Annotated in this window: 44 protein-coding genes and 2 tRNA genes (1 of these 46 running past the window's edge); 30 read left to right on the forward strand and 16 right to left on the reverse strand. The window is 71.1% G+C overall.

The window, feature by feature from the left end:
- Positions 1-25: 25 nt before the first annotated feature.
- Positions 26-1,009, reverse strand: coding sequence for a mechanosensitive ion channel family protein (locus JW613_RS09725; protein ID WP_099880846.1), 984 nt, complete (start codon positions 1,007-1,009; stop codon positions 26-28).
- A 274-nt stretch (positions 1,010-1,283) separates the two neighbouring features.
- On the opposite strand from JW613_RS09725, the gene JW613_RS09730 reads away from it, so the two are divergent.
- Positions 1,284-1,823: an HNH endonuclease gene (locus JW613_RS09730; protein ID WP_099880844.1), complete on the forward strand. Its 540-nt coding sequence runs from the start codon at positions 1,284-1,286 to the stop codon at positions 1,821-1,823.
- Between the two features lie 163 nt (positions 1,824-1,986).
- Here the strand turns inward: JW613_RS09730 and JW613_RS09735 are convergent, their stop codons facing one another.
- Complete coding sequence (locus JW613_RS09735; protein WP_209210662.1) at positions 1,987-5,316, reverse strand: glycoside hydrolase family 84 protein; 3,330 nt, start codon at positions 5,314-5,316, stop codon at positions 1,987-1,989.
- 567 nt (positions 5,317-5,883) lie between these two features.
- Between JW613_RS09735 and JW613_RS09740 the strand changes: the two genes are divergently transcribed.
- From JW613_RS09740 to JW613_RS09755, 4 genes are all read left to right on the forward strand, one after another.
- A complete protein-coding gene (locus tag JW613_RS09740; RefSeq protein WP_099880843.1) occupies positions 5,884-6,165 on the forward strand; it encodes a hypothetical protein in 282 nt (93 codons plus the stop codon).
- A complete protein-coding gene (gene malQ, locus JW613_RS09745) occupies positions 6,165-8,450 on the forward strand; it encodes a 4-alpha-glucanotransferase (RefSeq protein WP_209210333.1) in 2,286 nt (761 codons plus the stop codon). The genes JW613_RS09740 and malQ overlap by 1 nt, the downstream gene beginning before the upstream one ends.
- 47 nt (positions 8,451-8,497) lie before the next feature.
- Positions 8,498-8,734, forward strand: a complete 237-nt coding sequence (locus tag JW613_RS09750; RefSeq protein ID WP_209210334.1) for a hypothetical protein — start codon at positions 8,498-8,500, stop codon at positions 8,732-8,734.
- Positions 8,735-8,882: 148 nt separating this feature from the next.
- Positions 8,883-9,788: a hypothetical protein gene (locus JW613_RS09755; protein WP_209210335.1), complete on the forward strand. Its 906-nt coding sequence runs from the start codon at positions 8,883-8,885 to the stop codon at positions 9,786-9,788.
- A 10-nt stretch (positions 9,789-9,798) separates the two neighbouring features.
- On the opposite strand, the gene JW613_RS09760 is transcribed toward JW613_RS09755, so the two are convergent.
- Both JW613_RS09760 and JW613_RS09765 read right to left on the reverse strand, forming a co-directional pair.
- Entirely contained in the window at positions 9,799-10,944 is a 1,146-nt protein-coding gene (locus JW613_RS09760) for a serine hydrolase domain-containing protein (RefSeq protein ID WP_209210336.1), read from the reverse strand.
- A gap of 11 nt (positions 10,945-10,955) precedes the next feature.
- On the reverse strand, positions 10,956-11,867 hold the full coding sequence (locus JW613_RS09765) for a DMT family transporter (RefSeq protein WP_245225307.1): 912 nt from the start codon (positions 11,865-11,867) through the stop codon (positions 10,956-10,958).
- 74 nt (positions 11,868-11,941) lie between these two features.
- Between JW613_RS09765 and JW613_RS09770 the strand changes: the two genes are divergently transcribed.
- The gene (locus JW613_RS09770) at positions 11,942-12,853 is read left to right on the forward strand and encodes a LysR family transcriptional regulator (protein ID WP_209210338.1); all 912 of its coding nucleotides are present in this window, start codon (positions 11,942-11,944) and stop codon (positions 12,851-12,853) included.
- A 56-nt stretch (positions 12,854-12,909) separates the two neighbouring features.
- Here the strand turns inward: JW613_RS09770 and JW613_RS09775 are convergent, their stop codons facing one another.
- Positions 12,910-14,781, reverse strand: coding sequence for a TIGR03767 family metallophosphoesterase (locus JW613_RS09775; RefSeq protein ID WP_209210339.1), 1,872 nt, complete (start codon positions 14,779-14,781; stop codon positions 12,910-12,912).
- A 179-nt stretch (positions 14,782-14,960) separates the two neighbouring features.
- Between JW613_RS09775 and pepN (JW613_RS09780) the strand changes: the two genes are divergently transcribed.
- Positions 14,961-17,564 carry an aminopeptidase N gene (gene pepN / locus JW613_RS09780; protein ID WP_209210663.1) on the forward strand — a complete coding sequence of 868 codons (2,604 nt, stop codon included), beginning with the start codon at positions 14,961-14,963 and terminating at the stop codon, positions 17,562-17,564.
- Between the two features lie 136 nt (positions 17,565-17,700).
- Here the strand turns inward: pepN (JW613_RS09780) and snpA are convergent, their stop codons facing one another.
- Positions 17,701-18,384, reverse strand: a complete 684-nt coding sequence (gene snpA / locus JW613_RS09785; protein WP_209210340.1) for a snapalysin — start codon at positions 18,382-18,384, stop codon at positions 17,701-17,703.
- 244 nt (positions 18,385-18,628) lie between these two features.
- Between snpA and JW613_RS09790 the strand changes: the two genes are divergently transcribed.
- Positions 18,629-19,603 carry a LysR family transcriptional regulator gene (locus JW613_RS09790; protein WP_307865852.1) on the forward strand — a complete coding sequence of 325 codons (975 nt, stop codon included), beginning with the start codon at positions 18,629-18,631 and terminating at the stop codon, positions 19,601-19,603.
- A gap of 91 nt (positions 19,604-19,694) precedes the next feature.
- On the opposite strand, the gene pepN (JW613_RS09795) is transcribed toward JW613_RS09790, so the two are convergent.
- Positions 19,695-22,295, reverse strand: coding sequence for an aminopeptidase N (pepN, locus tag JW613_RS09795; protein ID WP_209210341.1), 2,601 nt, complete (start codon positions 22,293-22,295; stop codon positions 19,695-19,697).
- Positions 22,296-22,465: 170 nt separating this feature from the next.
- Here pepN (JW613_RS09795) and JW613_RS09800 point away from each other — a divergent pair, with 170 nt between their 5' ends.
- Positions 22,466-23,095, forward strand: coding sequence for a mycothiol-dependent nitroreductase Rv2466c family protein (locus JW613_RS09800; RefSeq protein WP_209210342.1), 630 nt, complete (start codon positions 22,466-22,468; stop codon positions 23,093-23,095).
- Positions 23,096-23,220: 125 nt separating this feature from the next.
- On the opposite strand, the gene JW613_RS09805 is transcribed toward JW613_RS09800, so the two are convergent.
- Both JW613_RS09805 and JW613_RS09810 read right to left on the reverse strand, forming a co-directional pair.
- Positions 23,221-23,868, reverse strand: coding sequence for a superoxide dismutase (locus JW613_RS09805; protein ID WP_099880827.1), 648 nt, complete (start codon positions 23,866-23,868; stop codon positions 23,221-23,223).
- A 155-nt stretch (positions 23,869-24,023) separates the two neighbouring features.
- Positions 24,024-25,481, reverse strand: a complete 1,458-nt coding sequence (locus JW613_RS09810) for an amino acid permease (protein WP_209210343.1) — start codon at positions 25,479-25,481, stop codon at positions 24,024-24,026.
- Between the two features lie 352 nt (positions 25,482-25,833).
- On the opposite strand from JW613_RS09810, the gene JW613_RS09815 reads away from it, so the two are divergent.
- Positions 25,834-26,439, forward strand: a complete 606-nt coding sequence (locus JW613_RS09815; RefSeq protein WP_099880822.1) for a biotin transporter BioY — start codon at positions 25,834-25,836, stop codon at positions 26,437-26,439.
- Positions 26,440-26,506: 67 nt separating this feature from the next.
- On the opposite strand, the gene JW613_RS09820 is transcribed toward JW613_RS09815, so the two are convergent.
- Positions 26,507-28,087 carry an amino acid permease gene (locus JW613_RS09820; RefSeq protein WP_209210344.1) on the reverse strand — a complete coding sequence of 527 codons (1,581 nt, stop codon included), beginning with the start codon at positions 28,085-28,087 and terminating at the stop codon, positions 26,507-26,509.
- A gap of 240 nt (positions 28,088-28,327) precedes the next feature.
- Between JW613_RS09820 and JW613_RS09825 the strand changes: the two genes are divergently transcribed.
- Together JW613_RS09825 and JW613_RS09830 are read left to right on the forward strand one after the other, a co-directional pair.
- A complete protein-coding gene (locus JW613_RS09825; RefSeq protein ID WP_209210345.1) occupies positions 28,328-28,813 on the forward strand; it encodes a ribose-5-phosphate isomerase in 486 nt (161 codons plus the stop codon).
- A 3-nt stretch (positions 28,814-28,816) separates the two neighbouring features.
- Positions 28,817-29,668 (forward strand): Fpg/Nei family DNA glycosylase, encoded by an 852-nt coding sequence (locus JW613_RS09830; protein WP_209210346.1) that lies wholly within the window; start codon positions 28,817-28,819, stop codon positions 29,666-29,668.
- 4 nt (positions 29,669-29,672) lie between these two features.
- On the opposite strand, the gene JW613_RS09835 is transcribed toward JW613_RS09830, so the two are convergent.
- Positions 29,673-30,926, reverse strand: coding sequence for a GNAT family N-acetyltransferase (locus JW613_RS09835; RefSeq protein ID WP_209210347.1), 1,254 nt, complete (start codon positions 30,924-30,926; stop codon positions 29,673-29,675).
- Between the two features lie 146 nt (positions 30,927-31,072).
- On the opposite strand from JW613_RS09835, the gene JW613_RS09840 reads away from it, so the two are divergent.
- Positions 31,073-32,236, forward strand: coding sequence for a PP2C family protein-serine/threonine phosphatase (locus JW613_RS09840; protein WP_209210348.1), 1,164 nt, complete (start codon positions 31,073-31,075; stop codon positions 32,234-32,236).
- A 210-nt stretch (positions 32,237-32,446) separates the two neighbouring features.
- Here the strand turns inward: JW613_RS09840 and JW613_RS09845 are convergent, their stop codons facing one another.
- Positions 32,447-33,643: an acyltransferase family protein gene (locus JW613_RS09845; RefSeq protein ID WP_209210349.1), complete on the reverse strand. Its 1,197-nt coding sequence runs from the start codon at positions 33,641-33,643 to the stop codon at positions 32,447-32,449.
- A gap of 613 nt (positions 33,644-34,256) precedes the next feature.
- On the opposite strand from JW613_RS09845, the gene JW613_RS09850 reads away from it, so the two are divergent.
- A complete protein-coding gene (locus JW613_RS09850) occupies positions 34,257-34,451 on the forward strand; it encodes a hypothetical protein (protein WP_209210350.1) in 195 nt (64 codons plus the stop codon).
- Between the two features lie 241 nt (positions 34,452-34,692).
- On the opposite strand, the gene JW613_RS09855 is transcribed toward JW613_RS09850, so the two are convergent.
- A tRNA-Gly gene (locus tag JW613_RS09855) sits at positions 34,693-34,763 on the reverse strand.
- A 57-nt stretch (positions 34,764-34,820) separates the two neighbouring features.
- Here JW613_RS09855 and JW613_RS09860 point away from each other — a divergent pair.
- The 5 genes from JW613_RS09860 (at position 34,821) to clpX (ending at position 39,474) form a co-directional block, all read left to right on the forward strand.
- A tRNA-Pro gene (locus JW613_RS09860) sits at positions 34,821-34,897 on the forward strand.
- A gap of 101 nt (positions 34,898-34,998) precedes the next feature.
- Positions 34,999-36,447 carry a trigger factor gene (gene tig, locus JW613_RS09865; protein WP_209210351.1) on the forward strand — a complete coding sequence of 483 codons (1,449 nt, stop codon included), beginning with the start codon at positions 34,999-35,001 and terminating at the stop codon, positions 36,445-36,447.
- 247 nt (positions 36,448-36,694) lie between these two features.
- Entirely contained in the window at positions 36,695-37,300 is a 606-nt protein-coding gene (locus JW613_RS09870) for an ATP-dependent Clp protease proteolytic subunit (RefSeq protein ID WP_099886495.1), read from the forward strand.
- Positions 37,301-37,370: 70 nt separating this feature from the next.
- Positions 37,371-38,030 carry an ATP-dependent Clp protease proteolytic subunit gene (locus JW613_RS09875; RefSeq protein ID WP_099880808.1) on the forward strand — a complete coding sequence of 220 codons (660 nt, stop codon included), beginning with the start codon at positions 37,371-37,373 and terminating at the stop codon, positions 38,028-38,030.
- A 160-nt stretch (positions 38,031-38,190) separates the two neighbouring features.
- Complete coding sequence (clpX, locus tag JW613_RS09880) at positions 38,191-39,474, forward strand: ATP-dependent Clp protease ATP-binding subunit ClpX (protein ID WP_099880806.1); 1,284 nt, start codon at positions 38,191-38,193, stop codon at positions 39,472-39,474.
- 138 nt (positions 39,475-39,612) lie between these two features.
- On the opposite strand, the gene JW613_RS09885 is transcribed toward clpX, so the two are convergent.
- The 3 genes from JW613_RS09885 to JW613_RS09895 form a co-directional block, all read right to left on the reverse strand.
- Positions 39,613-40,407 (reverse strand): hypothetical protein, encoded by a 795-nt coding sequence (locus JW613_RS09885; RefSeq protein WP_209210352.1) that lies wholly within the window; start codon positions 40,405-40,407, stop codon positions 39,613-39,615.
- Positions 40,408-40,414: 7 nt separating this feature from the next.
- Positions 40,415-41,329: a hypothetical protein gene (locus JW613_RS09890; RefSeq protein ID WP_209210353.1), complete on the reverse strand. Its 915-nt coding sequence runs from the start codon at positions 41,327-41,329 to the stop codon at positions 40,415-40,417.
- A 236-nt stretch (positions 41,330-41,565) separates the two neighbouring features.
- Entirely contained in the window at positions 41,566-42,630 is a 1,065-nt protein-coding gene (locus JW613_RS09895; RefSeq protein WP_209210354.1) for a hypothetical protein, read from the reverse strand.
- Positions 42,631-42,762: 132 nt separating this feature from the next.
- Between JW613_RS09895 and JW613_RS09900 the strand changes: the two genes are divergently transcribed.
- From JW613_RS09900 to JW613_RS09950, 11 genes are all read left to right on the forward strand, one after another.
- Positions 42,763-45,396 carry a valine--tRNA ligase gene (locus tag JW613_RS09900; protein WP_209210355.1) on the forward strand — a complete coding sequence of 878 codons (2,634 nt, stop codon included), beginning with the start codon at positions 42,763-42,765 and terminating at the stop codon, positions 45,394-45,396.
- Between the two features lie 163 nt (positions 45,397-45,559).
- Positions 45,560-47,089 carry a bifunctional tetrahydrofolate synthase/dihydrofolate synthase gene (gene folC / locus JW613_RS09905; protein WP_209210356.1) on the forward strand — a complete coding sequence of 510 codons (1,530 nt, stop codon included), beginning with the start codon at positions 45,560-45,562 and terminating at the stop codon, positions 47,087-47,089.
- Positions 47,090-47,452: a DUF4233 domain-containing protein gene (locus tag JW613_RS09910; RefSeq protein WP_185016843.1), complete on the forward strand. Its 363-nt coding sequence runs from the start codon at positions 47,090-47,092 to the stop codon at positions 47,450-47,452. It begins immediately after the preceding gene.
- Between the two features lie 141 nt (positions 47,453-47,593).
- Positions 47,594-48,007: a nucleoside-diphosphate kinase gene (gene ndk, locus JW613_RS09915; RefSeq protein WP_099880794.1), complete on the forward strand. Its 414-nt coding sequence runs from the start codon at positions 47,594-47,596 to the stop codon at positions 48,005-48,007.
- A gap of 258 nt (positions 48,008-48,265) precedes the next feature.
- Positions 48,266-49,285, forward strand: coding sequence for a rod shape-determining protein (locus JW613_RS09920; RefSeq protein ID WP_099886493.1), 1,020 nt, complete (start codon positions 48,266-48,268; stop codon positions 49,283-49,285).
- Positions 49,286-49,410: 125 nt separating this feature from the next.
- A complete protein-coding gene (gene mreC / locus JW613_RS09925) occupies positions 49,411-50,346 on the forward strand; it encodes a rod shape-determining protein MreC (RefSeq protein ID WP_209210357.1) in 936 nt (311 codons plus the stop codon).
- 5 nt (positions 50,347-50,351) lie between these two features.
- Positions 50,352-51,074 (forward strand): rod shape-determining protein MreD, encoded by a 723-nt coding sequence (gene mreD, locus JW613_RS09930; protein WP_209210358.1) that lies wholly within the window; start codon positions 50,352-50,354, stop codon positions 51,072-51,074.
- Between the two features lie 79 nt (positions 51,075-51,153).
- Entirely contained in the window at positions 51,154-53,463 is a 2,310-nt protein-coding gene (gene mrdA / locus JW613_RS09935) for a penicillin-binding protein 2 (protein ID WP_209210359.1), read from the forward strand.
- On the forward strand, positions 53,460-54,659 hold the full coding sequence (gene rodA, locus JW613_RS09940) for a rod shape-determining protein RodA (RefSeq protein ID WP_209210360.1): 1,200 nt from the start codon (positions 53,460-53,462) through the stop codon (positions 54,657-54,659). Before mrdA ends, rodA begins: the two co-directional genes overlap by 4 nt.
- 149 nt (positions 54,660-54,808) lie before the next feature.
- Positions 54,809-56,734, forward strand: a complete 1,926-nt coding sequence (locus tag JW613_RS09945; RefSeq protein WP_209210361.1) for a TIGR03960 family B12-binding radical SAM protein — start codon at positions 54,809-54,811, stop codon at positions 56,732-56,734.
- 173 nt (positions 56,735-56,907) lie between these two features.
- On the forward strand, positions 56,908-57,671 hold the 5' portion of the coding sequence (locus JW613_RS09950; RefSeq protein ID WP_209210362.1) for a hypothetical protein. Its footprint extends 424 nt past the window's final position; 764 of the gene's 1,188 nt are visible here — the first part of the coding sequence; it begins with the start codon at positions 56,908-56,910; the stop codon falls past the right edge of the window.

Here is a 57,671-nt window from a genome sequence, read left to right on the forward strand (position 1 = left end):
GGCGGCTTCCCGGCGCCCTGGGGAGCTACTTCTCCAGCGACGGGGGCCGTACGGCCTGCAGAGCGAGGGACGGTTCGTCCACGAGTTGGATGCCGCGCTCGTCCAGGGCCTTCTTGATGCGCCAGCGCAGCTCCCGCTCCACCGGCAGGTTCTTCTCGGGCATCGTCTTGACCGACACCCGCAGCACCATGGACTCCAGCGTCACCTCGTCCAGGCCGAGCACCTGGACGGGCTCCCACAGGATCTCGTCCCAGGGCCGCTGCTTGCCCATCTCCTCGCCCGCCGCGACGACGACGTCCCGTACCGCGTCCAAGTCCTCGTCGGCGCGTACCCGGACGTCGAGCGAGGCCATGGACCAGCCCTGGCTGAGGTTGCCGATGCGCTTGATCTCGCCGTTGCGGATGTACCAGATCTCGCCGTCGTCGCCGCGCAGCTGCGTCACCCGCAGACCGATCTCCAGGACGACACCGGACGCCTCTCCCGCGTCCACCCGGTCGCCGACCCCGTACTGGTCCTCCAGGAGCATGAACATACCCGCCAGTACGTCCTTGACCAGGTCGCGGGCGCCGAAGCCCAGTGCTACGCCCGCGACACCGGCGCTGGCCAGCAGCGGCGCGAGGTTGATCCCGAGTCCGGAGAGCACCGTCATCGCGGCAGTGCCCATGATCACGAACGAGGCCACGCTGCGCAGGATGGAGCCGATCGCCTGGGACCGCTGTCTGCGGCGCTCGCCGCTCACCAGGAGTCCGCGCAGGGCGTTGCCGCTGTCGGCGATCTCGGCCCTGCGGTTCATCCGCGTTATCAGCTGGGTGATCGCGCGCCGGATCAGATAGCGCAGCACGACCGCGACGACGCAGACGAAGACGATCCGCAGGCCCGTGGCGAGCCAGTCCGACCAGTTCTCCTGGACCCATCCGGCGGCTTCGCCCGCGCTGTCCTGGGCGTCCTCCAGGGACCGCGGCGGCTGGGGGCCGTCGGGCGTAGGGGATGCGCTGAGCAGCCAGTACACAGGTTGACCTTCCGTGCGAGACACATCCGCAAGGCACCCGTACGAATGCCAGGACCACACTAACGGCGCAAGGGCTTCACATTTGATGCCTTGGAGCAGTATGAGGCCAGGTGTTCGAGTGAGATCGCTGATCCACGGGGGAGGTAGCCGGTGTGGTCCAAAACACGCTCAGCTCGTTGCCCGGTCGTGGTGGCGAAGTCACCAGGGCACGGGACACACTGAGGGGAGATCGTCACGGCGCGAGCCACGCGCCGCCGACGTACAAGGAGGCACCGTGCCGCATGTCCTGGTCCTCAACGCGTCGTACGAGCCGCTCGGCGTCGTACCGCTTCGCCGCGCGCTCGTACTCGTCCTCAACGGGAAGGCGATCAGCCTGGAGGACTCCGGCGCCCTGATGCACAGCGCGACCCATGTCATACCCGCCCCCAGCGTCGTCCGCCTCAAGCGGTTCGTGAGGGTGCCCTTTCGGGGCAGCGTCCCCCTCACCCGCCGCGCCCTGTTCGCCAGGGACGGCGGCCGATGCGCCTACTGCGGTGGCGTCGCAACCAGCGTCGACCATGTGATCCCGCGCAGCCGCGGAGGGGCGCACGCCTGGGAGAACGTGGTGGCGGCCTGCCGCCGCTGCAACCATGTGAAAGCCGACCGCCATGTCGCCGAGCTGGGCTGGCGGTTGCGCCACCAACCCGCCCCGCCCTCCGGCCTCGCCTGGCGCATCATCGGCACGGGGCATAGGGATCCGCGCTGGCTGCCCTATCTGCAGCCATACGGCGCGGACGATGATCTCGCCCGGATCGACGGCAGAACCCCTGTCTGAGACCCGGGCTTTGTTATGCCCGCACGCTCTGTCGCGCCCGCGCGCTCGCTGTGACGCCTGTGCGGCAACCCGTGACGGTCCCGCTCCGTGACGGTCCCGCCCCCGTGGGGGTGCCGCCCGGCGGCGCCCCCGCTGCCGCTCCGGGGAGCTGCTGGGCGGGGAGCTACCGGGCGCCCGAGCCGCCGTCGCGGTCGCCGTCGCCATCCCGCCGGGCGTGCTTGGCCCGGCCCGCGCTGTCCACGCCGTAGATCTCCACCGACCACAGCGAGATCCCGAAGCGTGTCGCCCGCTTGTCGCCGACCACCCGCACATAGCGGGTGTCCCTGGGGGCGTCCATCCGGACCGACTCCTTGCCGCCCTCGCCGTCCCGCACCGTGGCCGCGGTGCGCCAGCGCTTGCCGTCGGGGGAGACCTGCACGCGGTAGTGCGAGGGGTAGGCGTCCTGCCAGCGCAGCACGACCTGCCCCACCCGTGCCGGTTCGCCCAGCTTCAGCTGCACCCACTCGCCGTCCTCGGCGGGCGAGGACCACCGTGTGCCGCGCTTGCCGTCGGCCACCGCGGCCGCGGGGAAGTCCTTGGTCTCGTCCCCGGAGGACGTCACCTGTGCGTGCCGGGCCAGATCCGGTCCGGACGTGCGCGGGTAGGCCCGTACGGTGAGCGTGACCCGCTCGCCGCCGAACGAGACGGGGATGCGGTAACTGCCCGCCTTGACCGAGCTGTCGGCGCTGATGCGCAGCGGCACCTCGGTGGTGCTGCCCCGCCGCACGGTGGTGCGCAGCGGTGTCCGCACGGTGAAGCCCTTGGGTGCCTTCGCGGTGACCCTGCCGCGTACGTCGGTGGGCCGGTTCCCGCCCAGCCGCGCCGTGGCCCGGGCGGTACCGCCGCCGATCTCCGCGTCCACGGTCGTACGGGGCAGCGACAGCGAGGCCGCCGGGGTGTCGGCGTACCAGGGCGTGATCTCGTGGACGACCGGCGGTTTCGTCTGCTCGCTCCACACCAGCCGCAGCGCGTCCGCCTCCGCGGCGCCGTGCCGACCGGCGGTCAGCTGCGTCCAGCCGGTCTGCGAGAGGGCCCCCAGCCGCTGCCACCCCTTGCCGGGCAGATGCGCCTCGACCGCGCCCCGGGTGCCCGAGTGCGGGCCGGTCAGCACCGTGACGGCGCGCAGCGGGCGCGGCTTGGGCAGTCGTACGGTCAGTCCTCCGGCAGTGCGCTCGTGGTGCCCGTCGTCGCCCTTCTTCGCGGCACCGGCCGCACCGGCTGTGTCGGTGGTCGCACCGGCTGTGTCGGCGGCGGACGGCGGGACGAGCATGGGCGGGCGCTCGGGCGCGAAGGTGTCGGCGGCCGGGCTCGTCGCCGCCCGGTAGGAGGTGCTCGGGTCGCCGTCCGCCGCCGAGGAGAGCGGGTGGTGCGGGGCGCCCTGCGGGCCGCCGCTCACCGGGAGCTGCCGGCCGCGCCCGTCCTGCGGCCGGGCCTTCGGCCCGTCCCCGGATCCGGGCCTGTCCTTGGACCCGGTCCTGTCCTTGGACCTGGGACCCGGACCGGGCGGCTGGGCCCCCGTCCAGCCGTCGGACAGGTCGAGCGCCTTGTCCGTGAAGTCGGCCAGCACGCCCTTGCCGACCGTCACCTCGCTCTTGGTGCTCTCGGCGCGCAGCCGCCGCGCCTCCAACTGCGCCTTCCAGGCGGCGGCCCCGTCACCGCGCGACTGCGCGACCAGCATGTCGACCGACGCCTCGCCCGCGGCGCCGAGCCGCGACAGTTGGGTCAGCCACGGTTCGACCTCCTTGCCGAGCCCGTCCGGCACCTTGGAGGGGGCCGTACGCATCGTTGTGAAGGCGCTGCGCAGCTCGTCGGCCGCCTCGTCGAGCTCGGAGCCGTCACCGTGCTCGTAGGCCTTCCAGAAGGCGTCCAGCAGCGGACGCACATACGCCGACTCGTCGCTGCCGAGCACCGAGGAGGCGTCGTTGCCGGCCAGCGCGTGCACGGCGGCCCGGGTGCCCGACGCGCTGCCGCGCCCCCCGGCCAGGTCGTCGATGGCGGCCTGCCAGGACTCCTTGGGGCGGTAGCCGCGCGGGTTCCAGGCGTAGTCGGCGGCCGTGAACAGCGGAATGCGGGAAGCAGTCGGCTGCTTCATCGCGTTGGTCAGCAGCGCGGCGGAGCCGGTCGCGACGGCGGGCTCGCGGCCGCGGTAGGGGCCGAGGAAGATCCGGTCGGACGCGAAGTCGTTGACCGGGTAGTTGTCCATCGTCACCAGGCGGTGGCGGGGGAACGCGTCACGGGCGCGGGCCAGTTCGGCGCCGGTGATGGTGCGGGGCACCACCCCTACTCCGCTCCAGCCGATCTCCACCCGGTCGTCCAGCTTCTCGGCGAGCGCGGCCCGGTACTCCGTACGGCCCTTCTGGTAGAACTCCGTCGGCACCACGGACAGCGGGGCCGCGTCCGGATGGCGCCGGGCCAGGTGCTCGGCGACCGCGTTGGCGAGCTCCGCCTGGGCGCGTGCCGCCGCCCGGGGGCCGGTGCCGTAGGTGTCCGCGTCCTTGTCGCAGTGCCATTCGCTGTAGCTGACGTCCTCGAAACGAAGCTGGAAGGCGCGCACTCCCAGGGCCCGCATCGCGTCGAGCTTGCGCAGCAGCGCCTTGCGGTCGTCCGGCGCGGAGAAGCACAGCCCCTGGCCGGGCGAGACCGCCCAGCCGAGGGTGACGTGGTTGCGCTCGGCCCGCTCGGCCAACTCGCGGAAGTCGGCGCGCTGCGCGGCCGGGTACGGGTCGCGCCAGCGGGACGCCTGGCGGTACGGGTCGTCGCCCGGTGCGTACAGATAGCGGTTCTGCTTCGTACGGCCCAGGAAGTCCAGCTGGGAGAGGCGTTCCTGGTGCGTCCAGGGCTGGCCGTAGAAGCCCTCTGTCGTACCGCGGACGGAGGCGGTCGGCCAGTCGCGGACCGCGACGCCGGGGAAGCCGCGCCGGCCGTCCCGCTGCGTGGCGAGCTGTCGCAGCGTCTGCGCGGCGTGGAACAGCCCGTCCCCGTCCGTCCCTTCGAGCGCCACGGTCTCGTACCCGCCCGCCTGTCCGGAGGCCAGGCGGTAGCCGCCCGCGGGCAGGTCGCCGCGCGCGGGGGCGCGCAGCTCACGCAGCGCGGGGCCGGCCGACTCGGTGCCGACCCGCACGACGAGGCCCCGCAGATGTCCGCTTCGGCCGGGACGCGACTCGTGCACCGTGCGCACGCCGGCCTCGCGCAGTGTTTCGCGGACGACCCGCAGGGCGTACTCGTCCGCGTTCTCGTCGGCGATCAGTGTGGCCTCGGAACCCGCCGGGACGAACTCGCCCTGGGCGCGCATCGACTGGGGGCGCGGCCAGACCGGGGGCAGCCCGTCGTGTGAGCTCTCGTCGTCCGGGCTGCCGGCGGCCGGGCCGTCCGGGGTGGCCGGGGGGGCGGCCTGTGCGGGTACGCCACCGAGGAGGCCGGAGACGACCGCCGCCGTGAGCGCGGCGGCTCCCATCCGGCCCCAGCCGCCAGGCATCCCGGAGCGCGGGGGCACAACGGTGCCCGTGCCGACCCCCGGGACCGCCGGGTCGTGCTCACCGCGCGCTGTCCCCACCGCTGCCTCCCGATGTCCGACCGGAACCCCTCCGTCCAGCTTCCGTACGCCGCTGCCGCGCGCCCGTGCCGTGCGTACCGTACGTGCCGCTGTGTCTTCCGCCAGCACCATAGACACGGCGGCTCCATCCGGCGCACCGCGGGAAGCCACAGACGTGCCACAAAACGCGGTCGCCCGCGGATTCTATGGTTCAGCGGCGCGGCCGTCGCGGGCTTTGGCCGGGTGACTGCCCGGCGTCCCGGCCCGCGGGCGCCCGACCGCGGGCCGCCCGTGGAGGCGGGTCCGCAAATACTGGCGCTGGTTGACCGTTTTGTCCCTTGGTTCTCCTTTCCGGGACCCGCCCTGTCGCTGATTCGCCGTGGGAACCGACGTGAGCTGGGACACGTTCCTTCCTCGGACACGTCTGCATGCCCGTCGACTGGGTAGGGCGAGTTGTGACCGACGTTTCGTCAACGAACGGAGGCCCCCGTGGCCGCGTCCGCTGAACTCCTGATCTCCGCTCTCACCCCGCTGCCCCAACAGCGCGCACTCTCCAAACGAGGGCACGAGCCGGTAGACCTGTCCGGTGTGTCCGACCCCGACTCCGGACTCGACGGCTCGTGCTCCTGCGGCTGTGCCGACGCACCGCTCACCAGCGAGCCCCCGCTCGCCGACGCCACCCCGCTGACCAGTGAGCCCCCGCTCGCAGAGGCGCCCCTGACCAGCGAACCCACCGGGGTCGGTTACGGCACGGAGCCGGCGGAGATCTGATGGACCTCCCCCAGACTCCGTCCGGGGGGACGCTCCCCCGGACCCCGTCAGGGGGGACCCCCGTCGCGCGGCTCGCCGCGGCACACGGAGTCTCGCTCTCCTACGAGCCCGCACCGGGCCACCGGGTCCAGGTGCCCGAGGAGACGGTCGTCGCCGTGCTCGCGGCCCTGGGCGTCGACGCCTCGACGCCGCGCGCCGTCCGTGCCGCGCTGGAGCAGCACGAGTGGGACAGCCGCCGACTGCTGCCTCCCACCGTCGTGCTGCGCTCCGGCGGGCACCCCGGGCCGGCCGCCCACGCCGGCTTATCCGGCTCATCCGGTCCGTCCGGCCTGCCGGGCTGTCCGGCGCTGCCGGACGGCACCGCGCTGCGCGTCGTCACCGAGAGCGGCGAAACGCTCGACTGGGGCCCAAGGACGGCGCTGCCGCCCGGCGTCCACACCCTGCTGGCCCACGCACCCGACGAGCGCTCCGCGCACAGCACGCTCCTCGTCGCCCCCGACGTCTTTCCCGCGCCTGGGACCCGCCCCGGAGCAACACGCGCGCACGGCCTCCTGGTGCAGCTGTACTCGCTGCTGTCCACCCGCTCCTGGGGCATGGGCGACCTCGCCGATCTGAGCGAGCTCGCCGGCTGGGCGGGACGCGCGCTGGGCGCCGACTTCGTCCAGCTCAACCCGCTGCACGCCGCCGTACCGGCCGCACCGGGCGGTCGCACGGACCCCTCGCCCTACCGCCCCTCCTCCCGCCGCTTCCCCGACCCGGTGCACCTGCGCGTCGAGGAGATCCCCGAGTACGCCTACCTCGACCCGGCCCAGCGCCGTGAGGCCGGCGCCCTGCTGCAGCGCGCCGCGGCCCTGCGCGAGAAGGTGCTGCGCGGTGCCGCGCACATCGACCGGGACGCCGTCTGGGAGCTGAAGCGCGCGGCGCTGGAGCTGGTCCGCACGGTGCCGCTGAGCCCCGGGCGCCGGGCCGCCTACTGCGACTTCCTCGCCGAGCGCGGACAGGCCCTGGAGGACCACGCCACCTGGTGCGCGCTGGCCGAACTGCACGGCCCCGACTGGCGCTCCTGGCCCGCGGGCCTGGACGACCCCCGCTCGGTGCGCACGGCACGCGCGCGTGACGAGCACATGGAGCGGATCGACTTCCACAGCTGGACCGCCTGGCTCACCGACTGCCAGCTCGCCGCGGCGCAGCACACCGCCCGCGAGGCCGGCATGGCGATCGGGCTGGTGCACGACCTGGCCGTCGGTGTGCACCCCAGCGGCGCGGACGCCTGGGCGCACCAGGACATCCTCGCCCAGGGCATGACGCTCGGCGCCCCGCCCGACGAGTTCAACGCCCGCGGCCAGGACTGGGGGCTGCCGCCCTGGCGCCCCGACGCGCTGTCCCGCGAGGGGTACGCGCCCTACCGCGAGATCCTCGCCGGGCTCTTCCGGCACGCCGGCGCGCTGCGGGTCGACCATGTGATGGGCCACTCCCGGCTGTGGTGGGTGCCCGAGGGCCGCCCGCCCACCGAGGGCACCTATGTGCGGTACGACACCGAGGCCATGCACGGCGTCCTCGCCCTTGAGGCCCACCGCGCGGGTGCCGCAGTCATCGGGGAGGACCTGGGCACCGTCGAGCCGGGTGTCCGCGAGGAGCTGGCCGCCCGGCGGGTACTGGGCACCTCGGTGCTGTGGTTCGAGCGGGCCTACGGGAGCGGCGCCGCGGAGGGCGGGAAGGGCGGTGCCGCGCGCAGCGGTACCCGGGCCGCCGAGGAGGGCGCGGGCGCGGGGAGTGGGCGGCCCGCGCCGTTGCCGCCCGAGCGGTGGCGGGCCGACTGCCTGGCCACGGCGACCACCCACGACCTGCCGAGCACCGCGGCCCGGCTGACCGGTTCCCATGTCGAGCTGCGCGAGCGCCTCGGCATGCTCACCCGGAGCGCCGAGGCCGAGCGGGCCGCACAGCGGTCCGAACTCGCCGAATGGCTCGCACTGTTCGAGCGCCTCGGGATGCTGCCGGAAGGCCCGGGGGACGAGGAGGGCGAGATCAAGGCCGTCTACCGTTTCCTCGCCGCGACGCCCGCCCGGATGGTCGGTGTCTGGCTGCCGGACGCCGTGGGGGACCGGCGCGCGCAGAATGTCCCGGGCACCAGCGACGAGTACCCCAACTGGCGGCTTCCGCTGGCCGACGCCCGGGGCCGGCCCCGCGCGCTGGAGCAACTGGTGGCCTCCCCCCGCGCCCATGAGCTGTTCGCGGAGCTGCGCCGGGCCATGGGCCGCGGCGGGCCCGGGCCGACGACCCGATAAGAGCACCCCGGCGCGCGGTGCGACAACCCGTCCGATATGTTGGCTGCGTGAGCAACGAGGTCAACAAGAACGCCCTGCGCGCAGGTACGGTCACCGCTGGTGTGACGCTGATGACGCTGCTGTCGTCCCCCGCCTTCGCGCTCACCCGCGACGACGGCGACGACCCGGGCCCCGGCCTGAGCATCGCCGAGACCCTGGGGCTGTACGTCGCAGCGCCGATCGTGCTCTTCCTGCTGATCGCCGGGCTCGTCATGGTCGGCGACAGGCACAAGAAGAACAGCTGACGCCACACGGGGCGCGCTGCCGGGCCTCGGCGGGCCGGGCCATTATCGGCCGTCGAACTCCCGTGCTTTAGTACAGGGTTGTCCGCGTTGTGTGACAGCTGTGTCACACACGTTGGCTTCGTGCGGGCAGTGGGGAATCGCCCACAGCATGACGCACGAAGTACCACTGCCGCCCCGTACCGGTCTGCCCACCAGCGAGGAGCGGCTGCGCGCCGCGCTGCTGTACGCACAGAGCGACGCCGCCGCGCCGCCGACAGCGCATCCCGCGGCGCCCCATCGCGCGATGATCACGGGCCTGGCCGCGCTGGCCCTGCGCTGCTTCTCCTCCGCTCCTTCCCTGCTGGATCTGGAGCGGATCGACGTCCTGGTCCCGGATCTGGGCGAGCCCACCGGTCCCGGTGCCCGCGCGCCGCTCCCGGCGGCCTGCTCGTACACCTCCGCGCACCTGGTGCGCACCCGGATCCTGCCCGAGCCCGAGCTGATCACCGGGCTGCCGGTGGCGCCGGTGCCGCGGGCGCTGGCCGACGCGGTGGCCCAGCTGGCGGACGGCGACGAGGTGCGGCGGCTGCTGGTCGAGGCGGTGCGCGGCGGGCACTGCGAGCCGCATCCGGTGGTACGGGAGTTGACCAGAGCCCGGCTGCTGGGTCTGCCGCACGTCGCGGACGCCGTGGACAGTCTGCTGGCGGAGGGGCGGGCGCTGACCGAGGGCAGACTGTACGAGATGGTCTTCGGCCACGGCCTGCCCGACCCCTGCTGGAACGTCGAACTGCGGGTGCCCGGCGGCCCGCACCTGGGCGCCGTCGACGCCTACTGGCCCGACCAGGCCGTCGCGGTGGAGATCGACGCGCGTACCCCCCGGGCCGGTGCGGAGGCGGCCTGGGACGCGTACACCCACAAGCGGGAGGCGCTGGAGCAGCTGGGCATCACCGTCGTCCACGTCACCCCCGAGAAGCTGCGCGACTCCCTCGCCCAGCAGGCCGCGGTGGTCAGGACGGCACTGATGGCGGCCGACGAACAGGACCCCGCCGAGTATGTGGCGGTCCTGCCGCGCTGACCAGGTGCGCTCAGTGGCAGAACTCCGCCTCGAACAGGTCCCGGGTGTCGCCCGACCAGTCGCCGTTGACGTTGAAGGCGGCCGTGTGTGTGCCGTCCGCCGTGGTGTAGGCCGCCGTGGTGGAGCCATGGATGGTGCCGTCGTGGCCCCAGACCGTGACGCCGCAGGAGAGGGTGCGCTCGGTCAGCCCCAGCCCGTAGCGGTCGGTGGAGCCGGCCTTGCGGGTCGCCCGCATCTCGGCCAGCTGCCGGGGCGGCAGCAGCCGTCCGGTGACCAGAGCGCGCATGAACCGCACCAGATCGCGGCCCGAGGAGATCATCTCGCCGGAGGCCCCGGCCAGCGAGGGGTTGAGCCGGGTGACGTCCCGTACCGGTGGGTGTGCCCCGGGGACGAAGAGCGTGGAGTACTCCTTGCCGTGCTGCCCCGGGATGCGGGACGAGGTGCCCGGCAGCGCGGTGTCCTCCAGCTTCAGCGGGCGCAGGATCCGGCGCTCGATCTCTGCCGCGTAGGAGCGTCCGGTGGCCCGCTCGATGACCATGCCGGCCAGCAGGTAGTTGGTGTTGGAGTAGCTCCACCGGGTCCCCGGGGGGAACAGCGGGGGCCGGGACAGGCTGCGTTCGATCAGCTTCTCGGGGGTGTGGGAGTGCCAACGGTGCACCAGGAAGCGCGGGCTGAAGTAGGTGCGGCGCAGCGCGGGATCGGCGGCGTAGTCCGGGATGCCACTGGTGTGGCCGAGGAGTTGGCGCAGTGTGACGCTGCGATGCGGCCCGCCCACGGCCGCGCCGTACTCGCCCAGCCGCACGTCGGGCAGCCAGCGGCCCACCGGGTCGTCCAGCCGCAGCGTGCCCTCCGATTCCAGCTGCAGCAGCACGGTCGCCACGAACGGCTTGGTCAGGCTGCCGATCCGATAGCGGTCCAGGGCCAGTCTGGGGCGACCGGTGGTGTAGTCGGCGGTGCCCGCGCTGCCGCTCCAGGCTCCGGCGCCGTCCTCCACCTGTGCCAGCACTCCGGGGACGCCGTCCTGTTCGACCATGACCTCCATGGCCTCCCGGGTGCGCGCATGGCCCTGGTCGGCAGCCGCGGAGGAACTGACGGCCAGCCCGCACGCGGTCACGGTGGCGATCAGCCCGCTGAGCAGGGCACGCGACAGGTGCATGGACGGTGACTCTAGTGATCGGCCCGGCTGGTGTGCCAGACGGCGAGGACGACCAGGACGCACCCGGCGAACTGGGTCACCGTGGGTCGTTCCCCGAGGAAGACGACGCCCAGCGCCAGCGCCAGCACCGGCTGCAGCAGCAACAGCGCGGCGCTGGTGACCGGCGCCAGCCGCGCCAGTGCCGGGCCCAACAGCACCAGGGCCAGCACCTGCCCGAACAGCGACATCACCGCCAGCCAGCCCAGCGGCCCCCAGCCGGGCGCCGGGTCGACCCCCGTCCACAGTGCCCCCAGCACGCCGGAGGTGACGCCGGCGGCCAGGGTGGAGACGCACACCGGGTGGACGGTGTGCGCACCGCCGCCGCCCAGCCGGGTCAAGAACAGATAGCCCGCGAACGCCACACCTGCCGCGGCGCCGTAGAGCACCCCGGAGACCGGGCTGCTGCCGGGTTCGGGGTGGCCGATCGCCCCGCTGGCCAGTGCGACGCCCAGCAGCAGCACGGGCAGCGTGCGCCAGTAGCGTGCGCCGGGCCTGGTGCGGGTGACCACCAGGGCGAGCAGCGGGAAGACGGCGATCTGGATGTTGAGCAGCACGGTGGCGATGGACGAGCCCACGTCGTGGATGCTCTGAGCCCAGAAGACGAAGTCGACTCCCAGCAGTGCACCCGCCGTCAGGTCGAACAGTTGGGCGCGGGCCGGTCGCGGCCCCAGACGGCGGCGTTCGGCCAGTGCGACGGGCACCAGCGCGACCAGAGCCAGTACGCAGCGCAGAAAGGCGGCGGTGCCCGCGTTGACCCCGGACAGCTTCACGAACATCGCGGAGGCGGAGATGCACGCCGACGCCGCCACCGCCAGCACGACGGGGCTGCGTCCGGCCGGCCCGGCGGATCCGGCCTGCTGCGTTCCCTCCCCGGTGGTGGTCATGACAGCCACTCTGCCTGCCGTGACTCTCAAGCAAAAGCGACGATTCGTGTGCGGTACTCGTTAGCATCGCTTGTGTGTTCAGCTCCGACAGGCTCCGCGCGCTCGATGCGGTCGCCGTGCACGGCTCCCTGGCCCGCGCGGCGGTCGCCCTCCACATCACGCCCTCCGGCGTCTCCCAGCAACTGGCCAAGCTGGAGCGCGAGGCGGGCCATCAGCTGCTGGAGCCCGACGGTCGCGGCGTCCGCCTCACCCACGCCGGGCGGGTGCTGGCCGAGCACGCGGCCCGCGTCGTCGCCCAGCTGTCCGCAGCCGAGTCCGACCTGGCCGACCTCGGCGACGAGATCATCGGGCCGCTCCGGCTCGGCGGCGTCGGCAGTTCGCTGCGCGCCCTGCTGCCCGACGTGCTCGCCGCACTCACCGAGGCGCACCCCCGGCTGTGGCCGACAGTGGTGGACGGCGAGGCCGTCGACATGGTGCCGCGGTTGCTGACCGGCGAGCTGGACCTGCTGCTGATCGAGAGCTGGCACAGCCGCCCCATGCCGCTGCCCGAGGGCGTCCGGGTCAAGCCGCTGGCCGTGGAGGAGGTCCAGGTGGCGCTCCCGGCCCGGCATCCGCTGGCCGACCGGGACACGCTGGATCTGGCCGAACTGGCGGGCGCCGTCTGGTCGAGCTGCCCGGTGGGCACCGAGCCGTACGAGGCGCTGGTGCAGGCCCTGCGGGCGCGCGGCGTCGAGCCCCGGGTCCGCTACACCGTCACCGAGTACGCCACTCAACTCGCCTTCGTCGCCCGCGGGCTGACTGCCGCGCTGGTCCCCGAGATGGCCCAGACCCCCTGCCCGCCCGGCGTGCGGTTCGTGCCCGTGCGCCCGCCGCTGCACCGGGAGGTGCGGGCCGCGTGGCGCGCGGGCGGCGACAGCCCCTCGGTACGGGCCTGCCTGGCCGCGCTCACGGCCGAGGAGTGGGAGGGGCGGGCGGCCCTGGACTGAGTCGTGGGAGGGCTTGGGTCCTGGGGGCCTGGGCTTGGGGCCCAGGCGCGGGCGGCTCATGGCTTGCGCAGCAGGAGTTCGGTGTTGCGGTCGCCCTCGGCACCCTCCAGCCCCTTGCGGGCGCCCGGGGCGTTGAAGGCCAGCTCCCGGTAGAGGGCGGCCAGTCCGGTCTGCGACAGGTCGGTGAAATCCGTCCGGTGCGGCGCCGCCGACTCGATGAGAGTGGTGAACAGCGAGAGGGTGCCGTCCCTGTTGTCCACCAGCTCGATGGTGCGCGCCAGTTGCGGGTAGTCGACATGGGAGGCCGTGCTGATCTCCCAGAACGTGCCGTGCGGAGTGATCCGGTTGCGGTGGCTGTGCCCGTTGACCCACGCCACCGCGTGCGGGGTGTCCCGCAGCAGGGCCAGCAGTTCGTCGCCGCCCTCCGGGGTGGTGGTGCTGGTGTGGTGGCTGAAGACGATCGCGTACATGTCGTCGTGGTCCGCGAGCCGCCGCTCCAGCCAGCGCAGCTGCGCCGTGCCCAGCCGGCCCGCGTAGTGCCCGTCGCGCCGGGTGGTGTCCAGGCTGTAGCCCATCACGTCCTCGGCCATCCGGAAGGCGTAGTACAGCGTGCCGTCCTCGGCGTTCGCCTCGGTGTACCCGTGCCCGGCCGGGCCGTGCCCCAGCGCGTGCGGCCGGGCGAGGGTGCGCACGTACTCGCGCGGGGTGACCGGGGCGCGCCGCTGGTCCGGGGTGACGATACGCATATGCCGACGCTCGGCGCGCAGCATCTCCTTGAACTGCTCTCCCTCGGGGTCCAGCCCCCGCTCCACGGCGCGCCACAGTCGGGCGCCCTCCGCGTCGGGCAGCCGCATCAGCTTCCGGTCGCCGGTGGCGAAGTCGGCGAAGAAGCCCCGTGCGTCGGCGGCTGCGAAGCAGCCGCCCGGCAGGGCGTCGTGGTTGCCGACCGTCGCGTACCAGGGCAGCGTCAGGCCGGGACTGGTCACCTCGCGCACGGCGGCCCGCAAGAACCCCTGCAGCCGCGGAAAGCCGACGGCCTTGTCGTGGTCGCGCACGTCCGAGTCGGGCTGCCAGAAGTCCGGCAGCCCGGAGTCCTGCACCCCCTCGTACAGCCTGGGGTCGCCGGTGTCGGGGGTGATCCGCCCTCCGCTCATCACCTGCACGAACCACTCCAGCTCCGCGCGCGAGTTGTTGTCGGTGTTGTCGCCCGTGGTGACGACGCAGGAGAGCGGGGCCCCGGTGGCGGGTCCGCCGGCCAGCGCGTTGACGCGCTCCACCAGCGAGATCGCGCCGACGACCGAGAGCGACTCCTGCGGACGCCATGCGCTGGCGGTCTGGGCGCGCAGGAACTCGTAGCGCAGCGGGTGCTGCACATCGACCAGGTGCAGATCCGTGAACTGCGCGAACGCCACCAGGGGTACGGCCTTCGCCGCCCGCCGGCGCCCGGCCCCGGCCAGCTCGGTGCGTACCACCCGGCGCCAGCCGGGCCCGGTCACCAGCCGCCGGAACGGCCCGTCCCCGGAGGGCACCGCGACCCCCGAGAGGGTGGTGCCGGTGTGCGGCGGGCCGGCACCGGCCGGGTCGTGCGCCGCACGGCGGGGGCGTACGGGCGCGTCGGCGGCGGGCGCGGCGGCGGGGGACGGCGCGGACCCCGGACCGGCCACCAGCCCGAACGCCGCGGCGGCCCCCGCCGACCCGGCGAGCGTCAGTACCCGGCGACGCCCGGGACCGCCTGGTGGCAGTCGGCGCCGGGCCACGGTGGCGGCGGACTCGCCGAGGGACGCGGCACGGTGGACGGCGGCGGACGCCGCGCGGGAAGTGGTGGAGGACGCCGTGCGGGGAGCTGCGGAGGAGGCTGTGCGGGGGGCCGTGGGGGGAGCTGCGGGGGGAGCGGAGTCGGCGGGCAGAGAGCGGCTGCGACGGGACATGCGGTCTCCCGGTACGGAGGTTCACCAGGGGCGGGGAGCCCCTCCTCCGTTGCATTGGCAGCGCGAATGACCCCCGTCTGAACAGCGTGGGAACGCCCGCCACCAGGTGTCGCAACCGCGTGCAAGTATGGCTCCAGCACGACAGCGACGAGATCCGCGAGAGTGGGGAGACCAACCAAGTGCCTGGCACGAATCTGACGCGCGAAGAGGCCCAGGAGCGGGCCCGGCTGCTCACCGTGGACTCGTACGAGATCGAGCTGGACATCAGCGGTGCCCAGGAGGGTGCGGCGACCTTCCGCTCGGTCACGACGGTCCGCTTCCGGGCGGCCGAGGCGGGCGACACCTTCGCCGACCTGATCGCGCCCGCCGTGCACGAGGTCACCCTCAACGGTGAATCCCTCGACCCGGCCGCCGTCTTCGCCGACTCCCGTATCGCCCTGCGCGGGCTCTCGCAGGGCCCGCAGGAGCTGCGCGTGGTCGCGGACTGCGCCTACACCAACACCGGCGAGGGCCTGCACCGCTTCGTGGACCCGGTCGACGACCAGGCGTACCTCTACACCCAGTTCGAGGTGCCGGACGCGCGCCGGGTGTTCACCACCTTCGAGCAGCCGGACCTCAAGGCCACCTTCCAGTTCACCGTCCGCGCCCCCGAAGGCTGGACGGTGATCTCCAATTCGCCCCCGGACTTCGTCCGGGGGGACCCCCACACCCCGCAGCCGTCGGACAACCTGTGGCGCTTCGCCCCCACGCCGCGGATCTCCACCTACATCACGGCGCTGATCGCCGGCCCGTACCACTCGGTCCACAGCAGCTGGGAGGGAGAGGGCCGCAGCGTGCCGCTGGGCATCTACTGCCGCCCCTCGCTGGCCGAGCACCTGGACGCCGACGCGATCTTCGAGGTCACCCGGCAGGGCTTCGACTGGTTCCAGGAGAAGTTCGACTACCCCTACCCGTTCGAGAAGTACGACCAGCTCTTCGTGCCCGAGTTCAACGCGGGCGCCATGGAGAACGCCGGCGCGGTCACCATCCGCGACCAGTACGTCTTCCGCTCCAAGGTCACCGACGCCGCCTACGAGGGCCGCGCCGAGACCATCCTGCACGAGCTGGCGCACATGTGGTTCGGCGACCTGGTCACCATGGAGTGGTGGAACGACCTGTGGCTGAACGAGTCGTTCGCCACCTACACCTCCGTCGCCTGCCAGGCGCACGCCCCCGGCAGCCGCTGGCCGCACGCGTGGACCAGCTTCGCCAACCAGATGAAGACCTGGGCCTACCGCCAGGACCAGCTCCCCTCCACCCACCCGATCATGGCCCCGATCCGGGATCTGGACGACGTCCTGGTCAACTTCGACGGCATCACCTACGCCAAGGGCGCCTCCGTCCTCAAGCAGCTCGTCGCCTACGTCGGTATGGACGAGTTCTTCCAGGGCGTACGCGCCTACTTCAAGCGCCACGAGTGGGGCAACACGCGGCTGAGCGACCTGCTCGGTGCCCTGGAGGAGACCTCGGGACGCGATCTGAAGGCGTGGTCCAAGGCCTGGCTGGAGACCGCGGGCATCAACGTCCTGCGGCCCGAGCCGACCTGCGCCGAGGACGGCACCCTGACCGGGCTGGCCATCCGGCAGGAGGCCCCCGCCCTGCCCGCCGGCGCCGCCGGTGAGCCTACGCTGCGCCCGCACCGCGTCGGCGTCGGCTTCTACGACCTGGTGGACGGCAAGCTGGTCCGCACCGACAGTGTGGAGCTCGACGTCGACGGGGAGCTGACCCAGGTGCCGCTGCCCCGGCAGCGCAAGCGCCCCGATGTGCTGCTGCTCAACGACGGGGACCACACCTACGCCAAGGTCCGGCTGGACCCGGAGTCGCTGGCCAACGTCACCCGGCACCTGGGTGACTTCGCCGACCCGCTGCCGCGTGCGCTGTGCTGGGCCTCCGCCTGGGACATGACCCGCGACGCCGAGCTCCCCGCCCGCTCCTATCTCGATCTGGTCCTGTCCGGTATCGGCAAGGAGTCCGACATCGGCGTCGTCCAGTCCCTCCAGCGCCAGGTCAAGCTCGCCCTCGACCTGTACGCGGCACCGGACTGGCGGGAGACCGGGCTCACCCGCTGGGCCGAGGCCGCCCTGGAGCAGCTGCGGGCCGCGGCGCCCGGCAGCGACCACCAGCTCGCCTGGGCCCGCGCCTTCGCCGCCGCGGCCCGTACGGATGCCCAGCTCGATCTGGTGTCCGGGCTGCTGGAGGGCAGCGAGACCCTTGAGGGGCTGACGGTGGACACCGAGCTGCGCTGGGCGTTCCTGGGCCGGCTGGCCGCCACCGGCAAGGCCGACGAGGCCCGGATCGGTGCCGAGCTGGAGCGGGACGCCACCTCGGCGGGCGAACGGCACGCTGCCGCGGCCCGTGCCGCGCGCCCCACACCCGAGGCCAAGGCGGAGGCGTGGCGGGCCGTCGTGGAGAGCGACGCGCTGCCCAACGCCGTGCAGGAGGCGGTCATCTCCGGCTTCGTCCAGACCGACCAGCGCGATCTGCTGGCGCCCTACACCGAGCGCTACTTCGCCGCCGTCAAGGATGTCTGGGAGCAGCGCAGCCACGAGATGGCGCAGCAGGTCGCCATCGGCCTCTACCCGGCCCTCCAGGTGCGCCCGGAGACCCTTGAGGCCACCGACGCATGGCTGGCCTCGGCCGAGCCCGGCGCTGCGCTGCGCCGCCTGGTGACCGAGTCCCGGGCGGGCGTGGAGCGGGCGCTGCGTGCCCAGGCCGCCGACGAGGCGGCGGGCGCCGCGGGCTGACGCGGTGCGCGGTTGAGCAGGTGAGCGGTGAGCCGTTGAGCGGGGCTCGCGGCAGCCGGGCGAGACGGCCCCCGGTCCGTGCGGACCGGGGGCCGAGTCGCGGGCGGTGGCGTGGTGGTTCAGTCGGCCGTGCGGCTCACTTGAAGGCGGCCTGCTCGAAGACCACGTCGGCGAGGCCGTTCGCCCACAGCTGCTCGACCCGGGCGCGCTCGGCGGCGTTGGGCTGGTCGTTGGTGCAGGAGGGGCCGGGGCCGCCACCGGACATCAGCTCGCTGCAGGGACCGGAGTAGTTGTCCGGCAGGCCGAGCACATGGCCGGTCTCGTGGGCGACCACGCGGTTCGAGTCGTACTGCTGGTTCTGCGCGTAGTCCAGGAAGATGTAGCCGTTGCCGTGCCCGTCGGTGTAGGCGTAGCTGCCGCGCGGGTCGTTCCCCTCGCGGTAGTCGAAGCTGGCGCCGCCGCCCTCGGCCAGCTTCACGTTGGAGACGGCAGAGTTCCACACGGCGGTGCTGTTGGCTATCTCGTTGCGGAAGCTGGGCGCGCGGCTGGCGTCGTAGTTGATGGTGACCTGCTGGATGCCGGGCTTGGCGGCCTGTTTCTTGAGCGCTTCCTTGACGATGAACTTGAAGAACTTGTCGTTGTTGCGCTGGTTCTCGCCGGTGAAGCCCTGGGTGCTGGAGGCGCTGGCGGAGCCGGTGGAGCTGGTGGGGGAGGTGGAGGCACCGTCGGCGGAAGCCGTGGCGGGTGCGGCACCGAGGCCGAGAGCGACGGTGACGCCCAGGCCGAGCGCCGTCGACAGAGCAGATCTGCGGTATCTCATGGGGGGTCTCTCCTCGTGTTCCGAGAGACCGGCGCCGCTCTGGGATGTTGGCGTGGGGGGCGCCGCCGGTCCCTCCGGACGGATTCCTGCTGCGGGAGAGTTTGTTCGAGCGCGCGGCGTTCCGGAATGATGTCACCTGCCGATAGGACCGGTGAATCACCTGGAGCGGCAGGGGGGTTCGCGGGACGTTCACCAGCGCGACGCTGACTGGTGGGAGGCGCGACACCGCCGTTATGCTCCGCGTGTGGAGCTCGAAGTGAGGCATCTTCGTGCACTGTGTGCGATTGCCGACACGGGCAGCGTGCACAAGGCGGCCCGACAACTCGGTATGACGCAACCCTCGCTGACGACCCAGCTCAGGCGGATCGAACAGGCCGTCGGGGGCCAGCTCTTCAACCGGGAGCGTACCGGCAGCAGGCCCACCCCGCTCGGCCGCACCGTCCTCACCCGTGCCCGGCCGATCATCGCCGAGATGACCGAGCTGATCCGCGAGGCCAAGGACGCCGCCGGGCTCGCCGGGGCCGGGCCCGGGGTGCGGCTGCGGCTCGGCAGCACCGGCAGCAGGGCCGTCCCCGGCTGGCTGCGCCGTCTGCACAACCGGCTGCCGGACACCGACATCACTTTCCAGGCCGATGTCTCCGCGAACACGCTGTTGCGGATGGTCGCGGGCAATCAGCTCGACGCCGCCTTCGTGCACGAGGTCGAGGGCTCGCCGCTACGGGTGCCCGACGGTGTCGAACTGCGCGTCCTGGTGCGGCGCGAACCGCAGTTCGTCGCCGTGCCCGCCACGCATCCCGCGGCGCGGGCCGGGCGGGCCGTCGCCGTCGCCGAGCTCGCCGAGGAGAGGTGGATGGTCGATCCCTCGGTCGACGGCGACTGGGACGGGCTGCGGCGGGTGTTCGCCGCTGCGGGCATCGATCCGCGGGTGGTGTACGGCGACTACCTGTCCGCGGGCGATCTGGTCGCCGCGGGCGAGGTCGTCACCCCGTGCCAGCCGACGTCCCAGCCGCGTCCCGGCATGTCCATCGTCCCCCTGGCGGGTGACCCCCTCGGGGTCCGGCTGCTGGTGGGACTGCGGACGGGGTGGGGGCCGGGCGCCGAGGCGGACGCCGTCTTCGACGATCTGCGGGCCTCCTACGAGGAGGTGGCCCGCAGCAGCCCCGCCTACGCCCGCTGGCTGTCCACCCGGCGCGCCCCCGGGCCGCCGGTGATGGTCTGACGGGCCCGACGGCGCGCTGCGGCCCCACCAACTGCCCGGGCCGCCGCAGCGCGCCCGGGCGTTCGCCTGCCCGGGCCCGCCGCAGCGCGCCTTAGGCGCCGGCGTCCACCCGCTGGGCGCGCAGGGCCCGGGCGAGGTCGTCGCGGGACTCGGCGACGAGGCGCCGCAGGGCGGGTGCGGCGTCCGGATGTCCGGTTAGCCATGCGTCGGTGGCGTCGAGCGTGGCCTGGTTCCCCTGCGAGGCCGGGAAGAGGCCCCGCACGATGGCCATGGCGATCTCGATCGACCGGGAGGCCCAGACGGACTCCAGCACCTCGAAGTACCGGGGCGCGTACGGCGCGGTCAGCTCGGTCTGCCCGGGCTGGTCGAAGCCGGAGATCGTCGCTTCGACGAGGGCGTTGGACAGTGCGTCGGACTCCACGACACCGGCCCACGCCTGGGCCTTGACGGCGGCGGAGGGCCGCGCGGCCAGGCACCGCACCTGGTGCCGCTTGCCGGAGGCGGTGTCGTCCCGCGCCAGCTCGGCGTTGACGGCCGCCTCGTCGGCCAGGCCCTCGGCGGCGAGCGGTTGCAGGAAGGCCCAGCGCAGCTCCTGGTCCACCTCCAGGCCGTCGATCCGTGCGGTGCCGTCCAGCAGTCCCTGCAAGAGGCGCAGTTCGTGTTCGCCGGAGGCGACGGCGGCCAGGAAGCGCGCCCAGGCCAGCTGGTGTCCGCTGCCGGGTTCGGCCTGCCTCAGCTGGGTGACGGCGCCCTCGGACAGCAGCCGTGAGCCCTCGGCGCGCCATTCGGGCGCCGTGTAGCTGTCGAGGGCCAGCTTGGCCTGGCCGTGCAGCATCTGCAGGACACCGATCTCGGTCTCCCGCCCGGCGAAGCGCAGCACCAGGGAGATGAAGTCCCGGGCCGGCATCAGCCCGTCCCGGGTGAGGTTCCAGGCGGCGGACCAGCACAGGGCCCGGGCCAGGGGGTCGGTGAGCCCGCCGAGGTGGTCGCGCAGCGTCGCCAGGGAGACCTCGTCGAACCGGACCTTGCAGTAGGTCAGATCGTCGTCGTTGACCAGCACCAGGTCGGGGCGCTCGGCACCGGCCAGCTCGGCGACCGGGGTGCGCACGCCTGCGACGTCGACCTCCGCGCGGGCGTACCGCTCCAGCGTGCCGTGGGCCGGATCGCGGCGGTAGAGGCCGACGGCGACGCGATGGGGGCGCAGGGTGGGGTGCGCGTCGGTGGCTTCCTGGAGGACGGCGAGCTCGGTGACGCGGCCGCCCGCGTCGTAGGTCAGCTGCGGGGTGAGGGTGTTGACCCCGGCGGTCTGGAGCCATGCCTTGGACCACTCGGCCATGTCGCGGCCGGATGTCTCCTCCAGCGCGGACAGCAGGTCCTCCAGGCGGGTGTTGCTCCACTGGTGGCGCTTGAAGTAGCGCCGGGCGCCCTCCAGGAAGGCGTCCTCGCCCACGTAGGCGACCAGCTGTTTGAGGACGGAGGCGCCCTTGGCGTAGGTGATGCCGTCGAAGTTGAGCTTGGCGTCCTCCAGGTCCCGGATGTCGGCGGTGATCGGGTGGGTGGAGGGCAGCTGGTCGGCGCGGTAGGCCCAGGACTTGCGGCGGTTGGCGAAGGTGATCCAGCCGTCCCGGAAACGGGTGGACTCCACCAGCGAGAAGGCGCCCATGAAGTCCGCGAAGGACTCCTTGAGCCACAGGTCGTCCCACCACTCCATGGTGACCAGGTCGCCGAACCACATATGGGCCATCTCGTGCAGGATGACGTTGGCCCGGCTCTCGTAGGACGTGTCGGTGACCTTGCCGCGGAAGATGAACTCCTCACGGAAGGTCACACAGCCGGGGTTCTCCATGGCGCCGATGTTGTACTCCGGCACGAAGGCCTGGTCGTACTTCCCGAAGGGGTACGGGTAGTCGAAGTGGTCGTGGAAGAAGTCCAGCCCCTGCTTGGTGACGGTGAAGATGTCCTCGGGGTCGAAGTGGCGCGCCAGCCCCTTGCGGCACAGGGCGCCCAGCGGAATCTCCAGCTCGCCGCCTCCTTCGAAGGTGCGGCGGTAGGTGTCGGCGACGTAGGTGTACGGGCCCGCGACGACGGCGGTGATGTACGTCGAGATCGGCCGGGTACGGGCGAAGCGCCACAGGGCCGAGGTCCCGTCGTCCACCGGCCGCGGCTCGCCCACCTGGGCGCCGTTGCTGAGCACCGTCCAGCTCGCGGGGGCGGTGACGGTGAAGTCGAAGGGGGCCTTGAGATCGGGCTGTTCGAAGTTGGCGAAGACGCGGCGCGCGTCGGCCGGCTCGTACTGGGTGTAGAGGTAGACCTCGCCGTCCTCGGGGTCGAGGAAGTGGTGCAGGCCCTCGCCGGTGCGGCTGTAGGCGCACTGCGCGTCGATCGTCACCTCGTTCGAGGCGCGCAGTCCCGGCAGGGTGACACGGGCGCCGTCGAAGACCTCCTCGACCCGCAGCGACTCGCCGTTGAGGGTGACGGAGTGGACGTGCTCGGCCACCAGGTCGACGAAGGTGGTGGCGCCCTCCTGGGCGCTCTCGAACGTGATCGTCGTCGTCGAGCGGAAGGTGCGCGGACCGGTGGCGGGTGGCGGCTCGATGGCCGAGCGCAGATCCAGCGCCACGTCGTACCCGTTCACGGTCAGCAACGCGGCCCGCTCCCGGGCCTCGGTGCGGGTCAGGTTCTCTCCGGGCACGCCGCTCCCTCTCCGTTCGACCGCGGTCCTCGCACCGCAGGTCGGATCGCCTGGTCGACAACCTGCTCAGGATCGCATGCGGCGCTGGGGAGGCATACCCGGGAATGCGCTGGACCGCCCGGTACGTTGTCGGCGTTCGAGCTCACAATCGCACTGGCCGAGGAGAACGTATGACGGACAAGACGCCTGCTGATTTCTGGTTCGACCCGCTGTGCCCTTGGGCCTGGATGACCTCCCGCTGGATGCTGGAGGTGGAGAAGGTGCGGCCGGTCGAGGTCCGGTGGCATGTGATGAGCCTGTCCGTGCTCAACGAGAAGCGGGTGGACGAGCTGCCCGAGCAGTACCGCGAGCTGCTGGAGCGCGGTTGGGGGCCGGTGCGGGTCTGTATCGCCGCCGAGCAGGAGCACGGCAACGAGGTGCTGGGCCCGCTGTACACCGCGCTGGGCACCCGTGCCCACCCGGGCGGGCGGGAGTTGGACCGGGAGGTCGTCGTGGAGGCGCTGGAGGAGGTCGGGCTGCCCGCCTCGCTGGCCGACGCCGCCGATTCGGACCGCTACGACGCCGAGCTGCGCGCCTCGCACGAGGAGGGCATCGGCCTGGTGGGTCAGGAGGTCGGCACGCCCGTCATCGCCGTGCCGGGTGCGGACGGCGGGCAGATCGCCTTCTTCGGCCCGGTGGTCACTCCGGCGCCCAAGGGTGAGGCCGCCGCCAAGCTGTGGGACGGCACCCTGATGGTGGCCTCGACCCCCGGCTTCTTCGAGATCAAGCGCACCCGCGATGTGGGCCCGGTCTTCGACTGAGCTCCCGAAGAGTGCGGGGCCCCTGGTGTGTCACGTCCACACCAGGGGCCCCGCCGTCCTCCGCCCCGGAACGGTGAGAAGACGATCACGAGGACGGAAGCCGCACTGCCGGGCCGTCGGGGCCGCTACGGCGCCAGCAGCAGGTTGTTGGCGCGCTCCTTCGCCGCGGTGTAGCGGGCCGCGACGTCCTGCCAGTTGACGACGCGCCACATCGCCTCGACGAAGTCGACCTTCTGGTTGCGGTACTGCAGATAGAACGCGTGCTCCCAGGCGTCGAAGACCAGGATCGGCACCGAGCCCTGCCCGACGTTGCCCTGGTGGTCGTAGACCTGTTCGACGATGAGCCGTCCGGTGACCGGCTCGTAGGCCAGCACACCCCAGCCCGAGCCCTGGGTGGTGGCCGCCGCCTTGGACAGCTGGGCCTTGAACTTCGCGAAGCTGCCGAAGGACTCGGCGATGGCGTCCGCGAGCTGGCCGGTGCCGTCCTTCTCCAGCGGTTCGCCGCCGCCGTCACCGGTCATGTTCTGCCAGTAGATGGTGTGCAGGATGTGCCCGGACAGGTGGAAGGCGAGGTTCTTCTCCAGTCCGTTGATGGTGGCCCACTGGTCCTTGTCACGGGCCTCCGCGAGCTGTTCGAGGGTGTCGTTCGCCCCCTTCACATACCCGGCGTGGTGCTTGTCGTGGTGCAGCTCGATGATCTCGCCGCTGATGACCGGCTCCAGCGCGGAGTAGTCGTACGGCAGCTCCGGCAAGGTGTAGGTCGCTGTCGACATGTTCTCGCCCTTCGCTCGCTATTGCATATTACTTGCAACAAGAAGCTAGCAGCAAGAGAGCGCAAAACAGCGGAGCGCCCCCTGCGTGCAGGGGGCGCTCCGCTCGGTGCGTCTCGGTCCGAAGTCCTAGGCCGGGCCGGGTCGCCGACGCTCCGTCAGGCGTTCTCGGGCAGTGGGGTGCGCGGGTGCCTGCGCTGGCGCAGATATCCGCCCAGGGCCAGCACCACCGTCAGACCGGCGGTGAACGCCAGCTGGGTGCGGGTGTCCCCCTCACGCAGCATCAGCAGCAGTACGGCCGCGATACCCAACAGCGCGACGATGGTCAGCCCGGGGAACAGCCACATGCGCACCACCAGCTTCTCCGGCGCCTGACGCTCCAGCCGCCTGCGGGTGATCAGCTGCGAGACGGCGATGAAGCCCCACACCACCAGCGTGGCCGCGCCGACCATGTTCAGCAGCCACTGGAAGACCGTCTTCTCCCACAGGATGTTGAGCAGCACCGCGATGAAGCCGAAGAGGGACGAGGCGATCACGGCGTAGCGCGGCACCCCACGCGCACTCACCCGGTTGAGGAACGCCGGGCCCTCACCCCGCTCCACCAGGGAGTAGGACATCCGCGAGGCGCCGTAGATGTTGGCGTTCATCGCCGACAGCAGCGCGATGAGCACCACCACGTTCATGATCTGCGCGGCGGCCGGAATGCCGATGTAGTCCAGCACGGCCGCGTACGGCCCGGAGAGCACGGACTTGTCGTGCCACGGGATCAAGGTGACGATCACCAGCATCGAGCCGACGTAGAAGAGCGCGATCCGCCACACCGCGGTGCGCACCGCCTTGGCGACCCCGGAGACCGGCTTCTCCGACTCGGCCGCCGCGATCGTCACCGTCTCCAGGCCGCCGAACGCGAACACCGAGGCCAGCAGCCCCACGATGAGTCCGTCGGCGCCGGTGGGGAAGAAGCCGCCGTCCCCCGTCAGATGGCCGGCGCCCGGAGAGTCGGTGCCCGGCAGCACGCCGGCTATCGCGAGCACGCCCAGCACCAGGAAGGCGGTGATGGCCAGCACCTTGATCGCGGCGAACCAGAACTCGTACTCGCCGAAGTTGCGCACCGCCGCCAGGTTGGTGGCGCAGAAGACGAGCATGAACAGCGCGACCCATATCCACTGGTCGGTCGCGGGCAGCCAGCCGGTCATGATCTTCGCGGCGGCGGTCGCCTCGGTGGCGATGGCCACACACAGCAGCGTCCAGTAGATCCAGCCGGCCGTGAAACCCGCCCAAGGACCTAGGGCCCGCTCGGCGTGGACGGAGAAGGAGCCGGAGGCCGGGCGGGCCGCGGACATCTCGCCCAGCATCCGCATCACCAGCATCACCAGCGCCCCGGAGGCCGCATAGGCGAGGACGATCGCGGGGCCGGCGGCGGCGATGCCCGCGCCGGAGCCGACGAAGAGCCCGGCGCCGATCACGCCGCCCAGCGCGATCATGGACAGATGGCGCTGCTTGAGGCCGTGGGCGAGGGTGCGGCGGGAGGGGTCGGTCCCCTCCTCCGGCGGTCCGGAGGGCGGGGCGGGCTCTCCGGGGGAGTGTGGCGCGTCGGAGGTCTCGGTGCGCGTCATCAGTAGCCGTTCCTGGGGGTGTGTGAGGTGGTGAACGCGGGAACAGAGCGGTACGTGCGTTCCCACAGCTTGCGGGGAAGTGCTGCTCCGACAGTCTTCGGGAGTCTGCCCCGGCACAGCAATAATCGTGCAACGGTTTCCGCATTGCGGACAGTCCCTTTCCGCCGGTGACCCGGGCCGACCCGTGGTGCACGGGGGGTGAGCGGGGTCTCGCGGGCCCGCACTGTCATCAACCTCACGCTCCGCTCACGCTCGGCGCACGAGTGGATTCGGCTAGCGTCGACGGGCACGAGGTCGTCGTCCTGCGCGCCCGTGCCTGCTTCTACCAGCTCGCACCAGACGGAGATGCCAGATGAGTGCCCTCACTTCCGCAGCCGTACCGCGTCCGGGAGCCGTGCTCGCGGATCTGCTGCCCGCCTCCAGCTCAGCGCGTGCCCGGGTCAGGGACGTCGCACTTGTCGTCGGCGGCGCCGCGCTGACCGGGATGGCCGCCCAGCTCGCGGTGCCGATCCCGGGCTCGCCGGTGCCGGTCACCGGTCAGACCTTCGCCGCCCTGCTGGTCGGCGCCGGGCTGGGCGCCGGACGCGGCTTCCTGGCCCTGGCCCTGTACGCGGTGGCGGGCATGGCCGGGGTGCCGTGGTTCGCCGAAGCCTCCGCCGGGGTCGGGATGCCCTCCCTCGGCTATGTGTTCGGCATGCTGCTGGCCGCCGCGGCCGTGGGCGCCCTCGCCCGCCGCGGCGGTGACCGCGGCGCGCTGCGCACGGCGGGGACGATGGCCGTCGGTATGGCGCTGACCTACGCGGTCGGCGTCCCCTACCTGGCGGTCTCCACCGGTATGTCGGCCGGCGAGGCCGTCGCCGCGGGGCTGGTGCCGTTCCTGGTCGGTGACGCCGTCAAGGCGGCCCTGGCGATGGGGGCGCTGCCCACCGCCTGGAAGCTCGCGGGCCGCAAGGGCTGACACCCCGCACCGTGAACGAGGGCCTGGCGTCGCACGGCGCCGGGCCCTCGCACATGTTCTGCCGGCCTCAGCGCGTGGTGCCGGTGGCGTCGGCCTGCGCTTCGGAGCCGGCTTCGGAGTCGGCTTCGGCGGTGGGCTTCGGCACCCGGGCGGCTGCTGGGGCTTCCCCGGCCGCGTCGGCCGCCGCCGAGCCGGCCGGGGAGGTGCCCGGCGCCTCCGATTGCGGGGTGGGCCGCTGCCGGACCCGGTCGGTGACCAGCGAGGCCACCAGCACCACGGCGGCGACGGCCAGGGACAGCACCATCTGGGTGCGCCCGTCGTCGTCGGTGAACATGTAGCCGATCACAAAGACGATCAGGCCGATGGTCGCCCACGTCAGATACGGGTACAGCCACATCCGCACGGTCAGCCGCTCCGGGGTCTCCCGCTCGATCCGGCGCCGCATCCGCAGCTGCGAGGCGCAGATGACCAGCCAGACGAAGAGCGCGACGGCGCCTGAGGAGTTCAGCAGGAACTCGAAGACGGTGTCCTTGGCGATGTAGTTGAAGAAGACCGCGACGAAGCCGAAGGCCACGGAGGCCAGGATCGCCGCGGTGGGCACGCCCCTGGAGTTGGTGCGCCCGAAGGAGGCCGGGGCGTCCTTGCGCTCACCCAGCGAGTAGGCCATCCGCGAGGCGGTGTACAGGCCCGAGTTCAGGCAGGACAGCACGGCGGTCAGCACGACGACGTCCATCACGGTGCCCGCGTACGGGATGTCCAGCGCGTCCAGCACGGCCACGTAGGGGCCGTCGGCGGCGATCGCCTTGGAGTCCCACGGCAGCAGCGAGACGATCACGAAGATCGAGCCGATGTAGAACAGGCCGATCCGCCAGATCACGCTGTTGACGGCCTTGCGCACGGCGTTGACCGGGTTCGGCGACTCGGCGGCGGCCAGCGTGACGATCTCGCTGCCCATGAACGAGAAGACCACCAGCAGCATGCCCGAGAGGATCGCTCCGGGGCCGTGGGGCAGGAACCCGCCGTGGCCGGTCAGATTCTCCGCGCCGGCGAAGTGGTCGGCGGGCGGCAGGCCCGCGAAGGCGATCACGCCGACGGCGATGAATGCGATGATCGCGACGACCTTGATCCCCGCGAACCAGAACTCGAACTCGCCGTAGGATCCGACGGAGATCAGGTTGGTGCCGGTCAGCACCACCATCACCAGCAGCGCCCAGCCCCACTGGGGCACGGTGGGCAGCCAGCCCTCCAGGATCTCCGCGGCCGCCGTCGCCTCCACGGCGAGCACCACGGACCAGAAGAACCAGTACAGCCAGCCGATGGTGAACCCTGCCCAGCGGCCCAGCGCGCGATCGGCGTAGGTGGAGAACGACCCGGAGGTCGGGTGGGCGGCGGCCATCTCACCGAGCATCCGCATCACCAGGACGACGAGCAGCCCGGCCAGCGCGTAGGACAGCAGAATGCCGGGGCCCGCGTCCGCGATGCCTGCCTTGGACCCGATGAAGAGTCCGGCGCCGATGACACCGCCGATGGCGATCATGGACAGATGGCGGTTCTTGAGGCCTGCCTGGAGGCCGTCGCCGCCGCCCTGGGTCGACGGCGGGCTCTGTGGCGGCTCCCCCGGCTTGCGCGGGGTGTGCTGGGAACTCATGGGGCAGCCGGCTCCTAATGAGGGTGATGTTTCAAACGAGCGCTCACATGTAAGAGCTCGTCCTGCCCACAACGGAAGAGTCGAATCCGGATTGTTGTACACGGAACATTGCGGTGACGACCTGGTACTTCCGCGGAAACGTGCCCGCCGGTGTGCCGTGGGCGCTCCGGGAGCGACTCCGCACCCTTCTCGGCCGCCCTGGGCGGCGTCCGGGCGGACGGGGATGGCACACTCTGCGTCATGCGCGTGTACCTCGGCTCCGACCATGCCGGTTTCGAACTGAAGAACCACCTCGTCGAGTGGCTCAAGGCCGCGGGCCACGAGCCCGTCGACTGCGGCCCCCACATCCACGACGCCGAGGACGACTACCCGCCCTTCTGCCTCCGCGCGGCGGAGCGCACCGTCGCGGACGCCGGCTCCCTCGGCGTCGTCATCGGCGGCTCCGGCAACGGCGAGCAGATGGCCGCCAACAAGGTCCCCGGCGCCCGCTGCGCCCTGGCGTGGAGCACCGAGACGGCAGCGCTGGCCCGCGAGCACAACGACGCCAACCTGGTCAGCGTGGGTGCGCGGATGCACACCACCGAGGAGGCCGTCTCCTTCGTGGAGACGTTCTTGAACACCCCCTTCTCCGAGGGCGAGCGCCACCAGCGCCGCATCGGGATGCTCGCCGACTACGAGCGCACCGGTGAGCTGCCGCCCGTGCCCGCGCACCACCCGCAGCCCTGAGCCGTGCCCGAGGGCCACACCATCCACCGGCTCGCGCGCGATGTCGCGGACCGGTTCGCAGGACACCCGCTGGACGCCTCCAGCCCGCAGGGCAAGTTCGCCGACGGTGCCGCGCTGCTGGACGGCGCGGCGCTGACCGCGACCGAGGCACACGGCAAGCATCTGTTCCTCGGCTTCGGCCCGCTCGGCTGGGTGCATATACACCTGGGCCTGTACGGGACCCTGCGCTTCGGTGCTGGCCCGCCCCCGGCACCCGTGGGCCAGGTGCGGCTGCGGCTGGCCACCCGGCCCGGCGAGCACCCCGCCGGGCCGCTGCCCCACGCCGGTCCGCTGCACTACGCCGATCTGCGCGGCCCCACCCGGTGCGAACTGCTGACCGAGCCGGAGAAGCAGGCGATCAGCGACCGGCTCGGGCCGGACCCGCTGCGCCCCGCCTCGGACCCGGAGGCCGCCTGGGTGCGCGTCTCACGCAGCCGCACCAGCATCGCCGCGCTGCTCATGGACCAGAAGATCGTCGCCGGCGTCGGCAACGTCTACCGTGCCGAGGTCCTCTTCCGGCACGGTATCGACCCGTACCGTGCCGGACGCGATCTCACCCGGTCCGAATGGGAGGCGATCTGGTCGGACCTGGTCGATCTGATGACCGACGGGGTCCGCAAGAACCGGATCGACACCGTGCGCGACGAGCACACCCCCGAGGCCATGGGACGCCCACCGCGGGTGGACGACCACGGCGGTGAGGTCTACGTCTACCGCCGGGCCGCCCAGCCCTGCCTGGTGTGCGGCGGACCCGTCGCCACCGCCGAACTCGCGGCCCGCAACCTGTTCTGGTGCCCCACCTGCCAGCGCGCGTGAGCCCTCAGAACCCGTGCGGCAGCCACGGCTGGACGTCGTCCGCGAAGGCCGCCGCCGTCGCCCGCAGGGCCCCCGAACCGGGCCGCTCCTCACGCACCAGCCCGGCTCCCGCCAGCGCTGTCAGCGAGGTCCCGCCCAGATAGGCGCTGCCCAGTTCCCGTACGCCGAGCGACAGGTCCGCCGCGTCCCCGGTGGGCTCGCACACCGCCCCCTTCTCGTCGCCGGACAGCCGCCAACGCCCGGTGTTCCACGGGCAGAAGGTGTCCTCCACCTCCAGCACGACCTCCACCGGGGTGGCATAGCAGCGGGCGGCCAGCGCGGCGCCGACATCCACCGGGCGCAGATACAGCGAGTCCCCGACCGCAGTCCCGCACCGGCGCGGGTTGCTCACCAGGTGCTGCCACGGATCGTCCACGGGCCGGTTGTCGGCGACGATCGTCGTCGTCAGGTCGATACCCCACAAGAAGCGCCAGAGCGCCGCGTAACCGGCGGGGTCGAGCGCTTCCAGCTCCCGCAGCCGGACCTCGCCGTCCGCTGCGTCCGTCCGGCTCCAGCACATCTTGACCGCGTAACGGGCGTACGCCACCGGCTCGCCGTCCCGCAGCGCCACCACACAGCGCAGCGGCGAGGCGCCCTCGCGGTCGCGCTCGGGATCCAGCAGCGGCTCCCGCTCCCATCCGGGGCGCCGCTGCAGCATCCCCGGACGCCGGGAGACCACCTGCGCGTAGACGGCCTCGCACTCCGCGAGCAGCGAGGCGGCCTCGTCCGACTGGCGCAGCCGCAACCCGTCCGCCTCGGCGGCCAGTGGCGCCGGCAGTTGCAGCGCGACCCTGCTGGTGTCGATCCGGGCGGAGAGGGAGTGTGTCGCCAGGCCGTATCCGAAGCGGCCGTAGATCGCCGGCTCCGAGGCGGTCAGCACGGCGAGCGGCTCCTCGCCCGCCGCCCGCAGGTCGTCCAACTGCCGCCGCATCATCGTGCGCAGCAGGCCGCGCCTGCGGTGGGTGGGCGCCACGCTCACCATCGTCACCCCGGCGGTGGGGACGACGGCGCCGCCGGGCACCGCCATCCGGAAGGAGAACAGCCCCGCCGTGGCCACCGGACGGTCCTCGTCCCAGACCCCGATCGACCGCTCGACCTCGGTCAGCGAACGGTAGACCTCCCGCTCCTGCGAGGAGTCCTCGGAGGCGAACGCGCTCAGCAGCGCGCCGTACCAGTCGTCCCACTCCGAGGGCTGAAGAACCCGTGGCTCAAGTGTCATACCGCCATCACTAGCAGGCAGTTCGAACACGGGCGAACGCTTTTGTCCGCGGGCGCGCCACCCCTGTGCGCGCCCACCGCGCGTACGCCCCCCGACCAGGGCCGGGAATCGACGGGCCGCCGACGGGGTGGCTAGGCTCCGTGAGCATGGCGGAACGCCGCAGGAGACTCTCAGCAGCGACGGCCCGGTCGCACCAGGCGTACAAAGCCTGGCACCGGGTCCGTACCAACCTGCGCAAGTCCGCCGTCGACTACTTCCGGGGCGGCGCCTCCGACTGGGTGGCGCTGGCCGGTCTGCTGCTCACCGTCCCCGCACTGGCCTGCGCCACGATCCTCACCCCGCTGTGGTGCGCCCCCGAGGCGCTGGTGCTGCCGCTCATCGCCGGCGGGCTGCTGCTGCGGCCCGCCAGTCTGCTGGCGCTGTACGCCGCCGCCGCGATCGCGCTCATGGTCGAGTCGCTGCTGTTGAGGCCCTGGGAGCTGGCGGACGGAGCGGGGCGGGTGACGCCGGGCACCATTCTGGTCGTGGCCGCGGCCGGGCTGTCCGGGCTGCTCATCGCGCAGTTCCGCAGCCGGGTGGGCGTGCCCTGGCGGCGCGGCGGCACCATGCTCTTCGACCTGCGAGAACGCATCCGGGTACAGAGCAAGTTGCCCAAGCTGCCCGCCGGATGGCACCACGAGATGGCCCTGCGTCCGGCGGGCGGGCAGTCCTTCTCCGGGGACTTCGTGGTCGCGGCGCGCACCGGACCGGAGCGCCGCACCCTGGAGCTGGTCCTCACCGATGTCTCCGGCAAGGGCATGGACGCCGCCTCCAGGGCGCTGCTGCTGTCCGGCGCCTTCGGCGGGCTGCTGGGCTCGCTGCCGCCGCACGCCTTCCTGCCGGCCGCCAACGGCTATCTGCTGCGCCAGTCCTGGGAGGAGGGCTTCGCCACTTCCGTGCATCTGGTCCTGGATCTGGACAGCGGCGACTACGAGCTGCTGTCGGCGGGGCACGTGCCCGCGATGCAGCTCAACGCGGGCTCGGGCAAGTGGGAGGAGAAGGCCGCCGAGGGGCCGCTGCTGGGCGTCTACGACGGTGCCGAGTTCGACCCGGTCAAGGGAACGCTGCGGCGCGGGGACGTGCTGATGCTCTTCACCGACGGGCTGGTGGAGACCGCCGACCGGGACCTGACCGAGGGCATGGACCGCCTCGCGGGCGAGGCCGACCGCTATGTCGCCTCCAGCTTCCACGGCGCGGCCTGGCACCTCATCGAGTCCGTGGCGCGGGACGTCAACGACGACCGGGCGCTGCTGCTGATCTGCCGCGACTGACCGCTGCGCACCCGGCAGTCCGCGGTGGGTGGCCGCGGCGGCTCATGGCGGCTCCGGCAAACGGGGCGGTTTCGGATCACCCTCTGTCCGTATGTGCGAGGCGGCCCGCCGCACACCGAGCGACGGCGGCGGCCGGCAAGGTGTGGGGCAACGCGACGGCCCCCACTCGCCGTTGCGGAGTGGGGGCCGGAAGGGCGCCGGAGAGCGGGGCTACTTCCTGCGGTGGGAGGCGGGCTTGCCGGACTCCCTGCGGCGGGCCATGGCGCCGGGGTCCCGCTTGAAGAACCAGTCCATCCTCGGCTCGATGATGAACCTGAACAGCCGCGTCACCCACGGCGTGCACAGCACCGTCATCATCACCGCGGCCAGCACCGTGATGACGACCCGGCTCAGCGGGTGGTCGACCCAGTCCATCTCGTACCAGTCGAACTGCCGCGAGCTTTGGATGAAGAAGATGTGCAGCAGATAGGCGTACAGCGTGCCGGCGCCCAGCGCCGTGAACCACATGTGCCGCCGCGGTACCCAGGACAGGAAGCAGGCCGTCATCACCAGGCCGCAGCCGAACAGTGCGAGGTACATCACCGCGCCCGCCCAGGAGGGGACGCCCATGTCGGCAGCCGCCTTGTCGTGCAGGAACCACGCCTTGGACATCCGGGGCACGGCCCAGTACGCGAAGACCATCGTGCACAGCGTCACCGGCACCGCGAGGTACCGCGCCTGCTTGCGCTTGACCAGCTGGAAGTGGTGGGGGCGCAGCTGGAGGCCGAGGACGAAGAACGGCAGGAACTGCGCCACCCGCATCAGGTTGAGGTCACCGCCGATGCTCGGCGTCACGCTCGCCGCCGCCCCGATCACCAAAGCGACCGGCATCGGCCAGCGCAGGCTCTTCCACAGCGGTGTCGTCAGCCGCCAGATGAACAGCGCGCACAGGAACCACAGCGCGAACCCGGGCTCCTGGAAGTGGAACTCGCGGTCCGGGTCGTCGTTGGCCCACCGCATGAAGTAGGTGTAGGCGAACTGGATCGCCAGGTAGGGGACGACGACCCCGGTGACCAGTCGCTGGACCTGCTTCGGCTTGCCCTCGAAGCTCCTCGACAGATAGCCGGAGATGATGATGAAGGCCGGCATGTGGAACGTGTAGAGGACGAAGTAGAGCGCCTCGGCCGTACGGCTGTCGTGGCGCAGCGGGTCCCACGCGTGGCCGATCCCGACGAGCACGATCGTCAGGTACTTCGCGTTGTCGAAGAACGGGTCCCGCTGCTTGGCTGCTGGCTTCTTCTGCGCCTTGGCAGGCTGCGACTGCGCAGGCTGCTCCGCGGACGCCGGTGGCGTCTCGGAGGGGGACTCCTGGCGGACGGGGGGGAGCGGCGCCCGCTCATAACCAGCGTGCAACATCTGCCGCACCATAGCGGTTGAACATGTGAGCCGTAAATTCTTGCCCCGTTCCTCCTTCCCACCCTCCGCGGGCGCTATTCCTCCCGCTTACCGGACGGAGCTGACGGGGCGTGACGTGAATGTTCGGTTGACGGACGATGTCCCATCTAAAGGGGGCGTATGAGACTCCTGTGACGCCAGATGCGGGCCCTCGCGGCGCTGCCCGTGCCCGCTGTGAGCGAGGCCACAATTCGCGGGAGCGGTGCATGAATTCCGCCACCTGTGAGTGGGGGGCGGCACCGCGTGCCGGTCTTTATGCACCAGGTGCACAAGTTGTACCGCTGATCGCCCGGTGTATTCGGCACATTCGTCAAGCCGCCACGCATTGATCAAGCCGAATTGATGGCCGGAATTTTGATCGCCCGGTGGCTTGTCGGCTACGCCGTCTACGCACCGACTGTCCCGGACTGTCCGTCGCCCGTCGATCAGTATTTACCCGATGATGAGTCCGGCGGACCCTCAGCCGGGTCCTCCCGCACCGGAGTTGGTGGCACGATGGGTGCGCGCTGTGCGCGCGGGGGTGCGGCCACGGTGGCAGACCCCCAAGGCCGGGTGAGGCGTTCCGACCATGAGGGTGTGAGCAGTTGTGGCCATCTCGCTGTCCGTAGTCGTGCTGTTGGCGGTCATCCTGGTCGTGATGATCCGGAGCAAGTCCATCAAGCCGGGCCCCGCCATCGTGGCCATACTCTTCGGGTTCTTCCTCGCCTCCACCGGGATGGCCCCCTCCATCAACCGGTTCCTGACCTCGGTCGCCGAGACGATCAACGACATCAGCTTCTAGATCCCCCGCGCCGCCGGCGATCCCTCCGGGCGATCTCTTTCCGGCTTCCAGGTGATCTCTTTCCGGCGCTCCCTTCCGGTGCGGCCGGCGCCCGGTCCCTCCGGCGGCGGACACCCGGTGTGACCGCCCGCAGGCGTACCGGAGTGCGCCCATGCGGACGCCCAGGGTCGTGCGGCGACCGCGCCGCTCGGGCGACGACGAAGGCCCGGCCCCTGGCGGGGCCGGGCCTTCGTGCTCGCGGAGCGGGCGACGGGAATCGAACCCGCGTAGCTGGTTTGGAAGACCAGGGCTCTACCATTGAGCTACGCCCGCGTAGGCCGGATCGGCACGAACCGCATCCTACGACATGTACTCTACGTGTCGCACCAACGGGGTGTGGCGCAGCTTGGTAGCGCGTCCGCTTTGGGAGCGGAAGGTCGTCGGTTCGAATCCGGCCACCCCGACCACGTACTATGAAAGACGCGCGTGCCTGTGTCGTGTCTGCATGCATACGGGGCGCAGCCAAGAATCAGCAAGACCCCCAATGCCAGCCCCAAGGAGACCGACCGTGAAGAGCGCCGTGGAGACTTTGAACCCCACCAGGGTTCGGCTCACTGTCGAGGTGCCCTTCGAGGAGCTCAAGGACAGCCTCGACGCGGCGTACAAGAAGATCAACCAGCAGGTCACCGTGCCCGGGTTCCGCAAGGGAAAGATCCCTGCGCGCCTGATCGACCAGCGCTTCGGTCGCGGTGCCGTCCTGGAGGAGGCCGTCAACGACGCGCTTCCGAAGCTCTACCAGTCCGCCGTCGAGGAGGGTGAGCTCAATGTGCTCGGCCAGCCCGAGGTGGACATCACCGAGCTGAAGGACAACGAGCTGCTGGCCTTCACCGCCGAGGTGGACGTCCGCCCCGAGATCGAGATCCCGGACTACTCCGGAATCGAGGTCGAGGTCGACGCCGCCGAGGTCTCCGACGAGGACGTCGACTCGGCCGTCGAGCAGCTGCGCGAGCGGTTCGCCTCCACCTCGGCCGTCGAGCGTCCGGCCGCCGAGGGCGACGTCGTCAAGGTCGACCTGGAGGCGCGGATCGACGGCGAGGTCCTGGAGGACGGCGTCGCCCAGGGCGTCGACTACACCATCGGCTCCGGTGAGCTGCTCGACGGGATCGACGAGGCCGTCACCGGCCTGGAGGCGGGTGGCACCGCCACCTTCACCTCCGAGCTCAAGGGCGGCTCCGGTGCCGGCCGGGAGGCCGAGGTCACCGTCACCGTCCAGTCCGTCTCCGCCCGTGAACTGCCCGAGCTGGACGACGAGTTCGCCCAGCTCGCCAGCGAGTTCGACACGCTGGAGGAGCTGCGCGAGGACAGCCGCAAGCGGCTGACCGACCAGAAGACGCAGGAGCAGGCGACCCAGGCCCAGGAGAAGGTGCTCGACGCCCTTCTGGAGCTCACCGAGGTCCCCGTGCCCGAGAAGCTGCTCGCGGACGAGATCGAGTCCCGCAAGCACAACCTGGTCAACCACCAGCTCTCCCAGCTCGGCCTGGACCTCGGCTCCTACCTGAAGATGCAGGACAAGAGCGAGGAAGAGTTCGACGCCGAGCTCAAGGAGCAGGCCGAGAAGGGCATCAAGACCCAGTTCGTCCTCGACGAGCTGGTCGGCAAGGAGAAGCTCAACGTCAGCCAGGAAGAGCTGACCGAGCACCTGATGCGCCGTGCGCAGTCCTCCGGTATGAGCCCCGACCAGTTCGCGCAGGCCGTCGTCGAGGGCGGCCAGGTGCCGGTCCTCGTCGGTGAGGTGGCCCGCGGCAAGGCCCTGGCCACCGTGGTCGAGGCCGTCACCGTCAAGGACACCAACGGCGAGGTCGTCGACCTGAGCGACGAGGACGACGAGGGCGCCGCACAGGCCTCCGAGGAGGAGGCGGCCGAGCAGACCGCCGCCGCCCCCGAGACCGCCGCGGAGACCGCCGCGGAGACCGCCGCGGAGACCGGCGCCGAGGCCGCCGACAAGACCGAGGGCTGATCCGGCCCGCCTGACCCACGAACGGGGGGCGCCGGGGCGCGCGAGTGCACGCCCGGGCGCCCCCCGTTCGGCTGTTGACCGCGACGTCAGTGGTCGTCCGGGGCACCTGCGCTCACAGCGAAATGCGCTCGGCCCGGGATGGCGGCCGACGACCGGCGCGTTAGGGTCCCCAGTAGACGAAGACCCCAGTGACGGCCAGCTTCGCGTGGCCGTCCGGACACGAGCAGGTGGACACGTGACGCTTCCGATGCCTTCCGCCGCCGGCGAGCCCAACTTCGGTGGTGGCCTCGGCGACCAGGTCTACAACCGGCTGCTCGACGAGCGCATCATTTTCCTCGGCCAGCCGGTGGACGACGATATCGCCAACAAGATCACCGCCCAGCTTCTGCTCCTTGCCGCCGACCCGGACAAGGACATCTATCTGTACATCAACAGCCCGGGTGGTTCGGTCCAGGCGGGCATGGCGATCTACGACACCATGCAGTACATCAAGAACGATGTCGTCACCATCGCCATGGGCCTGGCCGCCTCCATGGGGCAGTTCCTGCTGACCGCGGGGACGCCCGGCAAGCGGTTCGCGCTGCCCAACGCCGACATCCTCATCCACCAGCCCTCCGCGGGCCTGGCGGGCTCGGCCACGGACATCAAGATCCACGCCGAGCAGCTGCTGCGTACCAAGAAGAGGCTGGCGGAGCTGTCGGCCGCGCACAGCGGCCAGACCGTCGAGCAGTGGACCCGCGACGCGGACCGCGACCGCTGGTTCACCGCCGAGGAGGCGCGCGAGTACGGCCTCATCGACGAGGTCTACGGCAACGCCGCGCAGCTCCCCGGCGGTGGCGGCACGGGTGCGTGAGCCCCGCCACAGCGCCGTACGGCACACGCCCCTACCGCAGCCACCAGCTCATCTTCAGGAGAACCTCCCGATGACCTCATTCCAGACGGGCCCCCGGGCCGAGTTCACCGGCGTCGCGCCCGAGTCCCGCTACGTCGTGCCGCGCTTCGTCGAGCGCACCTCGCAGGGCGTGCGGGAGTACGACCCGTACGCGAAGCTCTTCGAAGAGCGCGTGATCTTCCTCGGCGTGCAGATCGACGACGCCTCGGCCAACGACGTCATGGCGCAGCTGCTGTGCCTGGAATCGATGGACCCCGACCGCGACATCTCGGTCTACATCAACTCGCCCGGCGGCTCCTTCACGGCGCTGACCGCGATCTACGACACGATGCAGTTCGTCAAGCCCGACATCCAGACGGTCTGCATGGGCCAGGCGGCCTCCGCTGCGGCCGTGCTGCTGGCCGCCGGTACGCCCGGCAAGCGGATGGCGCTGCCCAACGCCCGCATCCTGATCCACCAGCCCTACAGCGAGACCGGGCGCGGTCAGGTCTCCGACCTGGAGATCGCGGCCAACGAGATCCAGCGGATGCGCGAGCAGCTGGAGGAGATGCTGACCAAGCACTCCACCAAGGACCGCGAGATCATCTCGAACGACATCGAGCGGGACAAGATCCTCACCGCTGAGGAGTCGCTGGAGTACGGCCTGATCGACCAGATCGTCTCCACGCGGAAGACCTCCGTCGGACTCTGACGGGGCGCGCACGCGCCCCGCGCCCCCTTGGGACGGCACGAGAAGTGTCGGTCGGGTCGTTCCAAGGGGGGCCCATTCCGGCGGTCCGGCAAGGTACCGTCGGAGAGCACGTACCTCGGTCCGTATCCCTGACGGATCCCAGGCGAAGGGGAAGCTCCTCGTGGCACGCATCGGTGATGGCGGCGATCTGCTCAAGTGCTCGTTCTGCGGCAAGAGCCAGAAGCAGGTGAAGAAGCTCATCGCGGGTCCAGGTGTGTACATCTGCGACGAGTGCATCGATCTCTGCAACGAGATCATTGAGGAGGAGCTCGCGGAGTCCTCCGAGGTCCGGTGGGACGAGCTGCCCAAGCCTCGGGAGATCTACGAGTTCCTCGAGGGCTACGTCGTCGGGCAGGAGTCCGCCAAGAAGGCCCTCTCGGTGGCCGTCTACAACCACTACAAGCGGGTGCAGGCGGGCGAGAACGGCCAGGGGCGGGACGACGGCATCGAGCTGTCCAAGTCCAACATCCTGCTGCTGGGCCCCACCGGCTCCGGCAAGACGCTGCTGGCGCAGACCCTCGCCCGGATGCTGAACGTCCCCTTCGCCATCGCCGACGCCACGGCGCTCACCGAGGCGGGCTACGTGGGCGAGGACGTCGAGAACATCCTGCTGAAGCTGATCCAGGCGGCCGACTACGACGTCAAGAAGGCCGAGACCGGGATCATCTACATCGACGAGATCGACAAGGTGGCCCGCAAGAGCGAGAACCCCTCGATCACCCGGGACGTGTCCGGCGAGGGTGTGCAGCAGGCGCTGCTGAAGATCCTGGAGGGCACGACGGCCTCGGTGCCGCCGCAGGGCGGCCGCAAGCACCCGCACCAGGAGTTCATCCAGATCGACACGACGAATGTGCTGTTCATCGTGGGCGGTGCCTTCGCCGGTCTGGAGAAGATCATCGAGTCCCGGGCCGGCGCCAAGGGCATCGGCTTCGGCGCCGACATCCGCTCCAAGCGGGAGATCGAGGCGACCAACCAGTTCGAGGAGGTCATGCCGGAGGACCTGGTGAAGTTCGGGATGATCCCGGAGTTCATCGGCCGGCTGCCGGTCATCACCTCGGTGCACAACCTCGACCGTGAGGCACTGCTGCAGATCCTGATGGAGCCGCGGAACGCGCTGGTCAAGCAGTACCAGCGGCTCTTCGAACTCGACGGCGTCGAGCTCGACTTCGACCGTCCGGCGCTGGAGGCCATCGCCGACCAGGCCATCCTGCGCGGCACCGGGGCCCGCGGGCTGCGCGCCATCATGGAGGAGGTCCTCCAGTCGGTGATGTACGAGGTGCCCTCGCGCAAGGACGTCGAGCGCGTCGTGATCACCGAGGAGGTCGTGCACTCCAATGTGAACCCGACCCTGGTGCCGCGTGCCCGGGGCAACGGCGAACAGCAGCGCCACGAGAAGAGCGCCTGAGCACCACGGCCGAGGCCCGGGTCCGGAGTCCCGAGTTCCGACACCCGAGTCCCGACACGTGGCGGACCGAGCCCTGACAGTGTGAAGGCCCGTCCCCTTTCGAGGGGGCGGGCCTTTCACACTGTTGACGCCGGGGGGCTACTTCGGCACGGTCACCTCGTCCTTGACGCGCGCGGTGACGCTCGCGAACTCCTCCAGATCGACGCTCCCGGGCGTGGTGTTGGCGATGTTGACCTCCAGTACGGTGGCCGCCGTCGAGTTGTCCGCCCAGGCGCAGGCGGGCGCGTACACCGAGACGCTGCCGCGGCTGATCCGTGTCAGCTGGCAGGAGACCTCCACATCGCCCGAGCCCGGGGTGAACTCCCGGCGCTCGCCGACGACCTCACCGCTCTGGCTCTGCCGCATGCCGTCGAGCATGTCGTCGCGCATCTTCGAGGAGGAGACGTCGATGTCGCCGTACGCGCCGGCGATGGCCAGCCCGCCCGCCGTCGGATCCCCCGACGAGCTGACGGAGTAGGTGGCGACCCTGGCGGTGCCGTCGCTGGGCAACTGGTCCTGGAGCTGCCGCTCCTGCGCCTCCACCTGGGCGTTGCCGTCCATGCGGTGGTACTTGCCGGACTCCAGCGTGGCCGGGAACGCGATCTTCTCGGTGCCGCCCGGCCGGCTGACGCTGACCACCGCGGCGAGGGAGAAGACGAGCACGCCCACCAACGCCAGACTGCCCAGCACGATGGCGGTGATCGCGCCCCCGCCCAGCCGACGGCGCGGTGGCGGGGGAGGGGGTGGGGGCGGCCAGGCACCGTACGGGCCGGGAGCGCCGTAACCGGGCCCCGGCGGCGGCCCGTAGGGACCGCCACCGGGACCCGGCGGCTGCTGCCCGTACCCACCGGCACCGGCCCCGTAGGGCCCGGGAGGACCGGGAGGGTGGCTCATCGTCGGCTCACTTCTCGCTGCGGGAGTCCTCGAAGACCTTCGCGGTCGTCTCGGCGGCCTTGTCGATGTCGCCGCCGCCGTTCTTGTCCATCAGGACGACCTGGCCGATCGTGCTGCCGTCCGCCCAGACGCACAGGTCGGCCTTCTGGGTCAGCACCGAGTAGGACTTGCACTTCATCGAGTCGCCGTCGAAGCCCGAGGGGGAGACCTCCTTGGGGTCGCCCGGGGACTTGCTGCCGGTGGAGCCCATGTTCTTCTCGGACTCCTGGAAGACCCAGTCCACGGCCTTCTCCGGGTCGTCCACCGAGCCGTAGGCGCCGGTGAACTGGAGCTGCTTGGTGGCGCCGGACTTGTAGCGGGCCTGCACGCCCTCATCGGCCGACATGCCCGGGATCTTGTCCTTGCTCTGGCCGAAGGCGCCCTTCTTGCCCTTGAAGGTCTTCCCCTCACCGTCGCGCTGGTACTCACCCGCCACGGTGTTCGGGGTCGTCAGCTTGTAGGCGGGGCCGCCACCGATGACGCCGAACATGAACAGGCCGCCGATGATGGCGCCGACGACGACCAGGGCGCCGACCACGATGCCGATGGTCTTGCCCTTGCCCCCGCCACCCTGCGGCGGCATGGGCATACCCGGGTGTGCGGGCCCCTGCATTCCCGGCTGCGCCGGCGCTCCCGGCATCCCCGGCTGTCCGGGCTGGCCGTAGGGGGCGCCGCCCTGCGGCTGACCCTGCGGCTGGCCCTGCTGCGGGTAGCCGTAACCGGGCTGCTGCGGCTGGCCCTGCTGGGGGTAGCCGTACCCCGGCTGCTGCGGCTGCTGCGACTGGCCCGGAGCGCCACCGTAAGGGCCGGGCTGGCCCGGCTGCTGCGGCTGCTGACCGTACGGCCCCGGCTCACCGTACGGGCCTGGCTGGTTGTGACTCATGGCGGCGCTTTCCCCTCCGTTGATGTGCTGAACGCGCTCGCACATCTTGACGGATGCACGACGAGAGCGCCGCACCGGGCGCCGAATCGGGGCCGGCTAGGAACCTAATCGTGAAAAAATCTCAGCGAGTTGTCCGGATATGCTCCGGAAGTCACCAGCGCACAGCCATGACGGCGCCCGGTGGATCTCCACCGGGCGCCGTCGTCGGCCCGCTTCCGCCCCAGGGGCGCAGCGCGTCACTCGATCGGGACGCGGACGTCCTTGCGGACCTTGGCCGTCGTCTCGCCGGCCTCGGAGACCGGGGTGTCCTTGCCGCTGAGCACATCGGCGGAGGAGGCGGTCACCACGAAGCCGATGGTGCTGTGGTCGCCCCACATGCAAAACGGCATGGTGAAGCCCTTGATGCCCGAGCTGTCACCGGGGGGCGCGCTGTACTTGACCTTCTGGCACTTCATCACCGCGTCGTCGCCCAGCCCGCTGGGGTGGACCTCCTGCGGCTCGCCGTCCAGTTCGGCCTTGCCGCCGCCTCCGGTGTTGGGGTCCTCCTTGGCCTCCTTGGCCACCATCAGCAGCGCCGCGTTGACGACCGCCTCCGGGTTCTCGATCTCCCCGTAGACGCCACCGAAGTTGAGCTGCTTGGTGTCGAGCCCGGTGCCGCTCTTGTAGGCGGCGGAGACGTTCTTCGGGTCCTTGACGCCGAACTGCTCGAACTTCTGCTTGTCGGACTCGCTGAAGCCGCTGGAGGAGTTGTTCTCCGAGCCCGGCTTCTTTTCGTACTCCTCGGCGACCGTGGCGGGCGTGATCAGCTTGTACTTCTTGCCGTCGTCGGCGACCACGGAGTCGTCCTTGCCGCCCTTCTTGCCGCCGCCGCCCCCGTTGTCGTCGTCCCCGCCGGTGAAGACGAGGACGCCGCCTATGACGGCCGCCACAACGACCAGGGCACCGACGACGATGCCGATGGTCTTGCCCTTGCCGCCACCGCCCTGCGGCGGCATCGGCGGCCCCGGCTGGCCGTAGGGACCGGGCTGCCCGGGCTGACCCGGCTGCCCCGGCTGGCCGTAGGGGCCGGGCTGGCCGGGCATGCCCTGCTGCTGGGGGAAGCCGTATCCCTGCTGCGGCGGCCCGGGGGGCTGCTGCGGGGCGCCCTGCTGCGGGTAGCCGTAACCCGGCTGACCGGGGGCGCCGCCGTACGGGTTGGCACCGCCCTGCTGCGGCGGCTGCCCGTACGGACCCGGCTGTTGGCCGTAAGGACCGGGCTGCCCTGGCTGTTGGCCGTAAGGGCCGGGCTGGTTGTTACTCATGAGCGGCGCTTCCCCTCCGTGAACAAGTAGTCGAATGCGCTCCGCTCATAGTGACGGATGCCGCGCCCGCCCGCTGCACCGGTCCACAAACCGATTCGAGACCGGGACATCGGCGCCCGTACACTGGCCGTCGTGACCGACAACACTCAGCAGAGCCCGGACACCAACGGGCCGAACAGCGCCATTCCCGCAGATCTGCCGACCCAGTACGCGCCGGCCGAGGTAGAGGGGAAGCTGTACGAGCGCTGGGTGGAGCGGGGCTATTTCGAGGCGGATGCCAAGAGCGGCAAGCAGCCGTACACCATCGTCATCCCACCCCCGAACGTCACAGGATCTCTCCACCTCGGACACGCCTTCCAGCACACCCTCATGGACGCGCTCACCCGCCGTAAGCGGATGCAGGGCTACGAGGCGCTGTGGCTGCCCGGCATGGATCACGCGGGCATCGCCACCCAGAACAAGGTCGAGCAGCAGCTCGGCGAGGAGGGCAAGTCCCGCCAGGACCTCGGCCGGGAGGCCTTCGTCGACCGCGTGTGGCGGTGGAAGGAGGAGTACGGCGGCAAGATCCTGGGCCAGATGCGGCGCCTCGGTGACGGCGTCGACTGGTCCCGCGAGCGTTTCACCATGGACGAGGGCCTCTCGCGCGCCGTCCAGACCGTCTTCAAGAAGATGTACGACGACGGGCTGATCTACCGCGCCGAGCGGATCATCAACTGGTGCCCGCGCTGTCTGACCGCCATCTCCGACATCGAGGTGGAGTACCAGGAGGACGACGGCGAGCTGGTGCAGCTCAAGTACGGCGAGGGTGAGGAGAGCGTCGTCGTCGCCACCACGCGCGCCGAGACGATGCTGGGCGACACCGCCGTCGCCGTCCACCCCGACGACGAGCGCTACCAGCATCTGATCGGCAAGCTGATCAAGCTGCCGCTGACCGACCGCTCCATCCCCGTCGTCGCCGACAGCCATGTCGACCCCGAGTTCGGCACCGGCCAGGTCAAGGTCACCCCGGCGCACGACCCCAACGACTTCGAGATCGGGCGCCGCCACGGGCTGCCGATGCTCACGGTGATGGACGAGCGCGGTGTGATCACCGCGCACGGGCCCTACCAGGGCCTGGACCGGTTCGAGGCGCGCTCGGCCATCGTGGCCGCGCTGCGCGAGCAGGGCCGGGTGCTGGAGGAGAAGCGCCCCTACGTGCACAGCGTCGGGCACTGCTCCCGCTGCAAGACGACGATCGAGCCGCGGCTGTCCATGCAGTGGTGGGTCAAGGTCGCCCCGCTCGCGCAGGCCGCGGGCGACGCCGTCCGCGACGGCCGGGTCACCATCCACCCCGCCGACATGTCGTCCCGGTACTTCGACTGGGTCGACAACATGCACGACTGGACGATTTCCCGCCAGCTGTGGTGGGGCCACCGCATCCCGGTCTGGTACGGGCCCGAGGGCGAGGTCGTCTGCGTCGGCCCCGACGAGGAGCCGCCCACCGGCGAGGGCTGGCACCAGGACCCGGACGTCCTGGACACCTGGTTCTCCTCCGGGCTGTGGCCGTTCTCCACGCTCGGCTGGCCGGACAGCACGCCCGACCTGGAGAAGTTCTACGGCACCGACGTCCTGGTCACCGGCTACGACATCATCTTCTTCTGGGTCGCGAGGATGATGATGTTCGGCATGTACGTGATGGAGGAGCCGCCCTTCCACACCATCGCGCTGACCGGCCTGGTCCGCGACGAGCACGGCAAGAAGATGTCGAAGTCCTTCGGGAACGTCGTCGACCCGCTCGATTGGATGGACGCGTACGGCTCCGACGCGCTCCGCTTCACCCTGGCCTCCGGCGCCAACCCGGGCACCGACGTGCCGATCGGCGAGGACTGGGTCAAGGCGTCCCGCAACTTCGCCAACAAGCTGTGGAACGCCACCCGCTTCGCGCTGATGAACGGCGCCACCGTCCAGGGCCCGCTCCCGGAGGCGAGTGAGATGGCGGCCACCGACCGCTGGATCCTCTCCCGGCTGAACGAGGTGCTGGCCGAGGTCGACGGCTACTACGACGACTACCAGTTCGCCAAGCTCTCCGACGCGCTGCGGCACTTCGCCTGGGACGAGGTCTTCGACTGGTACGTCGAGCTGTCCAAGACCACCTTCGCCAAGGGCGGCAGGCCCGCCGAGGTCTCCCGCCGCGTCCTGGGCGAGGTGCTGGATGTGACGCTGCGGCTGCTGCACCCCGTCGTCCCGTTCGTCACCGAGACGCTGTGGACGACGCTGACGGGCGGCGAGTCCGTCGTCGTCGCACCCTGGCCGCAGGACTCCGGCTTCCGGGACGCCGCCGCCGAGCAGGAGATCGCCACGGTCCAGCAGGCGGTGACCGAGGTCCGCCGCTTCCGCGCCGACCAGGGCCTGCAGCCGGGCCAGAAGGTCCCGGCCCAGCTCGTGCTGGACGGCACCGACCTGGTGGCCCACGAGGACGCCATCCGCCAGCTGCTGCGGCTGCAGCCCGCCGGGGAGGGCTTCCAGGCCACGGCCTCGCTGTCGGTCGCCGGTGCGACGGTCGGCCTCGACCTGTCGGGCGCCATCGACGTGGAGGCCGAACGCAAGCGGCTCGCCAAGGACTTGGCCGCCGCCGAGAAGGAACTGGCGCAGACGGGGGCGAAGCTGGCCAACGAGGCGTTCCTGGCGAAGGCGCCGGACCATGTGGTCGACAAGATCCGCGGCCGCAAGGAGGCGGCGGAGGCCGACATCGCGCGGCTGACACAGCAGCTGGAGCGGCTTCACTGACCTTGGCCGCGCCTTTTCCCGCCGCGACGGCGAGTACTGCGAACGACGTGCCCGGCGGTGCCGGACCCGGCTCAGGCCGGTCCGGTGCCGCCGGTCACGTCGTAGGGGGCTCGGCGCCGCTGCGGCGGGAAAGGAAGCCCCGCTCTTCCGTAGACTGGGGCGCGTGAGCGACGCGTCCCAGCCCCACGAACCCGAGCCCGACTCGCCCGATCCCTCCTCCTTCGAGGAGATCGTCGGTGCGGAGACCGACCGCGACCCCGATCTGGCGGTGATCGAGGCGGGCAGCCGCACCCTGCGCGCCCAGGCGGGGCCCCCGCAGCCGGAGGTGGTGCCGGCCAGGCCCGAGGACCCCGAGGTCGACCGGGCACTGCGCCAGGTCGAGGAGGAGCTTGCCACCCGCTGGGGCGAGACCAAGCTGGACCCCTCGGTGCAGCGCATCGCCGCGCTGGTGGACGTGCTGGGCGAGCCGCAGCGCTCCTACCCGTCCATCCACATCACCGGCACCAACGGCAAGACCACCACGGCCCGCATGATCGAGGCGCTGCTCGGCGCCTTCGAGCTGCGCACCGGGCGCTACAGCTCGCCGCATGTGCAGTCGGTCACCGAACGCATCAGCATCGACGGCGCGCCGGTCTCCGCCGAGCGCTTCATCGAGACGTACCAGGACATCAAGCCGTACGTCGAGATGGTCGACGCGCAGCAGGAGTACCGGCTCTCCTTCTTCGAGGTGCTCACCGGTATGGCGTACGCCGCGTTCGCCGACGCGCCGGTGGACGTGGCCGTCGTCGAGGTCGGGATGGGCGGCACCTGGGACGCGACCAACGTCATCGACGCGGGCGTCGCCGTCATCACCCCCATCTCCCTCGACCACACCGACCGGCTCGGCGACACGCCCGAGCGGATCGCGGTGGAGAAGGCCGGGATCGTCAAGCCCGACGCCACCGTGGTGCTGGCCCAGCAGCCGGTGGAAGCCGCGTCCGTGGTGCTGAAGAAGGCCGTGGAGGTGGACGCCACCGTCGCCCGTGAGGGCATGGAGTTCGGCGTCGTGGACCGGCAGCTGGCCGTCGGCGGACAGCAGCTCACCCTGCGGGGGCTGGGTGGCGAGTACCCGGACATCTTCCTGCCCCTGCACGGCGCGCACATGGCGCACAACGCCTGTGTGGCGCTCGCCGCCGTCGAGGCGTTCTTCGGTATCGGCCAGCAGCAGGCCCGCACCCTGGACATCGAGGTGGTGCGTCAGGCGTTCGCCTCGGTCTCCTCGCCGGGCCGGCTGGAGCTGGTGCGCACCAGCCCGTCGGTGCTGCTGGACGCGGCGCACAACCCGGGCGGGGCGCAGGCCACGGCACAGGCCGTCAGCGAGGCGTTCGACTTCAGCCGGCTCGTCGGCGTGGTCGGGGCCAGCGCGGGCAAGGACGTGCGCGGGTTGCTGGAGGCGTTCGAGCCGATCTTCGCCGAGGTCGTCGTCACCCGGAACTCCAGCCACCGCGCGATGGACGTGGACGAACTGGCCGCCGTCGCCGTCGAGGTCTTCGGTGACGAGCGGGTGCAGGTCGAGCCGCGGTTGGACGCGGCGCTGGAGGAGGCCGTCACCCTCGCCGAGGAGGAGGGCGAGTACGCGGGGGCCGGGGTGCTGGTCACCGGCTCGGTCATCACTGTCGGCGAGGCCCGGCTGCTGCTGGGAGGGAGGCACTAGATGCGAACGCTGTGTGCGTCCACACTGATCGGTGAGTTCTTCGTGATCGGTTTCGCCGGATTGGTCGCGATGCAAACGAGTGACCTTTCGGCGGCGACCGTCTGGACGGTCAGCGGAATCGCCATGGCGCTGTGCGTACTGCTGTGCGGCTTCATCACCCGACCGGGTGGCGTCCAGCTCGGCTGGGCGCTGCAGATCGGGCTGATCGCCAGTGGATTCGTGGTCCCGGCGATGTTCTTCCTCGGCGCCTGTTTCGCGGGGCTGTGGTGGGCCTCGGTGCACTTCGGCAAGAAGGTCGACGAGGCGAAGGCGCGCTTCGCGGCCGAAACCGGACCCGCGGCCGAGGCCGAACCGACGGCCTGAGGCCGAAGGCGCGGCAGGGGGCGTGAAAAGGGGCGCGAGGTGCGGCGCCAAGCGGCGGAAAAGTGATCCCCGCCGTCAGTACGGCCGCAGGCCGCAGGTAGCCTCTGCTCACCGTATGACCGCAGCCAAGGAGCCGCACACATGAGCCAGCGCACCCTCGTCCTCCTCAAGCCCGACGCGGTCCGCCGTGGCCTGGTAGGCGAGATCATCGGCCGTATCGAGCGCAAGGCGGGCTGGTCCATCGCGGCCATGGAGCTGCGCACGCTGGATCGCGCCACGCTGGAGCAGCACTACGCGGAGCACGAGGGCCGGCCCTTCTACGAGCCGCTGATGGAGTTCATGGCCTCGGGGCCGTCCGTCGTGATGGTCGTCGAGGGCGAACGGGTGATCGAAGGAATCCGCGCGCTGGCGGGTCCGACCGACCCGATCGCGGCCGCTCCCGGCTCGGTGCGCGGCGATTTCGGGACCATCGTGCGGGAGAACCTGATTCACGCCTCGGACTCGGAGGAGTCCGCCGAGCGGGAGATGAAGATTTTCTTCCCCGCTTTTTCCTGAGCCCGACCTCGCCCGACGCCGGATCGACCGCCCGAGGCGGAATGGATCGGGGCTCGGCTCCGACACGACGTCACCATTACGGTGGCCGTTCGGACTTCCGCCGACAATGGCGGAGGAACCGTCTCCACGTGTTCGAGCAAGCGCGTCTACGATGGAAGCCTCGCGCTTAGAGCATGCCAGCGCGGTAGTCCACCTCCTTCCGTAGCCGCACACCACATCGCCCCACTTGGAAGGCCAGACGCATCCATGGGAACCAACATGTCGTTCATCGGCCGTGATATGGCTGTCGACCTCGGGACCGCCAACACGCTGGTGTACGTCAGGGGTCGCGGGATCGTCCTCAACGAGCCGTCCGTCGTCGCGATCAACACCAACACAGGCGGAATCCTGGCGGTCGGCGCCGAGGCGAAGAAAATGATCGGCCGCACCCCTGGCAACATCGTGGCCGTAAGGCCCCTGAAGGACGGCGTCATCGCCGACTTCGAGATCACCGAGCGGATGCTCCGCTACTTCATCCTGAAGATCCACAAGCGGCGCTATCTCGCCCGGCCCCGCGTGGTGGTGTGTGTGCCCTCCGGTATCACCGGAGTCGAGCGCCGCGCCGTCATCGAGGCGTCCACCCAGGCGGGTGCCCGTCAGGTGCACATCATCGAGGAGCCGATGGCCGCGGCGATCGGCTCGGGACTGCCGGTCCACGAGGCCACCGGCAACATGGTGGTGGACATCGGCGGCGGCACCACCGAGGTCGCCGTGATCTCGCTGGGCGGCATCGTCACCGCGCAGTCGATCCGGGTGGCGGGCGACGAGCTCGACAACGCGATCATCCAGCACATCAAGAAGGAGTACAGCCTCCTGCTCGGCGAGCGCACCGCCGAGAGCATCAAGATCACCATCGGTTCGGCGCACGACCTCGACAAGGACGAGCACACCGAGATCCGCGGCCGTGACCTGGTCAGCGGGCTACCCAAGACGGTGGTGATCTCCGCGGGCGAGGTCCGCAAGGCCATCGAGGAGCCGGTCAACGCGATCGTCGACGCGGTCAAGACCACCCTCGACAAGTGCCCGCCGGAGCTGTCCGGCGATGTGATGGACCGCGGCATCGTGCTCACCGGTGGTGGCGCCCTGCTGCGCGGCCTGGACGAGCGGCTGCGCCGCGAGACGGGTATGCCCATCCACATCGCCGAGGACCCGCTGGACTCGGTCGCGCTGGGCTCCGGCAAGTGCGTGGAGGAGTTCGAGGCGCTCCAGCAGGTGCTCGACGCCCAGCCGCGCCGTTGAGCGCCACGGGCATCTGTTCGCAATAACTGACCGTTCAGCGGCGGGTCGTTCGAACGCAGTGGCGGCCCCCGCCAATGCACCCCGCGAACGCGGGGCTGCCCCAGAGAAAGGCACGGCCGCCGCACGTGAGGGACACCCGAGAAAGCCGGCTGCTGCTCGTCCTGCTGATCGCCGTCGCGTTCGCACTGATCACGGTGGATCTCAGAGGGGGCGAGCAGTCTCCGCTCGACGGAGCGCGGCGGTCGGCCGCCTCCGTCTTTGGCCCGGTAGAGAACGGCATGGCCACGGCGGTCGACCCGGTCGGCAACGCCATTGCCGCCGTCCGTGACTCGGGTGCCCGCCACGACAGACTCAGCCGTCTGGAGCAGGAGAACGCGGCGCTGCGGCAGAAGCTCGGCTCCAGCGACCGCAACCGCTCCCGGGCCAACGAGCTCGACAAGCTCCTCAAGACCGCCGGCGCGGGCGGCTACGGCGTCAAGGGCGCCCAGGTCATCGCGATCGGCGCGGCCCAGGGCTTCTCCTGGACCGTCACCATCGACGCCGGCCGGGAGGACGGGCTGCGCCGCGACATGACCGTCCTCAACGGCGACGGGCTGGTCGGCCGCCTCACCACCGTCGGCCCCAGCACCTCCACGGTGCTGCTCGCCAACGACCCCGACTTCACCGTCGGTACCCGGATGGAGAAGAGCAACGAGCTGGGCTTCGCCACCGGGCGCGGCGGCAACGCGCTCAACGTCCAGCTGCTCAACGGCAAGGCCAAGGTCAAGAAGGGCGACCGGCTGGTCACCTTCGGCTCCAGCAACGACAAGCCGTTCGTACCGGGCGTCCCGGTGGGCGAGGTCACCAAGGTCAACCGGAACAAGGGCGACCTCACCCGGACGGTCCGGGTGCGGCCCTACGTCGGCTTCACCCGGCTCGACGTGGTCGGCGTCGTCGTCAAACCGCCGCGCAAGGACCCGCGCGACAAGGTTCTCGAAACCAAGAACCCGCCCAAACCCAAGCCCGCCCCCACGGTGACCGTGACCAAGACGCCCAGCGGTACGCCCTCGCCCAGGAGCTGATCCCCGTGCACCTCAACCGGATGCTGCTCTCGGCCGCTCTCGTGGTCGTCGCCCTGATGCTCCAGGTCACCGTTTTGGCCAGACTCCAACTCCCCGGGGCCGTACCGGACCTGCTGCTGCTGGTCGTACTCGCCCTCGCTCTGGTGTACGGCCACACCGCGGGTGCGCTCGTCGGTTTCTGCGCCGGGCTGCTGGCCGACATCGCCCCGCCCGCCGACCACGCCGTCGGCCGCTACGCGCTGGTGCTCTGCCTGATCGGCTACGCCGCCGGGCTGACCAAGCCCGAGGCAGGCCAGCACCGCTCGGCCACCGTGCCCATGCTGGTGGTCGCCTCCGCCGCCATCGGCTCCACACTGCTGTACGCGGGCGTCGGTGCGCTGGTCGGGGACACCGTGGCCCGCCAGGTCGGGCTCAGCGGGCTGCTGATCACCGCCACCATCTACGACCTGCTGCTGGCGCCGTTCGTGGTGCCGCTGATCATGTCGCTGGCGCGGCGCGGCGAGAAGGACCCGATCGGGGCCGAACCCGGCGGCGGCAGCGCGGACGGCGGTATGCGCGCCTACGGGTGGCTCACCTCGGGCGCCGGCTTCAGCGCCTCGGCCGGCGGCAGCCTGCTCAGCAAGGGCGGCAAGGGCGTCAAGGCCGGGAAGCGCACCTCGCGCAACAAGACGGTGAGCCTGGGCGGACGCAGCAAGGCGGGCAAGATCAAGGGGGTCAAGCGGCTGTGACCAATGCCCACCCTCCCCCAGCCTCCGGCCGGGGGTGCCCCCAGCCCGACCACCGCCCCACAAGGAGGCGCTACGCGCCGTGACCAATATTCCCGAGACCGGCCGTTCCTCCCGCGTCACCATCCGGTTGGTCGTCATCCAGATCCTGGTGGTGTCGCTGCTGCTGACCCTCGGTGGCCGGCTGTGGTACATGCAGATCCGCAACGGTGACGAATACCAGAAGGAGGCCAAGGGCAACCACGTCCAGCAGGTGGTCCAGCCCGCGACGCGCGGCGCCATCCTGGACGCGCGCGGTGTGCCGATCGCCGACAACGAGACCCGGCTGGTGGTCTCCGCCTCCCGCACCGAGCTGATGAAGCAGGACGACGACGGCAAGGCCGTCCTCGAACGGCTCGCCAAGGTCCTGGACATGTCGCCCAAGACCGTCAAGGAGAAGGTCCGTCTCTGCGACGCGGACACCTCGCAGCCGTGCTGGAACGGGTCGCCCTACCAGCCGATCCCGGTCACCGACGACGCCAAGCCGCAGCAGGCGCTGCAGATCCGGGAGCGTTCGGAGGACTTTCCCGGGATCACCGCCGAGCCGGAGGCCGTCCGCCGCTATCCGGCACCGTACGGGGCCGACACCTCGCAGGCGCTCGGCTACCTCTCGCCCGTCACCGACGAGGAGATCGAGAAGGCCAAGGACACCGACTCGCCCTTCCTCCCCTCCGACGAGATCGGCCGCAACGGCCTGGAGCGGGCCTACGACAGCGAGCTGCGTGGCTCCTCGGGCGTCACCCGCTACGAGGTGGACAACCTCGGGCGGGTCATGGGCGAGGCCGAGAGCGACAAGGCGCGACCCGGCTCCAACCTGGTCACCTCGATCGACTCGCGGGTCCAGGCCGTGGCCGAGAAGCAGCTCGACCAGGCGATGAAGAACGCCCGCAAGGAGTTCGACAAGAACACCGGCCGCAACTACAAGGCGGACGCCGGTGCCGTCGTGGTGATGGAGAACAAGACAGGCCGTGTCGTGTCCATGGCCTCCAACCCCGAGTACGATCCCAACGCCTGGGTCGGCGGCATCTCCGGCAAGGAGTACGCCAAGCTCACCGGGAAGAAGTCCAACTACCCGCTGCTCAACCGCGCCATCCAGGGCCTGGCGGCGCCGGGCTCCATCTTCAAGGTCATCTCCACCACCGCCGCGGTCAAGGCCGGCTACCCGTTCAACGGCAAGTACAACTGCTCCTCGGACTTCGAGGTGGGCGGCCAGGTCTTCAAGAACTACGAGTCCAAGGGCTACGGCAACATCGACCTCGGCCGCGCCCTGGAGGTCTCCTGCGACACCGTCTTCTACCGCCTCGCCTACAAGGAGTGGAAGAAGGACGGCGGGAACCTGCCCAAGAAGGGCGCCAAGGACTGGTTCTACAAGACCGCGCACCAGTTCGGTCTCGGCAAGAAGACCGGGATCGACATCCCCAACGAGGTCAAGGGCCGGGTCCCGGACCGGGAGTGGAAGAAGAACTACTGGGAGGCCAACAAGGACGCCTGGTGCAAGCAGGCCGACAACGCCAAGGGCACGCCCAGCTACGCCGAGAAGATCGCCAAGGAGAACTGCGTCTCCGGTATGAAGATGCGCGCCGGTGACAGCGTGAACTACTCCATCGGGCAGGGCGACACCCTCGTCACCCCGATCCAGATGGCCACCATCTACGCGGCGCTCGGCAACGGCGGCACCATGTACGACCCCACCCTCGGCAAGGCCGTCGTCAGTGCCGACGGCAAGTCCGTCAAGGAGATCAAGCCGAACCCCCACGGCAAGCTGCCGCTGGGAGACAAGACGCTCCGCCAGATGGACAAGGCCCTCCAGGGGGTGGCCACCCGGGGTTCGGCCGCCTGGCGGTTCGGCGAGGCGGGCTGGCCGCAGGACAAGATCAAGCTGCGCGCCAAGACCGGTACCGCCGAGGTGGCGGGCAAGCAGACCACCTCCTGGCTGGCCACCTACACCGACGACTTCACCATCGTGATGACCATCTCCCAGGGTGGTACCGGCTCCGGCGCCTCCGGACCCGCCGTGCGCAACATCTACGACGCCATGTACGGCGTCGGGAAGGACGGCAGCATCGACAAGAGCAAGGCGCTGCTGCCCAAGCCCGAGACCGATCTGCCGAAGATCGACAAGGACGGCACCATCGTCGCCGAGCGCGACAAGCGGCCCGCCGACAAGAAGTCCGCGAGCCCGTCCGCCTCGCCCACCGACCGCAGCCCCACCGCCTCACCCCCGGGGGAGACGCCGCGGGCCCGCGGCGAGGCCGCGGTCGCGCGCAACGAGGGCGAGCAGCAGCAGCGCCGCAGAGACGGGGCCCGGCAGGTCAGCGACGCCCGTGCACTGGCCGGAGGTGAGCGCCCATGAGCGCTAGGACGTTCGCCCTCGGCGGTTACGGCCCACGCCGCCGCTCGGCCTGGGACCGGTTGACCGCACGTGACTCGATCGTGTGGCGGATGGACTGGATGATCCTGCTGTCCGGGGTCGCGCTCGCGGTCATCGGCTCGCTCCTGGTCTACTCCGCCACCCGCAACCGCACCGAGCTCAACCAGGGCGACCCGCAGTACTTCCTGGTGCGGCACGTCATCAGCCTGGGTATCGGTATCGCGCTGATGATCGGCACCGTCTGGCTGGGCCACCGCAGACTGCGCAGCGTCGTACCGGTGCTCTACGGCATCACCGTGCTGCTCGCCGTCTGCGTCCTCACCCCGCTCGGCGCCACGATCAACGGCTCGCGGGCCTGGCTGAACCTGGGCGGCGGCTTCACGGTCCAGCCCGCGGAGTTCATCAAGATCACGGTGATCCTCGGCATGGCGATGCTGCTCGCCGCCAAGGTCGACGCCGGCGACCGGGAGCACCCCGACCACCGCACCGTGCTGCACGCGCTCGCCATGGCGGCGCTGCCGATCGCGATCATCCTGATGATGCCCGACCTCGGCTCCGTGATGGTGCTGGTCATCATCGTGCTGGCCGTGCTGCTCGCCTCCGGCGCCTCCAACCGCTGGATCATCGGGCTGTGCCTGGCGGGTGCCGGGGGAGCGGTGCTGGTGTGGACGCTGGGGCTGCTGGACGAGTACCAGATCAACCGGTTCGCCGCCTTCGCCAACCCGGCGCTCGACCCCGCCGGCGTCGGCTACAACACCAACCAGGCCCGTATCGCCATCGGCTCCGGCGGCCTCACCGGCAAGGGCCTCTTCGAGGGCACCCAGACGACCGGCCAGTTCGTCCCCGAGCAGCAGACCGACTTCGTCTTCACGGTCGCCGGCGAGGAACTGGGCTTCGTGGGCGGCGGGCTGATCCTCGTCCTGCTCGGCATCCTGATCTGGCGGGCCTGCCGGATCGCCCGCGAGTCGACCGAGCTGTACAGCACCATCGTCGCGGCCGGGGTGATCGCCTGGTTCGCCTTCCAGGCGTTCGAGAACATCGGGATGACGCTCGGCATCATGCCGGTGGCCGGTCTGCCGCTGCCCTTCGTCTCCTACGGCGGCACCTCGATGTTCGCGGTGTGGATCGCGGTGGGGCTGCTGCAGTCGATCCGGACGCAGCGGCCGATAGCGGCATAAGTCCTCGTCTGCCGGGGTCGGGGGGGCCGGTGCGCGGCCCCCGGCCCCGGCAGCCGACAGGGCGGGCGTGACCAACCGTTACTCTGGACGACTGGCCCTGTCCCCCTCCCCGGCTCCGGCCGGGGGCACCCGCAGAAAGCGCGCCCCACATGCCCGTCGAATCGGTCTTCCCCCAGCTAGAGGCCCTCCTCCCGCACGTTCAGAAGCCGATCCAGTACGTGGGCGGCGAGCTGAACTCCACCGTCAAGGAATGGGACGAGACGGACGTCCGCTGGGCTCTGATGTACCCGGACGCCTACGAGGTCGGCCTCCCCAACCAGGGCGTCATGATCCTCTACGAGGTGCTCAACGAGCGCCAGGGCGTCCTGGCCGAGCGCACCTACAGCGTCTGGCCGGACCTGGAGAAGCTGATGCGGGAGCACCAGGTCCCGCAGTTCACCGTCGACGCGCACCGCCCGGTCGGCGCCTTCGACGTGTTCGGGGTCTCCTTCTCCACCGAGCTGGGCTACACCAACCTGCTGACCGCTCTTGAGCTGTCCGGTGTCCCGCTGGAGGCCAAGGACCGCACCGAGGACCACCCGATCGTGATGGCGGGCGGGCACGCGGCGTTCAACCCGGAGCCGATCGCCGACTTCCTCGATGTGGCGGTGATCGGCGACGGCGAGCAGGCCGTGCTGGAGGTCACCGAGATCATCCGGGCCTGGAAGGCCGAGGGTCGCCCCGGCGGCCGCGACGAGCTGCTGCTGCGGCTGGCCAAGACCGGCGGCGTGTACGTACCGCGCTTCTACGACGTCGAATACCTGGCCGACGGCCGGATCTCCCGCGTCGTGCCCAACCGCTCCGGCGTCCCGTGGCGGGTGAGCAAGCACACCGTGATGGACCTGGACGAGTGGCCCTACCCCAAGCAGCCGCTGGTCCCCCTCGCGGAGACGGTGCACGAGCGGATGTCGGTGGAGATCTTCCGCGGCTGCACCCGCGGCTGCCGCTTCTGCCAGGCGGGCATGATCACCCGCCCGGTGCGGGAGCGGTCCATCACCGGCATCGGCGACATGGTCGACAAGGGGCTGAAGAACACCGGCTTCGAGGAGGTCGGTCTGCTCTCCCTCTCCTCCGCCGACCACAGCGAGATCGGTGACATCGCCAAGGGCCTGGCCGACCGCTACGAGGAGGACAAGGTCGGGCTGTCCCTGCCCTCCACGCGCGTGGACGCCTTCAACATCGACCTGGCCAACGAGCTGACCCGCAACGGCCGCCGCTCCGGCCTCACCTTCGCCCCCGAGGGCGGCAGCGAACGCATCCGCAAGGTCATCAACAAGATGGTCTCCGAAGAGGACCTGATCCGCACCGTCGCCACCGCCTACGGCAACGGCTGGCGCCAGGTGAAGCTGTACTTCATGTGCGGGCTGCCCACCGAGACCGACGAGGACGTGCTGCAGATCGGCGACATGGCGGTCAACGTCATCGCCAAGGGCCGCGAGGTCGCCAAGTCCAACGACATCCGCTGCACCGTCTCCATCGGCGGCTTCGTCCCCAAGCCGCACACCCCCTTCCAGTGGGCACCGCAGCTGTCCGCCGAGGAGACCGACGCCCGGCTGGCCAAGCTGCGCGACAAGATCCGCGGTGACAAGAAGTACGGCCGCTCGATCGGTTTCCGTTACCACGACGGCAAGCCCGGCATCGTCGAGGGCCTGCTCTCCCGCGGTGACCGCCGCATCGGCGCGGTGATCCGCGAGGTCTACGAGCGCGGCGGCCGGTTCGACGGCTGGCGCGAGTACTTCTCCTACGACCTGTGGATGGAATCGGCCGCCAAGGCGCTGGAGGGCACCGGCGTCGATGTCGACTGGTACACCACCCGCGAGCGCTCCTACGAGGAGGTGCTCCCCTGGGACCACCTCGACTCGGGGCTGGACAAGGACTGGCTCTGGGAGGACTGGCAGGACGCCCTCGACGAGACCGAGGTCCCCGACTGCCGCTGGGACCCCTGCTTCGACTGTGGCGTGTGCCCGCAGATGGACACCGAGATCCAGATCGGGCCCACGGGCAAGAAGCTGCTGCCGCTGACGGTGGTGAAGTAGCCGGCCGCGCCGCGGCCGTTACCGGATCGCCACACCACCGGCCGAACCGCCCGGCGGGCTCGGCCGTCCCCACCAGCGTGAACGGGTACCAGCACGGACATCGGCCGCGCCACGGCGCCGCCGCGGACACGAAGCAACCCGAAGGGTGCCTGACGGCCGCGGTGCGGCTGCCGGTGCGCATCGTGATGTTCGTGCTGGTACTGCCCGTGAGGATGGTGTGGGACGGGCTGGTGCTGGTGGGGCGGGCCCTGCGGCGCGGAGTGCTGGTTCCGGCCGGGCGCGCGCTGGCGTGGCTGTGGCGCACACTCGTCGTCGCCCCGGCGAGCAGCCTGTGGCGTACCGTTCTCGCGCCGGTGTGCCGGGGCGTCGGGATCGCGCTGGTATGGACGGGCAAGGCCCTCTTCGTATGGCCGTGGGTCGCCCTGTGGCGGTACGTGGTCGCTCCGGCCGGACGCGGTGTCGCCGCCGCCGTCGCTTTCGTGGTCCGGGTGCTGATCGTCGCCCCGCTGGCCTGGGCGTACGCCGGCCTGCTCACCCCGCTCGGCCACGCGCTGCTGGCCGCGCTGCGCGGGCTCGGCGGCGGGCTGCGCCGGCTGGGGCGGCAGCTGGTGCTGCTGCCGGCGGTGCTGCTGTGGCGGTATGTGCTGGCCCCGGTGGGGCGGGGCGTGGCCGCGGCCGCCGCCTGGCTGTGGCGGTGGCTGGTGGTGGCGCCGGTGGTGGGCCTCTACCGCTGGGTGCTGACCCCTCTCGGGCACGCGGTGGTGGCCGTGGCGCGCGGAACCGGTGCCGCACTGGCGTGGCTGGGCCGGTATCTGCTCGTGGTGCCCGCTCTCGCCCTCCACCGCTGGGTCCTCGCCCCCTTCGGGCGGGGCGTCGCGCTGGTCGTACGGGAGATCGCCGCCGCCCTCGTCATCGCCTGGCAGGTGGCCGGCCGGGT

It is taken from the genome of Streptomyces smyrnaeus (genome assembly GCF_017676345.1).
Taxonomy (GTDB): Bacteria; Actinomycetota; Actinomycetes; order Streptomycetales; family Streptomycetaceae; genus Streptomyces; species Streptomyces smyrnaeus.

What these genes read in the sequence shown, in the direction of transcription:
- JW613_RS09895 (WP_209210354.1), bottom strand. Translation starts at nt 42,630, where the DNA reads ATGAGTAACAACCAGCCCGGCCCTTACGGCCAACAGCCAGGGCAGCCC.
- JW613_RS09825 (WP_209210345.1), top strand. Translation starts at nt 28,328, where the DNA reads ATGCGCGTGTACCTCGGCTCCGACCATGCCGGTTTCGAACTGAAGAAC.
- JW613_RS09875 (WP_099880808.1), top strand. Translation starts at nt 37,371, where the DNA reads ATGACCTCATTCCAGACGGGCCCCCGGGCCGAGTTCACCGGCGTCGCG.
- JW613_RS09820 (WP_209210344.1), bottom strand. Translation starts at nt 28,087, where the DNA reads ATGAGTTCCCAGCACACCCCGCGCAAGCCGGGGGAGCCGCCACAGAGC.
- JW613_RS09835 (WP_209210347.1), bottom strand. Translation starts at nt 30,926, where the DNA reads ATGACACTTGAGCCACGGGTTCTTCAGCCCTCGGAGTGGGACGACTGG.
- JW613_RS09870 (WP_099886495.1), top strand. Translation starts at nt 36,695, where the DNA reads ATGCCTTCCGCCGCCGGCGAGCCCAACTTCGGTGGTGGCCTCGGCGAC.
- JW613_RS09910 (WP_185016843.1), top strand. Translation starts at nt 47,090, where the DNA reads ATGCGAACGCTGTGTGCGTCCACACTGATCGGTGAGTTCTTCGTGATC.
- JW613_RS09775 (WP_209210339.1), bottom strand. Translation starts at nt 14,781, where the DNA reads ATGTCCCGTCGCAGCCGCTCTCTGCCCGCCGACTCCGCTCCCCCCGCA.
- JW613_RS09840 (WP_209210348.1), top strand. Translation starts at nt 31,073, where the DNA reads ATGGCGGAACGCCGCAGGAGACTCTCAGCAGCGACGGCCCGGTCGCAC.
- ndk (WP_099880794.1), top strand. Translation starts at nt 47,594, where the DNA reads ATGAGCCAGCGCACCCTCGTCCTCCTCAAGCCCGACGCGGTCCGCCGT.
- malQ (WP_209210333.1), top strand. Translation starts at nt 6,165, where the DNA reads ATGGACCTCCCCCAGACTCCGTCCGGGGGGACGCTCCCCCGGACCCCG.
- JW613_RS09805 (WP_099880827.1), bottom strand. Translation starts at nt 23,868, where the DNA reads ATGTCGACAGCGACCTACACCTTGCCGGAGCTGCCGTACGACTACTCC.
- rodA (WP_209210360.1), top strand. Translation starts at nt 53,460, where the DNA reads ATGAGCGCTAGGACGTTCGCCCTCGGCGGTTACGGCCCACGCCGCCGC.
- JW613_RS09920 (WP_099886493.1), top strand. Translation starts at nt 48,266, where the DNA reads ATGTCGTTCATCGGCCGTGATATGGCTGTCGACCTCGGGACCGCCAAC.
- JW613_RS09885 (WP_209210352.1), bottom strand. Translation starts at nt 40,407, where the DNA reads ATGAGCCACCCTCCCGGTCCTCCCGGGCCCTACGGGGCCGGTGCCGGT.
- JW613_RS09735 (WP_209210662.1), bottom strand. Translation starts at nt 5,316, where the DNA reads ATGGGAGCCGCCGCGCTCACGGCGGCGGTCGTCTCCGGCCTCCTCGGT.
- JW613_RS09755 (WP_209210335.1), top strand. Translation starts at nt 8,883, where the DNA reads ATGACGCACGAAGTACCACTGCCGCCCCGTACCGGTCTGCCCACCAGC.
- JW613_RS09810 (WP_209210343.1), bottom strand. Translation starts at nt 25,481, where the DNA reads ATGACGCGCACCGAGACCTCCGACGCGCCACACTCCCCCGGAGAGCCC.
- snpA (WP_209210340.1), bottom strand. Translation starts at nt 18,384, where the DNA reads ATGAGATACCGCAGATCTGCTCTGTCGACGGCGCTCGGCCTGGGCGTC.
- JW613_RS09890 (WP_209210353.1), bottom strand. Translation starts at nt 41,329, where the DNA reads ATGAGTCACAACCAGCCAGGCCCGTACGGTGAGCCGGGGCCGTACGGT.
- JW613_RS09765 (WP_245225307.1), bottom strand. Translation starts at nt 11,867, where the DNA reads ATGACCACCACCGGGGAGGGAACGCAGCAGGCCGGATCCGCCGGGCCG.
- JW613_RS09760 (WP_209210336.1), bottom strand. Translation starts at nt 10,944, where the DNA reads ATGCACCTGTCGCGTGCCCTGCTCAGCGGGCTGATCGCCACCGTGACC.
- JW613_RS09815 (WP_099880822.1), top strand. Translation starts at nt 25,834, where the DNA reads ATGAGTGCCCTCACTTCCGCAGCCGTACCGCGTCCGGGAGCCGTGCTC.
- JW613_RS09945 (WP_209210361.1), top strand. Translation starts at nt 54,809, where the DNA reads ATGCCCGTCGAATCGGTCTTCCCCCAGCTAGAGGCCCTCCTCCCGCAC.
- JW613_RS09845 (WP_209210349.1), bottom strand. Translation starts at nt 33,643, where the DNA reads ATGGTGCGGCAGATGTTGCACGCTGGTTATGAGCGGGCGCCGCTCCCC.
- JW613_RS09800 (WP_209210342.1), top strand. Translation starts at nt 22,466, where the DNA reads ATGACGGACAAGACGCCTGCTGATTTCTGGTTCGACCCGCTGTGCCCT.